Genomic DNA, 56,810 nt, shown 5'->3' with positions numbered 1-56,810 from the left:
TTCATCCATCCGGAGGATCTGGCGGCGCTGGGCCTGCAGGATGGCGAACGGGTAGAGATAGAAACCCTGTGGAACGACGGCGTGGTGCGCAAAGTGGACGGGTTCAAGCTGGTGAGTTACGACATTCCGCGTGGCAACCTGGCGGCCTACTACCCGGAAACCAACCCGCTGGTGCCACTGGCCAGCTTCGGCGACGGTACCGGTACCCCGACCTCGAAGTCGATTCCGGTGGTGATCCGCCGCAGCGAACAGCAACCTTCGCTGCGCATCGCCTGAAAATGCGCGCCCGGTTCACGCCGGGTGCGCCAATATCCCCAGGATGGTCTGCAACTCGTCCGACAGCTGATGCCGTCGCCAGACGAAATACAGGTCGCTCAGCCCCTCTTCGCCCATTTCCACCACCTTCAGCCCCGGCGCCGGCAAGATCAGCGGCAGCAACGAACCGGGGACGCAGGCAACACCACAACTGGCCTGTACGCAGGCCGCCATCGCGGCATAAGACTCCATTTCCAGCGTCATGCGCGGTTTCAGCCCACGCGAGGCCAGCCAGTGATCCACCTTCAGACGAAACGAACATTCGCGGCTGAACGTGTAAAACTCCAGCGGCGCCAGCGTGGCGGCGTCGGGTTCCCCGGCATCGGCCGGCATCAACAATACCAGCCGTTCATCGAATGCCTTTTGGCTGGCGAGCAGCGGATGTTCAATCGGGCCGTCGGTGATCGCCAGGTCGAGATCGCTGTCGATCAGCATGCGTTCCAGCACCAGCGAGTCGCGGCTCAGCACGTTGATGTGCAGATGAGGCTGTAAACGGCGCAGCCGGGCAATGCGCGCCGGCAAATGGCTGACCAGCGAGAAATCCAGCGCCCCGAGGTTCAGCAGCCCACGCTGATGCTCGCCGGCGAACAGCTGCTTGCTGCGCTCCGCCTGCGCCACAATGTCGCGCGCCTGCTGATAGAACAGCCGCCCTTTGGGATTGACGTACAGCCGATTCTTGTCGCGGAAAAACAGTTCGCCGCCCAGCGACTCCTCCAGTTCGCGCAGCCGCAGCGTGACGTTGGAAGGCACGCAGTGCAGCTCGCGCGCGGCCGCGGCGATGGTTTTGTGCTCCACCACGGTACAGAAAAACTTCAGCTGGCTCAGCTTCATCTATCATTCACTTTTAGTTAGTGTTTTAGTTAAAAACAATCACTTTAGATTAGCATCGATTTCACCTACAGTCTGCCGACACCCTGAGGAGGATCTCTGATGCCACTGAATGATCTACTGACGCTGCCCGGCGTGGCGGCCCAACCGGACGCGGTAACCGACGGTTACGTGTTCAACCACACCATGATCCGCGTGAAGGATCTGACCAAAGCGCTGGATTTCTACACCCGCGTGCTGGGCTTTACCCCGGTCTATCTGGAAACGTTCGAAGAAGCCGCTTTTACCATCTGCTACCTGACACGCAGCCCGCGTGAACAGATCCCGCAGGACGACGATGAGCGCAAACGCTGGGCGCTGAGCCAGCCGGGCATTCTCGAGCTGACCCATAACCACGGCACCGAAAATCAGGCCGATTTCCACTACCACAACGGCAACGGTGAGCCGCGCGGCTTTGGCCACCTGTGCGTCACGGTGCCGGACGTGCGCGCCGCCTGCGAGCGGTTTGAGCGCCTCGGCGTCACCTTCCAAAAGCGCCTGCATGAAGGCCGTATGAACTACGTGGCGTTCATTCGCGATCCGGACGATTACTGGATTGAAATCCTGCAGCCGACGCCGCTGCGGGACTGATCGCCACCCGCCCTTCACCCCGGCCTTCGCGCCGGGGTTTTCCCTCGATAGCACTCCGATTGACCATTCTTGCGCAAAATCGCGTGGCAACGCGGGGTTCCGTGACGTTAGGCTTGCTCGCAGCGGGTGATTCGCGTAAAACTGTCAGCCGCAAATCTTGCCACTCACAACCCATTCACTGGACGATATGTTTCAAGATAACCCGCTGCTCGCGCAGCTTAAACAGCAACTTCACTCTCAGACCCCGCGCGTTGAAGGCGTAGTGAAAGGGACTGAGAAAGGCTTTGGCTTTCTTGAAGTAGACGGTCAAAAAAGTTACTTCATTCCGCCGCCGTACATGAAGAAAGTCATGCACGGGGATCGCATTATCGCCACCCTGCACACCGAGAAAGAGCGCGAAATCGCCGAGCCGGAAACTCTGGTCGAGCCGTTCCTGTCGCGCTTTGTCGGCCGCGTGCAAAAGCGCGACGACCGTCTGTCCATCGTGCCCGATCATCCGTTGCTGAAAGATGCGATTCCGTGCCGCCCGGTGCGTGAATTGACCCACAACTTCCAGGCCGGCGACTGGGCGGTGGCGGAAATGCGCCGTCACCCGCTGAAAGGCGATCGCGGCTTCAACGCCGATCTGACCCACTTTATCACCGAAGGTGAAGACCATTTCGCCCCGTGGTGGGTGACGCTGGCGCGTCACAACCTGGAGAAAGAGGCGCCGGAGATGCAGGCCCTCAGCGAACCGGCCGCTGCGCTGGTGCGTGAAGACCTGACCGCGCTCGAATTCGTCACCATCGACAGCGCCAGCACCGAAGACATGGACGATGCGCTGTATGTGACCGACAACGGTGACGGTTCGCTGCAGTTGACCATCGCCATCGCCGATCCGACCGCCTACGTCGAACAAGGCAGCAAGCTGGACGATATCGCCCGCGTGCGCGCCTTCACCAACTACCTGCCGGGCTTCAACATCCCGATGCTGCCGCGCGATCTGTCGGACAACCTGTGCTCGCTGCGCCCTAACGAGCGCCGCCAGGTGCTGGCTTGCCGCGTAACCATCGCCGCCGACGGCGCGCTGGGCGAGGATATTCAGTTCTTCGCCGCCGAGATCGAATCCAAAGCCAAGCTGGTATACGACGAAGTCTCCGACTGGCTGGAAGGCATTGCCGGCTGGCAGCCGCCGAGCGACGCCGTCGCGCAACAAATCACCCTGCTGAAGCGCGTTTGCGACGCGCGCAACGCCTGGCGCCATCAGCATGCGCTGGTGTTCAAAGACCGCCCGGACTACCGCTTCGTGCTGGGTGAAAAAGGCGACGTGCTCGAGATCGTTACCGAGCAACGCCGCAGCGCCAACCGCATCGTTGAAGAGTGCATGATCGCCGCCAACGTCTGCGCCGCCATCGTGCTGCGCGATCGCCTGGGCTTCGGCGTGTACAACGTGCACACCGGTTTCGATCCTGCTCTGGTCGAGCAAGCGGTCACCGTATTGCAGGCCAACGGCGTGGAAGCCGAGGCCGAGAAGCTGCTGACCCTCGACGGTTTCTGCGAACTGCGCCGCCACCTGGATGCGCAGCCGACCCAGTTCCTCGACAGCCGCATCCGCCGCTTCCAGACCTTCGCCGAGATCAGCACCACGCCGGGGCCACACTTCGGTCTGGGTCTGGAGGCTTACGCCACCTGGACATCGCCGATCCGTAAATACGGCGATATGGTCAACCATCGCTTGCTGAAGGCGATCATCAACCAGCAGCCGGCAGAAAAACCGCAGGATGACGTGACGGTGCAGCTGGCGGAACGCCGCCGCCTGAACCGCATGGCGGAGCGCGACGTCGGCGACTGGCTGTACGCCCGCTTCCTGCAGGACAAGGCCGGTACCGATACCCGCTTCAACGCCGAGATCATCGACGTGACCCGCGGCGGCCTGCGCGTGCGCCTGCTGGACAACGGTGCGGTTGCCTTCATCCCGGCACCGTTTATTCACGCGGTGCGCGACGAGATGCAGTGCAGCCAGGAAACCGGCACCGTGCAGATCAAGGGTGAAGTGGTTTACCGCCAGAGCGACACCTTGCAGGTCACCATCGCCGAAGTGCGCATGGAAACCCGCAGCGTGATCGCCCGTCCGGCGGCCTGAACGCCAGCCTGAAACGGCCGCAACGCAAAGCGCCGACGGTGAAAACCGCCGGCGTTTTTTTTTCGACTAGTGCAGCGGCTCACCGCCGGTTTCACGCAGCAGCGGCAGCACCGCCAGCGAAGCCAGCGTCGCCAGCATCAGATAGACGGCGGGCGCCAGCAGCGAACCGCTCAGCGCGATCGACTGCGAAGCGATGTACTGGGCGAAGCCGCCGAAGATCGCCACCCCAAGGCTGTAGACCAAGGCAAACCCCAGCGCCCGAATGCGCTGCGGGAACAGCTCCGAAATCATCAGCATGGTCGGCACCGAACCGAGCGTGGTCAACCCGACCAGCACCGCGACAATCAGCAGCAGCACCGCCGGATGCGGTACCGCGCTCAGCCACCAAAACGCCGGTAGGGCCACGATCAGAATCGCGATCCGCGACCCACGGATCAGCGGCAAACGGCCGTAACGATCGCACCAGTGCCCGACCAGCAGACTGCCGCCGAAGGTGACGAGGCCCGCCAGCAGCATCGCGGCATAGCCGTAGGCCTGCGCCATCCCCAGGTATTTCACCGCGTAGGTGCCGAGATAATACATCGAGATGTAAGTGGCGACGGTCGCGCCGATGGTCAACATCACGCCGAGCACCACCGCCCGCGAGTGCTGGCGCAACTGCGCAGGCGGCTCGTGGGCTCGCGACACCGACGGCCGATCGCTCTCCAACCCGAGGCGCAGCCAGCAACCGAGCGGCGCCAGCGCCACGCCGATAAAGAAAGGAATGCGCCATCCCCACTCGGCCATAGCGTTCGGCTCACCGGAAAGCACCGGCAAGGCCGCGCTGAGCGCCAGCGCGGTGACGCCGCCGACCACGGTAGCGATGCCCTGCGTCGCCAGCGACCAGCTGGAATAGAAGCCGCGCCGGTTGGGCGGCGCCGACTCCACCAGCAACGACATCGATGCCCCCACCTCGCCGCCCGCCGCCACGCCCTGGATCAGGCGTGCCGCCACCAGCGTGACGGTTCCCCAATAGCCGGCGCTGGCGTAGGTCGGCGCAAAACCGATCATCGCCGTGCCCAGGCTCATCAAGGAAATCGTCAGGATCATCGCCGGCTTGCGGCCATGGCGATCGGCATAGGCGCCAATCAGAATGCCGCCCAGCGGCCGCATGAAGAAGCTGACGCCGAACGTGGCAAACGCCAACAGCAACGCCAGATGCGGATCGCTGGACGGCGGAAAGAATAATACGCTGATGTAAATAACGAAGAAGTTATAAATACCGAAATCGAAAAACTCCAGCGCATTGCCGAAGGAGGCGGCGAATATGACCTTTTTGCCGCCGGCCTTCGGGGCCGATATTATTGCCGCCTGGGTTTCAGCCATATTTTCACTCATCATTACCTTCCCTGTTATTATTTTCGAGTTTATTTTAAATACGCTTCCGCCAACGCTCCCCAATACTGGCTGCCGGCCGCCAGGCAGCCGTCGTTAAAGTCATATCCCGGGTTATGCACCATGCAGCTGCCTTCGCCATCGCCGTTGCCGATGATCAGGTAGCAGCCCTGCGGATGCGCATCGAGCATGAAGGCGAAATCTTCACTGCCCATCAGCGGCCGGGCGCCGTAGTGTGCGCGGTCATCGCCGAACTGCTGCTGCGCCACGCGGTGGGCGAAACGGGTCATCGCTTCGTCGTTGACCAGTACCGGTGTGCCGTTAACGTGTTCCACCACCGCGTGAGCGCCGAAGCTTGCCGCCTGCGCCTCGATCAGCGCCGGAATGCGCGCCAGCAAGGTGGCGCGCGCCTGGCGATCCAGCGAGCGCACGCTGAGCTTCATCTCCGCGCTGTCCGGGATCACGTTGGCCGCCTCACCGGCCTTGATGCTGCCGACGGTGATCACCGCCGCCTCCAGCGGATCGATATTGCGCGAAACGATGCTCTGCAGCGCGACGGTGATATGCGAAGCCACCAGCACCGGATCGACCGTCAGCTGCGGAATGGCACCGTGGCCGCCGCGCCCCTGCACCCGCACGTTGAACTGATCCATCGAGGCCATAAACGGGCCGTGCTGGAAGAAGAACTCGCCGAGCGGCATCCCCGGCATGTTGTGCATGGCGAAGATGGCGTCGCAGGGGAAGCGCTCGAACAGCCCCTGTTCGACCATGCGCGCGCCGCCGTTCAGCATCTCTTCCGCCGGTTGGAAAATCAGGTGCAGCGTGCCGTTGAAGTTGCGCGTTTGCGCCAGGTAACGAGCGGCACCGAGCAGCATGGTGGTGTGGCCGTCATGGCCACAGGCGTGCATGCGGTTGGCCACGCTGCTGCTCCAGGGCTTGCCGTTGTTCTCCTCGATCGGCAAGGCGTCCATATCGGCACGCAATCCTAGGCGTTTAACGCCGTCGCCCACCCGCAGCGTGCCCACCACGCCGGTGCCCGCCAATCCGCGGTGCACCTCATAGCCCCACGAATTCAGATAATCCGCCACCAGATCGCTGGTGCGAAACTCTTCGAAACCCAGTTCAGGGTGTTGATGAATATCGTGCCGAATGGCCGTGAGCTGCGGTAAATACCCTTCGATGATTTTATTTATCATAATTAAATTCCTTTCGTGACTTTATTATTTATTTTATGAATGATTAAACCTGCGGGTTGAAATAAAGGTATAACACGGCACGGATGATTTTATTTCGGCACGCCTCGACAGATAAAATAATAATTCGCCAGACGCCGTGCCCGAATAAAAAACGACGATGATTCGCTGTACGCACCGTGAAAATGCAGAATGAATAACTGCCGAGGATTGCGTGGGCGGCAGCCTGCGCCAACGCGGTTTCATCACGTTGTTTTTACACTAAAACCCCACCTGCTTCACATTTCTCATCCGACCTGCCGCGGTTCGGCGGCAAAACTTCTACTGTTAAAACGTCATTCCTAATAACAACGTCGATTTTTACCTCTGTACGCCAAGGAGTTGTTTCATGAAAAACATCAGGTCAGGACTTATCTGGCTGCTGGTGGCGTTGGTCGGCGCCTTCGCCTTCGCCATGCTGGCGCTCAGCCGCGGCGAACACGTCAACGCCGTCTGGCTGGTGGTCGCCGCCGTCGCCTGCTACAGCATCGCCTACCGCTTCTACAGCCGGTTCATTGCCGACAAGGTCTTTGAACTGGACGACCGCCGTCTGACCCCGGCAGAACGCCACAACGACGGCCTGGACTACGTGCCCACCAACAAATGGGTGCTGTTCGGCCACCACTTCGCCGCCATCGCCGGCGCCGGGCCGCTGGTGGGGCCGATTCTGGCCGCGCAGATGGGCTTCCTGCCGGGAACCATCTGGATCCTGGTCGGCGTTATGCTGGCCGGCGCGGTGCAGGATTTCCTGGTGCTGTTCATCTCCACACGCCGCGACGGACGTTCGCTGGGGGAAATGGCCAAGCAAGAGCTGGGCGCATTCGCCGGGGTGATCACCATGCTCGGCGCGCTGGGGGTGATGATCATCATCCTGTCGGCGCTGGCGCTGGTGGTGGTAAAAGCCTTGGCCGACAGCCCGTGGGGGCTGTTCACCATCGCCGCCACCATCCCGATCGCCCTGTTCATGGGCATCTATATGCGCTTTATCCGGCCGGGCAAGATCGCTGAAATCTCGGTGATCGGCTTCGTGCTGATGCTGCTGGCGATTATTTACGGCGGCAACGTGGCGCAAGATCCTTACTGGGGGCCGTTCTTCACGCTGCACGGCACCACCCTGACCTGGGTGCTGGTGATCTACGGCTTCGTCGCTTCGGTGCTGCCGGTGTGGCTGCTGCTGGCGCCGCGCGACTACCTTTCCACCTTTATGAAAATCGGCGTCATCATCGGCCTGGCCATCGGCATCGTCTTCGCCATGCCGGAGATGAAAATGCCGGCGGTCTCGCGCTTCATCGACGGCAGCGGCCCGGTGTTCGCCGGCGCCCTGTTCCCGTTCCTGTTCATCACCATCGCCTGCGGCGCCATTTCCGGCTTCCACGCGCTGGTCTCCAGCGGCACCACGCCCAAGCTGGTGGAACGCGAAAGCCACATTCGCTTTATCGGTTACGGCGCCATGCTGATGGAGTCTTTCGTCGCCATCATGGCGTTGATCTGCGCCTCGGTGCTGGATCCGGGCGTTTACTTCGCCATGAACTCACCGGCGGCGCTGATCGGCACCACGGTGGAAAATGCTTCGCAGGTCATTAACAGCTGGGGCTTTATCGTCACGCCGGAAACGCTGGCGCTGATCGCCAAAGAGGTAGGTGAGAACTCCATCCTGTCGCGCGCCGGCGGTGCCCCAACCTTCGCCGTGGGCATGGCGCACATCATCAGCGAGGTGTTCAACAGCCGGGCGATGATGGCCTTCTGGTACCACTTCGCCATTCTGTTCGAAGCGCTGTTCATCCTGACCGCCGTCGACGCCGGTACCCGCGCCTGCCGCTTTATGGTGCAGGATCTGGTGGGCGTGGCGGTGCCACAGCTGGCCAACAACCGTTCCTGGTTCGGCAATCTGGCGGGCACCACGGTGGCGGTAGCCGGCTGGGGCTTCTTCGTGTATCAAGGCGTGATCGATCCGCTCGGCGGCATCAATACCCTGTGGCCGCTGTTCGGCATCGGCAACCAGATGCTGGCATCGATGGCGCTGATCCTCGGCACCGTGGTGCTGTTCAAGATGAAAAAACAGCGTTACGCCTGGGTTACCATCCTGCCGACCGCCTGGCTGTTCGTGACCTCCATGACCGCCGGCTGGCAGAAAATCTTCCACGAGAAACCGAGCATCGGTTTCCTGGCGCAGGCGAAGAAATTCTCCACCGGCATTGAGCAAGGCACGATCATTGCGCCGGCCAAATCGCTGAAAGACATGGAGACCATCGTGTTCAGCAACCAAATCAACGCCGCGCTGTGCGGGTTCTTTATGCTGGTGGCGGTAACCATGCTGATCGCCGCCTTCTTCGCGATCCGCCGGGCGCTGCGTGCCGAACAGCCGACGGCGCATGAGGTGAGCGCCGCGCTTAGGGAAGAAACCGGCCGCAGCTAAGCGTTTCAGTCATCCAGCAAGGGCGCCGCGGCGCCCTTTTTACTGGCCAGGCTTTAACCCAGCAGCGTGGAGCCGAAAGCCCCCTGCCAATCCTGCTCGAACTTCTCGACCGCGGCCTGCACCGCTGGCGCGCTGAGGAACTGCTCCGCCACATCCACCGGCAGCGTGATGGCCTGGCAGCCCGCCAGCAGGCATTCCAGCGCCTGGCGCGGCGTTTTAAAGCTGGCGGCCAGCACCTGCGCCGACGGCGCGTGCAGGCTCAGCAGCTGCTGCAGCTCGTGCACCATTTCGATACCGTCGCCGCCCTGCGCATCTACCCGATTGACGTAAGGCGCCACATATTCCGCCCCGGCCAAGGCCGCCAGCAGCCCCTGCCCGGCGCCGTATACCGCCGTGCCCAGCGTCGGAATGGACATCGTTTTAAGCTTCTTGATCGCAGCCAGCCCCTCGGCGGTTGCCGGGATCTTCACCACCAGCCCCGGTACGCGCTGGCTGAGCAGCGCCGCCTCCGCCACCATGCGCTCGGCATCGGCCGCCATCACCTGCGCGAACAGCTTGCCGGTGCCGCCGAGGGCGTCGCGCAGCGCAGGCAGCACTTCCCAGATCGGCTTGCCTTCCTTCGCCACGATGCTCGGGTTGGTGGTGACGCCGTGCAGCGGCAGAATGCGCGCCAGGCGTTTTACCGCAGTCACATCGGCGGTATCGAGATAAAGCTCCATCACGGACTCCTGTGTCATGTTCTGTGGGCGGATTCAAACTCTGATCATCATAGGGCAAAAACCCTGTCAACTTTTGACCAAAATCAATTCAACTTTCATTCGAAACATCTTTAATGGCGAAAGATTCAGCAACGCCAAACGGGTGACTCATGTTCTTCAATCTGCAGCGCTACTCGACCCATGATGGCCCTGGCATCCGCAGCGTGGTCTTTTTAAAAGGGTGCCCGCTGAGCTGCCGCTGGTGTCAGAACCCGGAAAGCCGCTCGCGCCACGCGGATCTGCTGTTTGACGAGCGCCTGTGCCTGAGCGGCTGTACGCTGTGCACCGAGCGCTGCCCGCAAGGCCTGCGGCGTGACGAGGGAGCATTGACGCTGCGGCGCGACGTCATCAGCAAAGACGACTATGCGGCGCTGGCCGCCGCCTGCCCGACCGGCGCGCTCAGCCTGTGCGGCAGCGCGGTCAACCCCGACGATATCATGGCCGAGGTGATGCGGGATAAGCCTTTCTACCTGCGCAGCGGCGGCGGTTTAACGCTGTCCGGCGGCGAACCCTTTATGCAGCCGGAAATCGCGGCGGAGCTGCTGCGGCGCGGCCGGGAAGCCGGCATCCACACCGCCGTCGAATCCTGTCTGCACGTTCCCTGGCGCTACATCGCCCCTTCGTTGCCCTGGCTGGATCTGCTGTTGGCCGATCTCAAACACACCGATGAAGCGCGCTTCAAAACCTGGACCGGCGGCTCCGCCCGTCGGGTGATGAACAATTTTCGCCGGCTGGCGGCGCACGGCGTGCCAATGACCGTGCGCGTGCCGCTGATCCCCGATTTCAACGCCGATCGCCACTCTGTCCGCGCGATTGTCGACTTCGCCGCCGACGAGATCGGCGTATCGGAGATCCATTTTCTGCCGTACCACACGCTGGGCATCAACAAGTATCACCTGCTCGGCGAGCCCTACCGCGCCGCCCGCACGCCGCTGGACGCGCCCGATCTGCTGGCCTTCGCCGAAGCGTACGCCGGCGCCAAAGGCCTGACCGCCATTTTGCGAGGATAACGCCATGACCACATTGGATTTGACCACCCTCAGCGCCCGTATTCAGGCGCATAAGAACGCGCTGATCCACATCGTCAAACCGCCGGTGTGCACCGAACGCGCGCAGCACTATACCGAAGCCTATCAACAGCATCAGGATCGGCCGCTGCCGGTGCGCCGTGCGCTGGCGCTGGCCAACCACCTGGCGAAGCGCAGTATCTGGATCGCCAACGACGAGCTGATCATCGGCAACCAGGCCAGTGAGCTGCGCGCCGCGCCGATCTTCCCCGAATACACCGTCGGCTGGATAGAAAACGAGATCGACCAGTTGGCCGACCGGCCGGGCGCCGGCTTCTCGGTCAGCGAAGAGAACAAGGCGATTTTGCACCGTCTTTGCCCCTGGTGGCGCGGCCAAACGGTGCAGGATCGCTGCTACGGCATGTTTACCGACGAACAGAAGGCGCTGCTGGCCACCGGCATCATCAAGGCCGAGGGCAACATGACCTCCGGCGACGCCCACCTGGCGGTCAACTTCCCGCTGCTGCTGGCGCTAGGCCTCGACGGCCTGCGTGAAAAGGTGAACGCGCGCCGCAGCCGCCTGCACCTGACCGAGTGGGAAGACCTGCACAAAGCGCAGTTTCTCAACGCCATCGACATCGTGCTGGCGGCGCTGAGCGAACACATCCTGCGCTTCGCTCGCCTGGCGCGCGACATGGCGCAACGCGAAACCCGCGACTGGCGCCGCACCGAGCTGCTGGCTATCGCAGACAACTGCGACCTGATCGCCCATCGCCCGCCGCACACCTTCTGGCAGGCGCTGCAGCTGTGCTATTTCATCCAGCTGACGTTGCAGATCGAATCCAACGGCCATTCGGTTTCTTTTGGTCGTCTCGACCAATATCTCTATCCCTGGTATCGGCGCGACGTCGAGCTGGAGCAAAACCTGGCGCGGGAAGACGCCATCGAGCTGCTGCACAGCTGCTGGCTGAAGCTGCTGGAGGTCAACAAGATCCGTTCCGGCTCGCACTCCAAGGCCTCCGCCGGCAGTCCGCTGTACCAGAACGTCACCATCGGCGGTCAAAAACTGATCGACGGCCGGCCGTGCGACGCGGTCAACCCGCTGTCCTACGCCATTCTCGAGTCCTGCGGCCGCCTGCGCTCCACCCAGCCCAACCTCAGCGTGCGTTACCACGCCGGAATGAGCGCCGATTTCCTCGACGCCTGTGTGCAGGTGATCCGCTGCGGCTTTGGCATGCCGGCGTTCAACAACGACGAAATCGTCATTCCCGAGTTCATCAAACTGGGGGTTGAGCCGCAGGATGCCTACGACTATGCCGCCATCGGCTGCATCGAGACCGCCGTCGGCGGCAAATGGGGCTATCGCTGCACCGGCATGAGCTTCATCAACTTCGCCCGCGTGCTGCTGGCGGCGCTGGAACAGGGCCGCGACGCCACCTCCGGGCAGATTTTCCTGCCGCAGGAACAGGCGCTGTCCAAAGGGAACTTCGCCGATTTCGAGCAGGTGATGGCGGCATGGGATCGGCAAATCCGTTACTACACGCGCAAGTCAATTGAGATCGAATGCGTGGTGGACAGCGTGCTGGAGGAGAACGCCCACGATATCCTCTGTTCCGCGCTGGTGGATGACTGCATCGAACGCGGCAAAAGCATCAAGCAAGGCGGCGCCAAGTACGACTGGGTTTCTGGCCTGCAGGTCGGCATCGCCAACCTCGGCAACAGCCTGGCGGCGGTGCGCAAACTGGTGTTCGAGCAAGGGACAATCGGCCAGCAGCAGTTGGCGGCGGCGCTGGCCGACGACTTCGCCGGGTTGGATGGCGAACAGCTGCGCCAGCGGCTGCTCAACGCCGCGCCCAAATACGGCAACGACGTGGACGACGTCGATCGGCTGCTGGTGCGCGCCTACCAAACCTACATCGAGGAACTGAAGCAGTATCGCAACACCCGCTTCGGCCGCGGGCCGATCGGCGGCGGCTACTACGCCGGTACGTCGTCTATCTCAGCCAACGTGCCCTTCGGCGCCGCCACCCTGGCGACCCCGGATGGCCGTAAGGCGCACCAGCCGCTGGCGGAAGGCGCCAGCCCGGCGTCCGGCACCGACCACCTGGGGCCGACGGCGGTGTTCAATTCGCTCGCCAAGCTACCGACCGGAGCGATCCTCGGCGGCGTGTTGCTCAACCAAAAGCTGAACCCGACGACGCTGGACAACCCACGCGATCGGGAAAAGCTGATGCTGATGTTGCGCACCTTCTTCGAGAGCTATCGCGGCTGGCATGTGCAGTACAACATCGTGTCGCGCGAAACGCTGCTGGCAGCGAAGCAACACCCTGACCAATATCGTGATTTAGTGGTTCGCGTAGCTGGCTATTCCGCCTTCTTTACCGCATTATCCCCTGAGGCGCAGGATGATATTATTGCGCGCACAGAACATACTCTTTAAACCTTTGACTCTTAGCGGCCGCACCTTGGCGGCCGCATCATCAGGCCGATATGAATTTACGACAACAGACCATATTGCAGTTGGTTAACGATCGCCGGCGGATCAGCGTCAATGAGCTGGCGCGCGCCTCGGGCGTCTCGGAAGTCACCATCCGGCAAGATCTCAACCTGCTGGAAAAGCGCAGCTACCTGAAGCGGGTACATGGCTCCGCCGTGGCGCTGGAGAGCGACGACGTCGACGCCCGCATGATGTCCAACTTCACTCTCAAGCAGCGGCTGGCGCAGTACGCCGCCGCGCAGGTCAACGACGGCGAGACGATCTTTATCGAGAGCGGCAGCGCCAACGCCCTGCTGGCGCGCTACATCGCCGAACGCAAGCGCATTACGCTGATCACCGTCAGCCATTACATCGCCAACCTGCTGAAAGAAACCGACTGCGACGTGATTGTGCTGGGCGGCATGTACCAGAAGAAAAGCGAGACCGTGGTCGGCCCACTCACGCGGCTGTGCATTCAGCAGGTGCATTTCAACAAGGCGTTTATCGGCATTGACGGCTTTCAGGCCGAAACCGGCTTTACCGGCCGCGACATGATGCGCGCCGACGTGGTCAGCGCAGTGCTGGCCAAGGGCGTGGAGAATATCGTGCTAACGGACTCCAGCAAATTCGGCCAGATCCAGCCCAACCCGCTGGCGCAGCCGGGCCAGATCAGCCGGGTGATCACCGATTCGCGTTTGGCGCTCGAGTATCAGCATCAACTGAAACGCCAGGGCATACAGGTGGAGTTGGTCAACGACTAACGCGGGCCACCATCATACCAAGCGCGCCGCGCGGGCCACGCCGCGCGCCTTTCCCCCTGCGCAGCGGGATTTTAAGACTATTTACCTGTTTATCCTTCCCGAGAAACCTATACTCAGTTTCGGCAACTTTTGGGCCGTAACTTGCTAATTATTCGGCTTTTAACAAAAAATGCCATTTTTTATATCGATACTGTATGGGAACCAACGGCAGGCCTGATTTATGGTTAACGCCTATACTTATAGGGCACTTCCATATAGCCAATGCTAAGGAGAAGTCATTATGATGATTATCAATAAACGTTTCGCCACCGCCGCTCTGGCACTGACTCTGGCGTTTTCACTCAGCGCCTGTTCCAACATGTCCAAACGCGATCGCAACACCGCAATCGGTGCCGGTGCCGGTGCAGTCGGCGGTGCAGTGCTGACCAACGGCAGCGCGTTGGGCACGCTGGGTGGGGCTGCGGTGGGGGGCATTATCGGTCACCAGGTTGGCAAATAACCTGACCGAGCGTCCTCGGCCAACAGGCTGGCAAAAGCGCCTCGGCGCTTTGACGTATTAACCAGAATAACGATGATTTCAGGTCTGTTTTACTTTAAGTCTATGGTTCTTTTGCCGTTAACGGGCTAACCCCCGGCAGCAACAACCTCAAGCCATGCCGCGGCATTGCACCGCGGCATGGCGATTCAGCTCAACCGCCCGCCAGTTTGACCTTCATGCCTTTGGCTTCCAGCAGCTGCTTGAGCAGATCGCGTTTATCGCCCTGGATTTCGATGATCCCGTCTTTCACCGAACCGCCGCAGCCACATTTCTTCTTCAGCTCGGCCGCCAGTTTGTCGAGCGCAGCGTCATCCAGATCGATACCGGCGATCAGGCACACGCCCTTCCCCTTGCGGCCGCTGGTTTGACGCTGGATGCGCACGATGCCGTCACCTTTGGCGCGTTGCGGTTTAACCTCTTCCTGCTTAATACGGCCGGTGTCCGTGGAATACACCAGGCGGCTGTTATCGTCATTCATCGGCAGTTCCTCAGGCCAAAGAGGCGCGGATCGCGCGCAGCGTCGCGGCCGGATCGGCAGATTGGGTGATCGGACGCCCAATCACCATGTAGTCCACGCCGGCGGCCTGTGCCTGCACCGGCGTCATGATACGGCGCTGATCGCCCGCCGCGCTGCCTTCAGGGCGGATCCCCGGCGTAACCAGCTGGAATGCCTGCCCGCAGGCCGCCTTCAGCCGCTGCGCTTCGTGTGCCGAACACACCACGCCGTCCAGCCCACAGTCGCGGGTCAGGCGCGCCAGGCGCTCGGCGTGTTCCGCCGGGCTGGCCTCGATGCCGATGCCGCGCAGGTCTTCCGCTTCCATGCTGGTGAGCACCGTCACGGCAATCAGCAGCGGCGCATCCGCCCCGAATGACGCCAGCGCTTCTTTAGCGGCGGTCATCATGCGCGCGCCGCCGCTGGCGTGGACGTTGACCATCCAAACGCCCAGCTCGGCCGCCGCCGCGACCGCATGCGCGGTGGTATTGGGAATATCGTGGAATTTCAGGTCGAGAAACACGTCGAAGCCACGCCCATGCAGATCGCGCACCAGCTGCGGCCCAAACAGCGTGAACATTTCTTTGCCCACTTTCAGCCGGCAGTCTTGCGGATCGATACGGTCGGCGAACGCCAGCGCAGCGTTCTTATCGGCGTAATCTAACGCCACAACGATTGGAGATGATTTTAAGTCATTGTTATTAGCGTTATTTTCAGACTTCATTTCTTCTACCTTCTCTAAAATAGACATAATCAGGGACTCACCCGCGAAACTGACCGCCGCATTCTACATGTCGGGGGCCAGAAATCCCAGCCACAGCACGCACCGGCGCTCTGTCATGTTACCTCTCACCTTTGTCATGGCGCGTCAACGAAAGCGCATCAGCGATAAACCACGTAGCGTAAAACGCCGTAAAGATGCGTAAATTGTTAATCAGATATTTTGAATTACTTACTCAGCATTATCAGATTTTCAATCTGTGCAGATGCTTTATTATTCAGTCCATCGGAAGCGAATGGCTTCCTTCCTAAATAAACAGACTGGAGTCACCTATGAAAACCATCAAATATTTTGCAGCCGCTGCCGCTATCGCACTGACCTCTTTCGCCACCTTCGCCGCTGAACCGGTCAACAGCCAGCAGGCCGATAACCTGACCGCCACCGGCATCGTTTCCGCAGGCCACGCGACCACCCTCAGCAGCCTGGAGAAAAAGCTGGCCGCTAAGGCCGACGCTCAGGGCGCCAGCAGCTACCGCATCATCTCCGCCGGTGGTAACAACATGCTGAGCGGCACCGCCATCATCTACAAATAACATTTCTGGTACAGGGCCCGCGCGTTCGGGCCCTGCCTCTGTTTCTCGCCTAAAAAACCCGCGTTTTCCTCGCCCCTATTTGTTACAGAAATATTAAATTTTTATTACACACTAGACACCCGATCGCCAGTGGCTTAGCTTGAAGGCATCTTCCTGCAGAAAGGCTTTCAAAATGAGCGAGATATCGACACTTACCATTAAAATTCCTCTGGAACTCAAGGAAAAAATCCGTGCCGCCGCCGCTGAAAACGAATTTTCGTTGAGCGTGGAAGTGTGCCAGCGCCTGGAAAGCAGCTTCATTGCGCCCGCCGCCAAGGCAGAAAAACCGGCCAAAAAGGCGGATGAGCTGCACCATGGCGAGATCGACAACCAAAGCACCGAAGAAGAAATTGAACAGCCTCTGAGCCAGAAAGAGCTGAAGAAACTCCGCCAGCTGTTGAAAACCGGCGCCAAAGGCGGCAAGAAAAAGTAAACGACGAACAGACAAACATAAAAAAACGGGGCGATAAATCGCCCCGTTTTATTTTGTCGAGCCGCGGCGTTATTGCCCATCCAGGCCGCGGATCGGTTTAACCGATGACCAGGCGCGGCACGACGGGCAATGCCAATAGAGCGAGTGCGCGGTGAAGCCGCATTTGTGGCAGCGGTAACGCGGTTTGGTGCGAATTTGCTCGCCGACCATATCGCGCAACAGCAGCAGGCTCTCTTTCGCCCGGCCGTCTTCGGCGTCCGCCAGGTGATAATCCATCAGCCGGTAAAATACCCGCATGGTCGGATGGCGTTGCAGCTGGCGGTTGATATAGACCTGCACCACGTCGCGCCCTTCGTGCTGCTCGATGATCTCGGCCAGCATCAGATCGGCGGTGGCACCGGTGTTCTCTTCTACGCAGCGCTTCAGGAATTCAGCCCAATTGTGCTGTTGTTCCGGCAGATGAGTGTAGCACTCCTGCAGCATCGGCAGCGTTTCGCTGACCAACTCTTTATCCTGACTCAGTACGCGTTGCAGCAACTCGGCGGCTTTGGCGTAGTCGTTTTGCGCCATATAGATGCGGCCGAACATGATGGACACGCGCGCACACTGTTTATCGGCTGCGTCCGCACGCTTGAGCAGGCTCATCGCTCGATCGAGATCGTCGCTGCCCATCGCCTGCAGCGCCAGTTCACAATAGAAGTGTGCGATCTCGACGCGTTGTTTCTCTTTACCCAGCTTGACCAACTTTTCCGCCACGTCGATCGCTTTTTGCCAATCGCTGGTGGCCTGATGGATCACCAGCAGTTGCTGCAGCGCCGATACGCGAAAATCCGCTTCGTCAGTCAACTGGCTGAACATGTCTTCCGCACGATCGTACAGCCCGGCCGCCATATAGTCGCGGCCCAGCTGCTGTACCGCCAGCAGACGCTGTTCGAAGGTCAGGGAGGCGCTTTCCATCAAGGCCTGATGGATGCGGATGGCGCGGTCGACTTCGCCACGCGAACGGAACAGGTTACCCAGCGTCAGGTGGGCTTCAACGGTGTTGCTGTCCTCTTTCAACATGTCGAGGAACAAATCGACCGCCTTGTCCTGCTGGTTGGAAAGCAGAAAGTTCACCCCTGCCACGTATTCACGCGACAGGCGGTTGGCTTCTTGCTGTTTATCCTGCTGAGCGCTTCTGCGCCCCATGTACCAACCGTACGCGGCAGCCACGGGCAGCAACAGAAACAGCAGTTCTAACATAGAGGATTATTCCTTGCTGACAACGGGCTGAGCCGCCGGTTCAGCGGGCTGCTCAAGCTGCAGCTCCAGCCTTTTGATCTTGCGCTCGGCGCGGCCCAGCGCAATGCGCGTGCGCAGGTAGAACAGACCGCAAATGATCCAGCCAAGAACGAAACCGGCGCCAAACAGCGTGGCCAACAGGGTCGATACGCGATAATCGCCCTGCGCAACCAGATAGTTAAAATTGACCACCTGATCGTTATGCGCACCCAAGGTGACGGAAATCACGAAGATCACCAGAACCAACAAAAAAATCAGCAAATATTTCACATTCTTTCCCGCGATGCCGAGTGAATCGGATGAACGATGCCAAAACGTGGCGTCCCTAACCCTTAAGTTAGCATTTCCCGTTGCGGCAGGGAAACCCTGCGGCACGATAAAACCACATATCTGCTGGCATATTCGGCAGTAAACGGCCTTAACGAACAAATTGATGAGAAAGCTTCTCAAAACGTCGAATTTATAAGGATATGGGGGCGGCCGGGCGGATTGCAATGGCGGGAAAATGTAAGCGGTTAATGCGGCGCCGATCCGACGCCGCCTTTTTGTGACATAGTCACGTCAGGACATGATTAACCCGCCGTCCACATTGATGGTCTGGCCGGTAATATAGTCGGCATCGTCCGAGGCAAGGAAAGCCACGAGGCCCGCCACGTCCTCGGGTTGACCGGCGCGCTTAAGGGGAATCCCCGCCACCCACTCGGCCATCAACTCTCCTTTGCCATAGGTTTTTTCCGGGCCACTGAGAATTTCGCCCCAAACGCGGTCGTTATATTCCCACATCTCGCTTTCAATGATGCCGGGGCAGAATGCATTGACGGTGATGCCATGCGGTGCCAGTTCCAGCGCTAAACTCTGCGTAATGCCGATCACGCCCATTTTGCTGGCGGCGTAATGCGGTGTGTAAATGAACCCGTTACGTCCCTGACCGGAAGAGGTGTTGATCAGCCGCCCCCGGCGTTGGCCGACCATATATTTGGCCGCCTCCCGGCAGCAGAGCCAGACCGCCGTGGTATTTACCGCCAACACTTTCTCAAAATCGCTTTTGGGCATCTGGTCAAAACGATCGATAGTGATCACCCCGGCATTTTGAATCGAAACGTCGATCGCGCCGAATCGCTCCCACGCCTGACGATAAAAATCAATCACCTGCGCTTCATCGGTCACGTCGAGGATAATCGGCAGAACCGCCACCCGATAACGCTGGCGCAGCGTTTCCGCCGTGGTCAGAATGCGTTCCGCATTCGATGCAATCACCAGATTGGCACCCAAACTGGCGAAACGTTCGGCGATACCCGCGCCAATGCCGCGGCATGCGCCGGTAATCACCACGGTTTTTCCCGTGAAATCACGATTCATGGTTGTTCTCCTGTCATCAATGCAGCCGCTTGCGGCCGCCACAAGGTGCGTTGTACCGCCTGCCGCCAGGCGCTGTAGTTTTCCTGCAGCTGCCGATGGCGCTGCATATCGGGTTTAAATTCATCATGTTGGGGCAACAATGCCACCAGTTGCCGATCGGAAGTCCCCCACAGGCTGCGCATCGCCATCAGCGCCGCCCCCAGCGCCGAGAGTTCCGCCGTGTTGCTGCGCCACACCGGGCAACCCAACAAATCGGCCTGAAACTGCATCAGCCAGTCATTGCGGCTCGGGCCGCCATCGGCCATTAACCCCTGCAGTACAAAGCCCGGCTGTTGCCGCAATACGTCGATCACATCGGCGATTTGATAAGCCACCGCTTCAAAAGCGGCCCGCACCACATGTTCCCGCCGCGTGCCGCGACTGAGCCCGCAGATCACGCCGCGCGCCTGTTCGTCCCACCAGGGCGCACCGGCCCCGGTCAAGGCCGGTACAAAATAAACGCCGCCGCTGTCGGACACGCGAACAGGCAGCTCACTTAACAGCGCCTCGTCCCCCGGCGGTATGGCGGTGATATCCAGCATCCAGGCAATGGCGTCGCCGGTGTGGGGAATATTGCCCTCCAGCGCATACTGCATACGCCCACCATCGTGCCAGGCGACGGTCGTTGCCAAAGCGCTCGTACCGCATAGCGCTTCGGCGATCGGCGCCATCACCGATGATCCGGTGCCATAGGTGGCCTTAGCCTGCCCTGCCTGGCCAAGCGCATGGCCGTACAGCGCCGCATGCGAGTCGCCCACCATCGCGCCAATCGGAATGCCGTCGGCAATGCCTTCCAATCCCAACGTCGTGCCGAACAGATGACTGGAAGGGTGGATCGTCGGCAGCGCCTGACGGGGAATGTTGAACAGCGCCAGCATCCGCTCGTCCCAATCGCCGGAAGCAAGGTTCAGTAGTTGAGTACGAGCGGCATTGGAGGTATCACAACCGAATGCCTGTCCTCCGCTCAACTGCCACAGCAGCCAGGCATCGATGGTACCAAGGCAGATCTCCCCGTTCTCCGCCATCCGTTGCCCCTCTTCGCTATGGTCGAGCAACCAACGCATTTTCGACGCCGAGAACAGCGGTGAAAGCGGCAGACCGGTGGCGTGACGCACCACTTCGGCCTGCCGATCGTGCCGCAGCCGTTCACAAAAATCGGCAGCGCGCGCACATTGCCAGGTTAAGGCCGGCCCGATCGGCTGGCCGTCGGAACGTCGCCAACCGATGGCGGTTTCACGCTGGTTGCTGATGGCGATACCGGCAATACGGGATGCCCCGGCCAACGCAATCGCTTCCCGCAGCACCGCAAGAGAGGCTTCCAGTAAGGCCTCGCCCCGCTGTTCCACCCAACCGGGCTGCGGCGTCTGCAGCGTCAGCGGCCTGCTGGCCCTGGCAACGATCGCCCCCTGAACATCCACCACCACGGCCTTGGCGTTGCTGGTGCCTTCGTCCAACGCGACAATGCAATCCGCTTTAACCATGGCTCACCTCAGCCAGCGGCTGCGCCGCTTTTTTTTCCTGGCGCTGCATCAAAATGACCTTGCTTTGCAAACGCTGCTGGAACTGATCGATCACCACGGCGGTGACGATCACCAACCCTTTAATCACCATTTGCCAGAACTCGCTGACGCCCATCATCACCAAACCGTCCGCCAGAAAAACGATCACAAAGGCACCGATGATCGAACCGAATACCCTGCCGCGGCCACCGCTCAGCGCCGTACCGCCCAGTACCGTCGCGCCGATGGCGTCCATCTCGAACATATTGCCGGTCATCGGGTGCGCGGTTTGCAATTGTGAAGCGATAACCAGCCCCACCAGCGCCGCGCACAGCCCGGAAAAGGCATAGACGAACATTTTCACTTTGACGATCGGCACCCCCGACAGCCGCGCTGCCGGTTCATTGCCGCCAATCGCATAGATATAGCGCCCAAGCGGCGTTTTCTTGGTGAGATAGATCCCCAACAACACGATGGCCAACATCAGCCAAATCGGATTGTAAATGCCCAGAAAGGTGCCAGATCCCAGGGCCGCGAAACCGGTGTTGCCCAGCGCTTCCATGCCCACCAGATTGGGATAGGTTTTGCCGTCCGCCGTCAGCAACGCCGCCCCACGCGCCACGTACATTGCGCCCAGGGTACAAATGAATGGCGCAACGCCGAGCCGCGTAATCAGCGTGCCGTTGACCAACCCCAACAATACGCCCAACAGCGCCACCGCACCGATCACTTCGAAAACGTTGAGAAACAGCCGGTTGCCGTCCCACAGCGGGATACCGACGGTCAACAGCGCACCGGCGATCATCCCGCACAAGCCCGCCACCGCGCCGACCGACAAATCGATGCCGCCGGTGAGGATCACCAGCGTCATACCAACCGCCAGCAACCCGGTAATCGCCACGTGCTGCGTCATGATCAGCAGATTGGAGACGGTCAGAAAATTCGGCACCATGCTGCTGAAAAACAGCACCACCAACAACAGGGCGATGAAGGTGCGCGCCTGCAGCAAATACATATACAACCGATATTTGGTTTGCATTGCCTTATCCTTATGCATGTGGGGTTGAGGCGCGGATCAGCGTTTCGCGATCGGCCCGTTCGCGCGGCAGATCGGCCGTCAGCTTCCCGTCCGCCATCACCATCACCCGGTCGGCCAGTGAGACCACCTCATCCAGCTCCGACGAAGAGAACATCACCGCCAGCCCCTGGCGTGCCATAGCGCCAATCAGGTGATAAACGTCCGTTTTGGCGCCGACGTCGATTCCGCGCGTCGGCTCATCGAGAAACACCACCTGCGGCCCGGTCAGCAGCGCCTTGCCCAACACCACTTTCTGCTGATTGCCGCCGCTGAGGCTGGTGATTGGCAGCTCCCGGTCGCTCACCTTGATCGCCAGTTTTTCGATCATGCCATCGACCAGCGCGCACTCCCCAGCCGCCGCCAACGGCCGCAGTGCATTGCGCCCCAGGCTGGCCAGGGTCATGTTGGCCTTGATCGACATCATCTGCACCAACCCCTCCGCCTGCCGGTCTTCCGGCACCAGCGCCATGCCCAACGCCATGCGTTGACGAAACCCCAACCGCTCCACGCTTTCGCCGTTGAGCAGAATGCGGCCGGCGGTCTGGCGCATCACGCCGTTGATCACCTTGAACAGTTCGGTGCGGCCGGCGCCCAACAGGCCATAAATGCCGATCACTTCCCCTTTGCGCAGTGAAAAACTGACGTCGTCGAGGCAATAGCCGCCGCTTTCACGCGGCAGCGTCAACCGCTCGACCTTCAGCACTTCATCCCCTTGCTCTGCCGCGCAATAATCAAAGTGTTTGCTCTTTTCCCCGACCATTTTTTCGATGATCCACGGGATACTGACGTTGCAGACCGACTCGGCGGCAACAAAACGCCCATCGCGGAACACCGTGATGCGATCGCCAATCTCCATCAGCTCTTCCAGACGGTGAGAAATGTAGATGATGGTGACGCCGCGTTTTTTCAGATCGGCGATCACCCGAAACAGCGTGCGCACCTCAGCCTGGCTCAGCGCCGATGTTGGTTCATCCATGATCAGCACCCGGGTGTCCTTCGCCAACGCGCGAGCAATTTCAACCAGCTGCTGATGGCCGATACCGAGGCTGCCCAACGGCGTATGCGGATCGATGTCCAACTCCAGCCGCTGCAGCAAGGCTTTGGCCAGCTGATATTGATAATCCACATTGATGCGGCCACGCTGGAAGAACTCGTTGGCCATAAAAATGTTGTCCATCACCGACAGGTTGGGGAACAGATTCAGCTCCTGGAAAATAATGCTGATCCCGAGCCGCTCCGCCTTCTGCGTGGAGGTTAACGTCACCGCTTTTCCCTCCAGCTCGATGGTGCCGGAGGACGGGGTTTCCACCCCCGCCAGCAGCTTCATCATGGTCGATTTGCCGGCGCCGTTTTCGCCGATCAGTACGTTGACCTGATTGCGAATCACTTGATAATTCACGCTATCCAACGCCGTGACGCCGGGATAGAGACGCGAAACGTTGCGCGTTTGAATAATGACCGGTTCGCTCATCACGCCCCCTTAAGGTTGAATGCGTACCGGCGTGATCAACAGCGGCTCGGCAGGTGCCTGCCAGCTGCTGAATACGCCATACACGGTAATGTGGTCACCCACCTTGGGTTGGGATCCGGCCAGTTCGTCGATCGAAGCCTGATTAATCGCCCTGGCGAAATCACCGAACAACGCTTGGTCATTGAAATCGCTGTAGCTCAGGCCGCGATAGCTGTCGCGCAACGCCGTACCGCGATAAACCGGCCCTATCTGCACCTCCACGCTGCTGAGCGGCGCATCGGTCAGTTTGAGCGTTAATTTTCCGCTGCGCGACCGGGTGTTGACCGCCGCGACTTCACCGCTGACCTTAACGTTGAAATAACAAGGAAACTCCGGTTGAGCGCGGTACCCCAGCAGACCACAGGCGCTGTCAAAATCCTTGGCCTGGGCGATCCGGGCGATCAGCTCGCCCAGCGGCTGCGCCGTTTTGATCGCTTGCGGGGCGATTTGGCTGCGGTAAATCTCCGCCGCCTGCGCCACATGCGGATTCACCGGGGAGCGAAGCTCCGCCAGTTTTTTCTCCGAGACGATACGGCAACCGCTCAACGTCAGGACGACGGTGACGGCCAGCGCAATGCGCATCGACATAACAACACCTCCGATCGCACCCCGCCGCCGGGACGGGGTGATGAAAGACACCGCTCAGCGCGGATTACGGTTTGAAGTTGAAGTCACTGACCCGTTGCGCATTGTCTTTGCCGATCAGGATGCCGCGGAACATCACGCGCTCCTTGCCGGTATAGCTGCCGGATTGGAAATAGCCGTCGAGGATTTCAACGCCCTGCGCGGCGATCGCCTGCGCCTGCAACATCACGCTGGCATAAAGGCTACCGTTGAGAATGGCGTCGCGTTCATCGTTGCTGCCGTCGATGCCCACCACGGTGACATCCTGCCGGCCGGCGGCCTTCAGCGCCGCCACTGCCCCCAGCGCCACCGGGCCGTTGCCGCAGATCACGCCTTTGATGTCCGGATGCGCCTGCAGAATACTGTCCATGGTGCGTTTTCCCTCCAGCAGATTGCCCTTGGCATCCTGACGCGCCACGCTGACCATCTCAGGATATTGGTCGATCACGTTGTGGAACGACTGCGAGCGCGTGACGCAGTTATTATCCGCCAGGTTGCAGGTCAGCTCGGCGTATTTGCCGGTTTCTCCCATTTTTTCTACAAACTGGTTGGCGACGTCCGAGCCGGCCTGGAAGTTGTTATGGGTGATCTGCGCCAACGCTACGCCATCGACCGGGATCTCGCGGTTGATCAGTACCACCGGAATACCGGCGTTTTTCGCCTGCTGCACGGCGGCGACGCTGGCCTGGGAATCGGCGTTATCCAAAATGATGCCCTGTACTTTGCGGCCGATAACCAAGCTGATCAGCTCCCCCTGGCGCTTAACGTCTTCGCCGTGCGACAACACCAGCGTCTGGTAACCGAGGGACTTGGCCTTGGTCTCGGCCCCCTTGGCCTCTGCGGAGTAATAAGGGTTATCCAGCGAATTGACGAGAATGGCGATCGTGCCCTTTTCCGCCGCCATGGCAGAGGTGCAGGCAAAACCGGTGAGCAGGGTAAGGTAAGTGGCTATTTTTCTCATGATGGTGTTCTCTTATCGTTGTGTTGAACATCGTCTGGTGTTGGCGATCGCTGCGGTTGCCGCTTACCAAATGGTAAAACCGCCGTCGATCATCAGGTCCGCGCCGGTAATCATGTCGCTGCCGTTGCTGGCAAAAAACAGGATCGCCGCCGCAATTTCGTCGGTATAAGCAAAACGCCCCAGCGGGATCAGTTTTTTCATCGCCTCGCCCTTCTCGCCGCGCCAGGCTTTCTCTCCCATAGGCGTCAGCACCACGGTGGGCGATAACGTGTTGACCGTAATGCCGTGCGGCGCCCATTCTTTGGCCATCACCTTGGTCATGCCCAGCAGCCCTGCCTTGGCGGAGGTGTAAGCGCAGTGATCGTCAATGGCGATGGAGGCCGCCTGTGATGCGATGTTGATGATTTTCCCGCCGTGGCCGGCGGTTATCGCACGGCGCGCCAGTTCCTGCGAGCACAGGAAGGGCCCGGTGAGATTGACCGCCAGATGGCGCTGCCACTCCTCGAGCGTGACCTCCGTCGCCGGCTGCAAATTGACGTAGCCCGCGCAGTTGACCAGGATATCGAGCCGACCAAAGCGAGATTGAGCCGCGTTGAAGGCGGCAGCCACCGAGTCGGAATCGGTCACGTCACATACCTGGCAGAACACCTGTTCTTCCCCCAACTCTCGCAGCGCTGCCGCGGCCTTGTCCTGTTCAAAGGCCGGATACATCAATACCAGGCGCGCGCCCTTTTCCAACAACAGGCGATTGGCGGCCATCGCGATGCCGCCCAGACCGCCGGTGATCACGGTAACCTTCCCTGCCAGCGACATCCGGCTATCGACACCGTAGCGTAAATTGACGTCGTATTCGTTCCGATCCATCGCATTCCCCCTATTGCGTTAACTGAGCCTGTAATCCTGCAGCGTCGATGGCATATTGACGCCGCAGCGCCGCCCGGCTGCTGCTGTGAGTAAATTCGTAAGCCGGCACGCCCAGTGCGGTAAACGGCCGCGACAGCTGATACCGCAGCAACAGTTCACCGATGATGGTACCCAGGCCACCGCTGAGGGCGTGCTCCTCCATGGTCAGCACCCGACGGTGCGAACGCATCAACGCCACTACCGCCGCCTCGTTGAGTGGCCAGAGCGAAGGCAACGAGACGATGGTCGGATTTTCGCCCAACGCCAGTACCTTCATCGCCTCATGAGCCACCGTCCCCAGGCAAAACACCAGATTGTCAGAGCCCTGATGCAACACCTCCGGCTCTCCGGGGCGGAAGTGATAGCTCGCGTTCAACACCGGCAGCTTGTCGCTGTCCATGCGGATATAGGCCGGGCCGGGTTGCGCGATGACATGGCGGACAATCTCTGCCGCTTGCCGCGCATCCGCCGGCGCATAGACGCTGAGATTGCCCAGCGTGCGGGCGATGGCGATATCGTTCATGCAGTGATGCGTCGCCCCCAGCGGCCCATAGCCGAATCCGGCATTCAGGCCGAGCATTTTCACGTTGGTTTCCGTGTAGCAAACATCGTTTTTCATCTGTTCGTTAGAACGGGCAAACAGAAAAGGCGCGGCATTGGCGGTAAAGACCGTACGGCCACTGAGCGCCATGCCGGCGGCCATGCCCACCATGTTCTGTTCGGCAATTCCGACGTTCACCACCCGCTCTGGATAAGCCTGCTCGAAAGGTGCAATTTTCGACGTGGACGTGGAGTCCGCGACCATCACGCTCAGATCTGCACCCGCCAGCTGCTCTTCGATCAACGCCGTCACCACGGCATCGCGTAAATCCTGCATGTTCACCCCTCCAGTTCCGCCAGCGCCTGCGCCAGCTGTTGTTCGTCCGGTACCGCGTGATGCCAGGCGGCAACGTTAGCCATAAACGACACGCCGTGACCCTTTTCGGTATTGGCTAAAATCACCCGCGGCTTGTCCTGGCTCGGGCGTTGGATCGCCGCCACCAGCGCCGCCGGATCGTGCCCGTCGCACTCCAGGGTTTCGAAACCGAAAGCGCGCCATTTTTCCGCCAGCGGTTCCAGCGGCATGATGGCCTCTGTCTTACCCGCCAACTGCAGCCGGTTGCGATCGACGATGGCAATCAGGTTATCCAGCTTGAATTTGCTGGCCGCCATTGCCGCCTCCCAGTTGGATCCCTCCGCCAGCTCACCGTCGCCCAGCAGCACAAAAGCGCGGCGATGTGCGCGCCCGGCCAATTTGTTGCCCAGCGCCAGCCCCACGGCGATCGGTAGGCCATGCCCTAAACCGCCGGAGTTAATCTCAACCAGTTCCGGCAGTTTCTGTCGCACCGGATGCCCGGCCAGCAAGGTATCGTCGCCCATGAACTGATCGAGCACCGCGGGATCAAGCAGGCCCATCGCCGCGCAGCTGCAGTAAAAACCGCCGGCGCCGTGCCCTTTAGACAAAATAAACCGATCCTGATCGGGCCGGACATTGCTGCGATCCATCACCGCCATATACAAGGTGCAGATGATGTCGATTTCCGATAGGTCGGCGCCGGTATGGCCCTTGCCTGCCTTATGGTTCATGGTCACCACATATCGGCGCGCCTGGCGCGCCGTGTTTTTAATCGCCTGGAAGTCCATCGTCACCTCTGCTTAAGCGCCTTGATTATCGTTATCGCATCGAAACCGATCCGCTAACTCGCCTTTGATTTTCGAATGGAAATCATATGCAGCAAAAACGATAATTAATGTGGGCAAGATCAAATTTCAAACAAAAGCACTCAAAAGGCAAAACCGCAAATCATTAAAATATTTAAATAACAATTACATATGAACAAAAAGACTACTTTAAGTTCGTTTTTACCGCTGTTTTTTTACTGACCTCATTGATTTTCGAATAAAAACCAAAAGGATTTGACTGGGTTTATCCGTAGCTTTATCAATAATCGCAAGCTAGAATTCAGCACATCAATTAAGGAATTGCCGTGGCAAACCGCGCGGCGGGAACTGACAGGTGCAGGAGTCTTTCGATTGAAAAGCAAAAGCGAACAGCTGGCGGAAATGCAGCAACGGCGCGAAAAGATCCTCGACATGATCCGCGAAGACGGTTCGGCGACGGTCAAAATGCTTACCGATACCTTCAAGCTGACCGAGGCGACCATTCGTACCGACCTGCGGGTTCTGCAGCAACAAGGCTACGTGCAGCGCTTCCACGGTGGCGCAACCCTGATCGACGGCAAGCAAAATACCCATGCCATGCTGTTGGAACGCCAGGTCAACCTGACCGCCAAGGATCGCATCGGCAAGCTCGCCGCCGGTTTTATCGAGCCGGGCGACACCATCATTCTTGATTCGGGCACCACCACTACGGCTATCGCCAATCACCTGAACCACATCAAGAAACTGTCCGTTATCACCACCGGCGTCAATATCGCGCTGCAGCTGGGGGGCGAACCGGGCGTGAACATTTTGCTGACCGGCGGCTCGTTCAAATTTCCGACGCTCTCCACTTCCGGGGATAAAGCCGCCAGCTTCTTCGAAAACGTGCTGGCCCAGAAACTGTTCCTCGCAACGGCCTGTATCTCACCCCGTCACGGACTCAGTTTCCCAAGCGAAACCGACATCAAACTGAAAATGGCGATGATCAACGCAGCCAACACGGTGTATGTGGTTGCCGACTCTAGCAAGATCGATAAGGTGTCGATGTTCGCATTGCCCTGTGACTGGCAGCATATCGACTATTTGATTACCGACGACGGTATCAGCGATACCGCCATACAGGCCTTTGAGAAGGTAGGGGTGAAGGTGTTGGTGGCAGGCGCCTGACTGGCGCCTGCGAGAAGCGTGCTTATTCCGGCTTGCGCGCCGCGATTTCCTGCTGCTCTTGCGGCGGCGGCGTCAGCGGGCCGAACCAGCGCTGCGCCAGCCAGCAGGTAACCACCACCAGCAGCCAGCTGAGCAGCGTGGCCATCGCCAGATCGCGCGGCCAGTGCATGCCCAACAGCAGACGGCTGCCCATCACGCCGGTCGCCCACACCATCAGCAGCGCGACGGTTTTATAATGGCGGCGCGGCCACAGCAGCCCTACGCCCAACAGCGCCCAGGTAGCGGCGAACATGGTGTGCCCCGACGGGAAAGCGAAGCCGGTTTCAAACTGCCAGTGCTTGCGCAGCCAGTTCGGCACCAGCGTCTGATCCTGCAATTGCTCGCGCACCAGCGCGCTGCGCTCTTTGCGATGCAGCGAATAGAAGTATTTGCCGTCCACGCCGTGGGTTTGCTCCAGCCATACCACGAACGGCCGCGGTTCCTGCACCCGATCCTTGATTAACGACTTGACCCCCTGCCCGATCACCAGCGCGGCGAAAAGCAGAAGCGCCAGACCGATGGCCGCCTTCAGGCGAAAGCGCAGGCACCACAAAAACCAACCGCAGAGGATAGCGCTGGTCAGAATGCCCCACGGCGAGGTCACGGTTTCGGTCACCCAGTACAGCGCTTTGAGCAGCGGCTCATTGCCGCCGGGTTGCCAGTGCCAACCGGATACCCAGACCGCCAGCGGCATCAACAGCAGCAGCAGTGCGCCGCCCGCCGTGCGTTTTGCTATCTCATACATTCTATTCTTCCTCTGCGTGAATCAGGCAGCAGTGTAACAAGAGTGCAATATTGATAACACGCGAAAAATTAAACAGATAGGCAACCTATCGCAATAATAGGTGGCCAGAAAACGCCATCTGCTGGTTTGCTGAGCACCGCCCGGCAAGAAGTTGTGGCAAAATAGCCGATAATTAACGAAATAGAGATCGGCGTAGCACGTTTTAGTCTTGGTCAATTTACCGAACCGGACTTAGGATGCGCGACAATGATTGAATCGTACGCTTTTGTGGAGAGTGACATGCAGCTTAAACGGGTGGCAGAGGCTAAACTGCCGACACCTTGGGGCGATTTCCTGATGGTAGGATTCGAAGAACTGGCGACCGGGCATGACCATCTGGCGCTGGTATTCGGTGATATTTCCGGCGAAGCGCCGGTGCTCGCGCGCGTGCATTCCGAATGTCTGACCGGCGATGCTCTGTTCAGCCTGCGCTGCGACTGCGGTTTTCAACTGGAAGCCGCGCTGGAGCAGATCGCCGAAGAAGGCCGCGGCATCCTGCTTTATCATCGCCAGGAGGGCCGCAATATCGGCCTGTTGAACAAGATCCGCGCCTATGCCCTGCAGGATAAGGGCGCAGACACCGTGGAAGCCAACCACCAGCTCGGCTTCGCCGCCGACGAGCGCGACTTCACCCTGTGCGCCGACATGTTCAAACTGCTGGGCGTCGACGCGGTGCGTTTGCTGACCAACAACCCGAAAAAGGTCGAGATCCTGACCGAAGCCGGCATCAACATCAGCGAGCGCGTGCCGCTGATCGTCGGCCGCAACCCGAAGAACGAACACTATCTGGCGACCAAGGCCGCCAAAATGGGCCATTTGCTCGACCAGAAGTGATCGCCGCCGCGGCGGAAACAATCAGGGCGCCTTGCGGCGCCCTTTTTATTGCTTAATTACAGCATTTTCCTGATCACATAGTGCAGAATGCCGTCGTTTTCGTAGTAGGTCAGCTCATTGCCGGTATCGATGCGGCAACGGGTGTCGATCACTTCCTTGCGCCCGTCGGCATAGGTGATATGCACCGGGACCGTCTGGCCCGGCTGCAGCTGCTGCAGGCCGCCGACGCTGATCTGCTCATCCCCGGTCAGCCCCAGGGTTTTGCGCGTCACCCCCTGTGGGAACTCCAGCGGCAAAATCCCCATGCCGATCAGGTTGGAGCGGTGGATACGCTCGAAGGACTCGGCAATCACCACCCGCACGCCCAGCAAGCGCGGCCCTTTCGCCGCCCAGTCGCGGCTGGAGCCGGAACCGTACTCTTTACCGGCGATCACCGCCAGCGGCACCTTCTCCTGCTGATACTGCATGGCGGCGTCGTAGATAGACAGCTGCTGCTGCGACGGGATATGGCGGGTATAACCGCCTTCCACGCCCGGCACCATTTCGTTGCGGATGCGGATGTTGGCGAAGGTGCCGCGCATCATCACTTCGTGGTTGCCGCGGCGCGAGCCGTAGGAGTTGAAATCCTGCGGCGCCACGCCGTGCTCGCTCAGGTAGCGCCCCGCCGGGCTGTCGCGCTTGATGTTGCCCGCCGGCGAGATGTGGTCGGTGGTCACCGAATCAGCCAGAATCGCCAGAATGCGCGCGTCTTTGATGTCCTGCACCGGATCCGGTTTCACCTTCATGGTGCTGAAGAACGGCGGATGGCGGATATAGGTAGAATCCTCCTGCCACTGATAGGTTGCCGAACCGGCCACCTGGATCGCCTGCCAGTTGGCGTCACCGTCGAACACTTCGCCGTATTCCTTGTGGAACATCTCGGTGCGCACTTCTTCCACCGCCTGAGCGATGTCCTGGCTGCTCGGCCAGATATCCTTCAGGTAGACCGGTTGACCGTCGTTGCCCTCGCCCAGCGGCTCTTTGGTCAGGTCAATCTTCATGCTGCCCGCCAGCGCATAAGCCACCACCAGCGGCGGCGAGGCCAGCCAGTTGGTTTTCACCAGCGGGTGAATACGCCCTTCGAAGTTGCGGTTGCCCGACAGCACCGCGCCCACGGTCAGATCGCCCTCTTTGATCGCCTGCTCGATCGGATCCGGCAGCGGGCCGGAGTTACCGATACAGGTGGTGCAGCCATACCCCACCAGGTTAAACCCCAGCTCTTCCAGATAGGCGGTGAGTTTGGCGCTGTCGAAGTAGTCGGTTACCACTTTGGATCCCGGCGCCAGCGAGGTTTTTACCCAGGGTTTGCTGCGCAGCCCTTTCTTGACGGCATTTTTCGCCAGCAGGCCGGCCGCCATCATCACGCTCGGGTTGGAGGTGTTGGTGCAGGAGGTGATCGCTGCGATCACCACCGCGCCGTCGCGCAGTTCGTGCTGCTGCCCGTCCAGCGTAAAGGTTTTGCTGTCGGTATTGGCTTTGTGCCCCCCGATATCCAGCTCGGTAGCGGCCTTGAACGCCTGCGGCACATTCGGCAGCGCAACGCGATCCTGCGGGCGTTTCGGCCCGGCGAGGCTGGCTTCCACGGTTGACATGTCCAGCGCCAGCGAGCTGGTGAAGACCGGTTCATCACCCGGGTTACGCCACATGCCCTGCGCTTTGGCGTAGGCTTCCACCAGTGCGATTTGTTCGGCGCTGCGGCCGCTGAGCTTCATATAGCCGAGCGTAACGTCATCCACCGGGAAGAAACCGCAGGTGGCGCCGAACTCCGGCGACATGTTGGCGATGGTTGCCCGGTCCGCCAGCGGCAGATCGGCCAGCCCGTCACCGTAAAACTCGACGAACTTGCCGACAACGCCGTGCTTGCGCAGCATTTGGGTCACGGTCAACACCAGGTCGGTGGCGGTAATGCCCTCGCGGAGCTTGCCGGTCAGCTTGAAGCCGACCACGTCCGGGATCAGCATCGACACCGGCTGGCCCAGCATCGCCGCTTCCGCTTCGATGCCGCCGACGCCCCAGCCGAGGATGCCGAGGCCGTTGATCATGGTGGTATGGGAATCGGTGCCCACCAGCGTATCGGGATAAGCCACGCGGCGGCCGCTTTCGTCGCTGTGCCAGACCGTTTGGCCAAGGTATTCAAGGTTAACCTGGTGACAGATGCCTGTGCCCGGCGGCACTACGCGGAAGCGGTTGAAGGCTTTCTGCCCCCAGCGCAAAAAGGTGTAGCGCTCGTGGTTACGCTGCATTTCGATACGCACGTTGTCTTCAAAGGCGTTGTCATCGCCAAATTCATCGACGGTAACCGAGTGGTCAATCACCAGATCCACCGGCGACAGCGGGTTCACTTGGTCGACGTTGCCGCCCAGCCGCCGTACCGCTTCGCGCATCGCCGCCAGATCCACCACCGCCGGTACGCCGGTAAAATCCTGCATCAGCACGCGCGCCGGACGGTAGGCGATCTCACGGTCAGCATGGCCGGTTTGCAGCCAGGCAACGATGGCCTTGAGGTCGTCAACCTGCACGGTGTCGCCATCCACATGGCGCAGCAGGTTCTCCAACAGCACTTTCATTGATTTCGGCAACCGGTCGATATCACCCAGCTGCTTCGCCGCCAGCGGCAGGCTGTAGTAGTAATACTCGCTATTCAGCGCAACCAGCTTATCCAGACTTGTTTCACGAAGATCGGACGACATAGCTCCTCCATTTCTTATTGTGACTAAAACAGGGTAATCAGTGAGGTCTTGTTTAAAGATACCACAAAGATAAGTTAACGTTTTGATAACAACACGATTTGATCACAACGATAGGCGGGAACAATCAGCGGGAAGGAAGTGCGAGCGCCGCCAAGGGGTTAGGCAATGCGCCAACAAAAACGCCGCGACGAGGCGGCGTTTTGGCTGGGAAGATTTCGCGGCTTTAGCGGGGTTTACGCACCAGGCGGCGACAGACTATTAGGACAACCGCCGCAATGATGGCAGAGACACCCAATTTAATGGCAATGACAACCGAGTCGAAATTATTCATCCCTATTTCACCATCACCGCTAATTTCTATGTTGTTGGAAACGAATCTGTCGAAAATGCCGTCTGGTAGGTAGCGCAGCAACAAAAGGGTGAGCAACAAGAACAGAACAATCCAGAGACTTTTTTTCATCGTGATACCACGCATTTACGGTAATCAGTACGGATTTCCGGGCTAAAAAAACCCGGTTAGGCAGGCGCCTAACCGGGATTGATTTGATATCGTCGATGGTTACTTAATCGGCAGTTTGATGTCCTTGAACATCGCTTCGATCTCTTCGTTGGAGCGCAGCGCCACCGCGCTGTCTACCACATCGCGCGTCAGGTGCGGCGCGAAGCGCTGAATGAAGTCGTACATGTAGCTGCGCAGGAAGGTGCTGCGGCGGAAACCGATCTTGGTGGTGCTGTAGGTGAAGATATCACGCGCATCCACCGTCACCAGATCCGGATCCTGCACCGGATCCACCGCCATGCTGGCGATCACCCCCACCCCCAATCCCAGACGCACGTAGGTTTTGATCACGTCGGCGTCGGTGGCGGTAAAGACAATGCGCGGCGTCAGGCCGGCGCGGTTGAAGGCGGTATCCAACTCCGAACGCCCGGTAAAGCCGAAGGTGTAAGTGACGATCGGGTAAGCCGCCAGCTCTTCAATGCTGATGCTGCTTTTGCCCGCCAAAGGATGATCGGGCTTCACGACTACCGCGCGGTTCCAGTGGTAGCACGGCAGCATGATGAGATCGTCGTACAGGTGCAGCGCTTCGGTAGCGATGGCGAAATCGGCGGTCCCTTTGGAGACCGCTTCGGCGATCTGCGTCGGCGAGCCCTGATGCATGTGCAGCGAGACGCGCGGGTAACGCTCGATGAAGCCTTTGATTACGTTAGGCAAAGCATAGCGAGCCTGGGTATGCGTGGTGGCGACGTACAGCGAGCCTTTGTCCGGGTAGGTGTGTTCACCGGCGACGGCTTTAATGGCGTCGACCTTGGACAGCACTTCACGTGCGATGCGAATGATTTCCTGGCCAGCCGGGGTGACCTGGGTCAGGTGTTTGCCGCTGCGGGCGAAAATCTGGATGCCCAGCTCATCTTCGAGCATGCGCACCTGTTTACTGATGCCGGGTTGCGAGGTATAGAGCCCTTCTGCCGTCGAGGAGACATTCAGGTTGTGGTTAACCACTTCCACAATGTAACGAAGCTGCTGCAATTTCATATCTTATACCATCCTAGGTTAAACACTGCGGCTTACCCGCAGCCAGGTATATCGGTGTCGCCCCGGTATGCTGAAAGTCACAAGCCATAAACACCGTGTTTTACCCTGATGGTGAAGAAAACGCCGTTGTTAATAAGCTTTAATAATAAAAAAACTTTTTATATAACCACTATACCACGTTGCAGCTTCAAGTATAGATCCGCGTCACACTATGATAACGATTATTTTGCATTGGTATCAACGTGAAACGGCGGTGGCGGAGGGATAAAAACAGCAAAGGATAGATCCGTTTGTCCCTTTTCACCAATAAAAAAACCAGCCGCCGGGGCTGGTTTTCATCTTACTGGCAGGACAGCGGCCTTACTTCTTGCCTTCGACCCACTTGCCGTCCACGTAGAACGCGGACCAACCGGTCGCCTTGCCATCTTTTTCAGAAGAGACGTACTGCTGTTTGGTTTTACGGCTGAAACGCACCAGCGTTTTATTGCCTTCGGCATCCGCCACCGGCGCATCGGCCAGATAGCGCAGCTTCTCCGGCAGGCGATCCTTGAAGCGAGCCAGCTCTTCCACCAGCGGCGCACGGGTCTCGCGCGATTTAGGGAAGGTGTTGGCCGCCAGGAACACGCCGGCAGCGCCGTCACGCAGGACGAAATAGGCGTCGGACTTCTCGCACGGCAGCTCCGGCAACGGCACCGGATCTTCCTTCGGCGGCGCGACATCGCCGTTACGCAGTATCTTGCGGGTGTTTTTACAGTTCTCGTTGGTACAGCCCATGTACTTGCCGAAACGCCCCATTTTCAGGTGCATTTCCGAGCCGCACTTGTCGCATTCCACCACCGGGCCATCGTAGCCTTTCAGGCGGAACTCGCCCTCTTCGATTTCATAGCCGTCACACGCCGGGTTGTTACCGCAAACGTGCAGCTTGCGCTGGTTGTCGATCAGGTAGCTGTCCATCGCCGTACCGCATTTCTTGCAGCGACGGCGGGCGCGCAGCGCGTTGGTTTCCGCGTCGTCGCCTTCGAGGATATTGAGCACTTCCGCTTCCGGCACCAGATTGATGGTGGTTTTGCAGCGCTCCTTCGGCGGCAGCGCATAGCCGGAACAGCCGAGGAACACGCCGGTGCTGGCAGTACGGATACCCATCTTGCGGCCGCAGGTCGGGCAGTCGATGCTGGTCATCACCATCTGGTTAGGCCGCATGCCGCCTTCTTCCGGATCTTTCTCCGCCGTTTCCAGCTGCTCGCTGAAGTCGACGAAGAACTCGTCCAGCACCGCTTTCCACTCGGCCTGGTTGTTGGCGACCTCATCGAGGCCGTCTTCCATGCGCGCGGTGAAGTCATAGTTCATCAGCTCGCGGAAGTTTTCTTCCAGGCGATCGGTGACGATCTCACCCATTTTCTCGGCATAGAAGCGGCGGCTTTCCACCCGCACATAACCGCGATCCTGAATGGTCGAGATGATGGAGGCGTAGGTGGACGGACGGCCGATACCGCGTTTTTCCAGCTCTTTCACCAACGAGGCTTCGCTATAGCGCGCCGGCGGCTTGGTGAAGTGCTGGCTCGGGATCAGTTTCTGCAGATCCAGCTCGCTGCCGATTTCGACGTATGGCAGGGTGCGATCTTCATCGCCCTTGCGCAGCGCCGGCATCACCTTGGTCCAGCCGTCAAAGCGCAGCGTACGGCCCTTGGCGCGCAGCTGATAATCGCCGGCCTTCACCGTCAGCGTGGTGGAATCGTATTGCGCCGGCGTCATCTGGCAAGCGACGAACTGTCGCCAGATCAGCTGATACAGCTTCTGCGCGTCCGCTTCCATGTCTTTCAACTGTTCGGCGAGCACGTTCACGTCCGAAGGACGGATCGCTTCATGCGCTTCCTGCGAATTCTCTTTGCTGCTGTACTGATTTGGCGCCTTCGGCAGGTATTTGTCGCCGAAGTTGTCGCCGATATAGCCACGCACCATGTTGAGCGCATCCTGGCTCAGGTTGGTGGAATCGGTACGCATATAGGTGATGTGGCCGGCTTCATACAGCCGTTGCGCCATCATCATGGTTTTCTTCACGCCGAAGCTCAGGCGGGTGCTGGCGGCCTGTTGCAGCGTGGAGGTAATGAAAGGCGCGCCCGGTTTGCTGCTGGTCGGTTTGTCTTCGCGATCCAGCACCGTGTAACGGGCTTTTTCAAGCAGTTTGACCGCGGCGTGAGTCTGCTCGCGGTTGACCGGCTTGAACGGTTTGTCGTGCGCATGGGTCACTTCCATCTGCAGCGCGGTTTCGCCCTTCGCCAGCAGATCGGCATGCAGCTCCCAGTACTCTTCCGGCACGAAGGCCTTGATGTCGCGTTCGCGCTCGACCACCAGGCGCACCGCCACCGACTGCACGCGGCCGGCGGACAGGCCGCGGGCGATTTTCTTCCACAGCAGCGGCGAGACCATATAGCCCACCACGCGGTCCATGAACCGGCGCGCCTGCTGCGCGTTGACGCGGTCAATGTTCAGCTCGCCCGGCTGTTTGAACGCCTGCTGGATCGCGTTTTTGGTGATTTCGTTAAACACCACGCGGCTAAAGCGTTTGTCATCCCCACCGATCACTTCCCGCAGGTGCCAGGCGATGGCTTCCCCTTCGCGGTCAAGGTCGGTTGCGAGATAAATGTGGTCGGCGTTTTCCGCCAACGATTTTAACTCGGCGACCACTTTTTCTTTACCCGGCAGGATTTCATAATGCGCTTTCCAGCCGTGGTAAGGGTCGACGCCCATGCGATTTACCAGCGCCGCCTTCTCATCTTTTTTAACTTTTTTCTTGGCTTTGTCTTCGGTTGAGTCAGCGCTCTTTTTGCTGGCTGAGCCACTGGTCGGCAAATCACGGATATGACCGACGCTGGACTTCACCACGTAGTCACTTCCTAAATATTTATTAATAGTTTTGGCTTTTGCCGGGGACTCAACTATTACGAGAGCTTTACCCATATTTACCTTTACCTAATTTATTTCTTCTAAAAAGAAGTCTTTTATCTCGCCGTGCCGCGGCAATTCGTGTCTCTTTTTTTATATTGCGGCAGTCTGGCAAGAGATCAACAGATTTTTTTCTTTTGGTTGCCCAACTGCTCAACCTGAACGCAAGTTGTTGATCCTGCCTGCTATTCACCCATGCCCCAGAAGTATGGCTGTGTGAGTTTTATTCATGGCGTAAACAAAACCTTCCACCCGACGCCGCAAAATCCCACACTGTACCTGATAAAAAGCGTCACGCAACTTAATTAGCACGGAAAGACCGATTTCGCCAACCGGCGGCCGCCCATGGCCATCCAGACGGCAAATAAACCTTAGTCGGTTTGCGGATAAAAGCGAACCGGCGTTAGAATATGCGCAGAGTTTTTAGTTTGGAGTCTAATAAATGCGCACAAATACTGCCCCTATCGGCCGCGAGGCCCTGCTGGCGGAAGCAAATAACATCATCCGCCAACACGAAGATTATCTGCACGGCATGATCGCCACCGACGTTGAACAAAAAAGCGGCGTTTTAGTTTTCCGCGGCGAATACTTTTTGGATGCCGATGGATTGCCCACCGCCAAAACCACCGCGGTATTTAATATGTTTAAACATTTGGCCCATCTGCTTTCGGAAAAATACCACCTGGTCGATTGAGAAAAGAAAACGGGGGCAGCTGGCCCCCGTTGATTCACGCTATCGCCGCCGTTACAGCAGCGGCTTTTCACCACGCTGCCACCAGCGCAACAGCAAGCGATCGACGCTTTCCGCCGCGCTGCCGGTGAAGCGATCCATCAGGCGTTTGCGGCGCGTATAGCGCACGGCGATCACTTCGTGGTTATCCAGCTCGGCGATCAGCAAGTCATCGCTGGTGCCGATGGCGTCGATCAGCCCCTTCTCTTTCGCCTGTGAACCGAACCAGTGCTCACCGGTGGCGACGCTGTCGATGTCCAACGACGGGCGCTGCTCATGCACGAAGCGTTTGAACAGCTCGTGGGTTTCGTTCAGATCTTCGCGGAACTTCTCGCGCCCCTGTTCGGTGTTTTCGCCAAACAGCGTCAGCGTGCGTTTGAACTGCCCGGCGGTGTGCAACTCAACGTCGATGTCGTTCTTCTTCAGCAGGCGGTGGAAGTTCGGGATCTGCGCCACCACGCCGATGGAGCCGATGATGGCGAACGGCGCCGCCACGATGCGATCCGCGACGCAGGCCATCATGTAGCCGCCGCTGGCCGCCACTTTATCCACCGCTACCGTCAGGCGAATGCCGCCTTTGCGCAGGCGCTCCAGCTGCGAGGCCGCCAGGCCGTAGCCGTGCACCACCCCGCCCGGGCTTTCCAGGCGCAACAGAACTTCATCCTGCGCCGACGCTACCGCCAGCACCGCCGAGATCTCTTCGCGCAGCGAGGTCACCTCGTGCGCGTCCATGCTGCCCTTGAAGTCCAGCACATACAGGCACGGCTTAGTCACTTCCACCGCGCCGGACTTGGCGCGCTGCTTCTTCAGCTTGTCGTCGGCCTTGGTCTGCTTCTTGAACTGTTTCAGCCAGACCTTCTGCTCGGCGGTATCCATACGCGCCAGGCGCATATCACGCTGCATCTCGCGATACTGTTCACCGAGATCGGTCAGCTGCAGCTCCCCTTTCTGGCGGTTCTTGCGTTGCCCCAAACTGACCGCCAGGATGGCCAACGCGGCGATGGCGAGCACCACCGTGGCGACCTTGGCCAGAAACAGGCCATAAACAGATATAAACTCCACAGATTCCGCCTTTATTTACAGGTTGTTAGTATGCTTCTTTCCATTTTAGCCAACCGCAGCGGCTGCTGTCGCGGCTAAATGAAAATTCATTGCGCACGGATCATCACTATGGGGACGATTCAAGGCCGAACCAAGGCGCCGCCGCCGTGCTTTTGTTACAAAAGAATGCCATTTCAGCCTGCTACGCATTGAAAATGCCCACGGATTAAGGCATATAACACCCATTATTCATCAATACGATGAGACGGATTCGCTGCGCGGCCCGCAGACGGTCGAGCCTTCGCTCCCGCCCCGGCCGCGCGTTTCACCCTTGCTCCCCGATATTCGCGGGAGAACAGCCACCCAGGCGAGGATTTATCGTGCATTACCAACCCAAACAAGATCTGCTCGAACAACGTATCATTTTGGTCACCGGCGCTGGCGACGGCATCGGCCGTGAAGTGGCGCTGACCTACGCGCGCTTCGGCGCTCAGCTGGTGCTGCTGGGGCGCACCGAGAGCAAGCTGCTGGCGGTACAACAAGAGATAGCGGCCCAGGGCGGCGCCCCGGCCCGGGTAGTGACGCTGGACTTGCTGCACGCCACTCCGGAGCGATGCCGGCAGATAGCCGACGATCTGGCGAGCCAGATCCCCCGCCTTGACGGCGTTCTGCACAACGCCGGCCTGCTCGGCGACATCGCGCCGATGGCCGACCTGTCGATGACCATGTGGCAAGAGGTGATGCAGGTTAACGTCAACGCCACCTTTATGCTGACTCAGGCGCTGTTGCCGCTGTTGCTGAAATCCCACGCCGGTTCGCTGGTGTTCACCAGTTCCAGCGTCGGGCGCACCGGCCGCGCAGACTGGGGTGCCTATGCGGTGTCGAAGTTCGCCACCGAGGGCATGATGCAGGTGTTGGCCGACGAGTATAAAAACCGCAACTTGCGGGTGAACTGCATCAATCCGGGCGGCACCCGCACCAAAATGCGCGCATCTGCCTTCCCGCACGAAGACAAGAACAAGCTGAAAACCCCGGCCGATATCATGCCGCTGTATCTGTATCTGATGGGCGAAGACAGCCGCCGCAAAACCGGCATGAGCTTCGACGCGCAGCCGAACCGTAAACCCGGCGCGGCCGAATAATAAGGAGCGTTTCATGGCGGAAGATCGTCATCAACAGCGCCAGCAGCGCCTGAAAGAACAGGTCGATGCCCGCATCGCCGCCGCGCAGGACACGCGCGGCCTGCTGCTGGTGTTTACCGGCAACGGCAAGGGTAAAACCACGGCCGCCTTCGGCACCGTCACCCGGGCGGTTGGCCACGGCATGCGCGCCGGGGTGATCCAGTTCATCAAGGGCGAGTGGCCCAATGGCGAAAAAAACCTGCTGCAGCAACACGGCGTTGAATTCCAGGTGATGGCCACCGGTTTTACCTGGGAGACGCAGAATAAAGCCGGTGATACCGCCGCCTGTCAGGCGGTGTGGCAGCATGGCAAACGCATGCTGGCCGACAGCAGCCTGGATCTGGTGCTGCTGGACGAAGTAACCTACATGCTGACCTACGGCTATCTGGAACTGGAAGAGCTGAAGGCAGCGTTGCTGGAGCGCCCTGCGCACCAAACGGTGATCTTGACCGGGCGCGGTTGCCATCGCGATCTGCTGGAACTGGCGGATACGGTCACGGAGATGCGGCCGGTGAAACACGCGTTCGATGCAGGCGTGAAGGCGCAACAGGGGATCGATTGGTAACAAAAAGTTCTGGCCCCGAACGGGGCCAGAATGAGGGATTAGCTGCGTTTGCTTGGCTTGCCCGGTTTACCCGGCTTGCTGCCTGGCGCACTGCGGCGGCCGCTGCCGGCCACCTGAGAGTGGCGCTTGACCGCGCGGCGGATCTGGTTGGCCTTCACGCGGCGGCGTTCACGCTCCACCGGCATTTTGCTGACCGTTTCCGGCTTCAATTCCACCAGCTCGCGCAGGTAGTTGATCGCCGGCAGATCCAGCTCGGCCCAGCCGCCGCGCGGCAGGCCTTTCGGCAGATCGATGTCGCCGTAGCGCACGCGGATCAGGCGGCTCACCTGCACACCCACCGCTTCCCACAGGCGACGCACTTCACGGTTACGGCCTTCGGTCAGGGTCACGTTGTACCACTGGTTGAGGCCTTCTCCGCCCTGGAAGCTGATGGTGCGGAAGGCGGCCGGGCCGTCTTCCAGCTGCACACCCTTGCTCAGCTGCTTCACTTTCGCATCGTCAACCTGGCCGAACACGCGTACCGCGTACTCGCGCTCCACTTCACGGCTCGGGTGCATCAGACGGTTGGCCAGTTCGCCATCGGTGGTGAACAGCAGCAGACCGGAGGTGTTGACGTCCAGTCGCCCTACCGCCACCCAGCGCGAACCGCGCAGCTTCGGCAAGCGATCGAACACCGTCGGGCGGCCTTCAGGATCGCTGCGGGTACACAGCTCGCCTTCCGGTTTGTAGTAAGCCAGCACCCGGCAAACCACCTCTTCGGATTCTTTGATCGACAGGACATGACCGTCCAGACGAATTTTCATCGCCGGTGTCACTTCAACGCGATCGCCCAGCTTGGCGACCTTGCCGTCGACGCTGACGCGCCCGGCTTCAATCATGGTTTCGATTTCACGACGCGAGCCATGCCCGGCGCGCGCTAAAACTTTCTGTAACTTTTCGCTCATTGAGCAACCTCTAATGTCGCCTTCACAGGCGTCGGGGGGATAACCGCCGCGGCCAAGCGCCACCACGGTAATAATACGTTTATCAGGATCGAACAGCGCATTATACAGGCTTTCTAAGGTGTTGAAACCCACTTTATCGGTGGGTTTCGGCCACCGCATCTCCTGTCTGCGTTATGTTGGTATAGCGTTCGACGATTAAGCTACACCCCCATCGCGTACAAACACGGTCAAAACATCCTGTGGCGCTTTGACAGCACTTTCAGTAATCAGCCATCCCACCGCACCACGGTGGTAGCAGCCATGGTGTTCAACGTGCGCCAACATTTCCCGTCGCAGCATATCCCCAGGGCCGCCGTCGACGAAGGTAAAATGAATGCGCTCATCCAGTTGCGCTTCGCTCAGCGAAGCGATATACGCGAGGTAGCGACGATCGCTGGCCAACATCGCCTCTTCCAGCGCTTCCAACGTTGGGGTTTCTTGGGTGTTCAACGCCGTATAGCCATGGCGTTGTCCTTGCAAATTGGCGATAAAAATCTGATCGACGACATAGATATGATTCATCAAGCGAAGCATCAAATGACGCTGCTTAGGCCAAGCATCGGCGTCCACTTTTCGAATGGCGGCGAAGGCCTCCGCATCCGCCCATTGCTTATAATTGAACAGTTGCTCCAAGTGCTTTTTCAATGACATTATGACCTCTTAATTCAGGGGTGCCGTAACGATTTCGACAGCCAGTATAATAGCGCCATCCTGTTATTTTAGGGCGATGGACAAAAAATCCTCCACCGCCCACAGCACCGCGTCGGGCCGTTCCAGAATGCCGAGGTGAGTACGAGCCTCCCCTAACCGTACCACGGAGAAAAACGGCTGCTCGGCGGCAAATGCCTGCTGCTGCCGCAGATAGTCGTCGCGGCGATCCAACGAGTAAATATGCCGGCACGGCGGCGGCGCGCTCATTCCCGCCAGGCGTTGCAGCGGCGAGCCGAATTGCCGGTAGGCCTGTTCGATGGCCACACCGGCGGCACGCCAGAGCCGGTAATCTTCCTGTGCCATCTCGACCTCCAGATGGCGTTTGACCCGATCGTGGCGGATGCCGCCCTGCCAGAAGTCGAACAAGGCGTCGCGCGCCGCCAGCCACTGCTGCGGCTGCTGCATACGGCTCACCGCCGTAAAGAACGCCGGTTCCGGCTGCGTCATGATCCAGTCGAGAAACACCATGCCCCGTATCCGCTGCGGCAACGCTTCGGCCAACGCCACCGCCAGCCAGCTGGCATGCGCCACCGACAGGGTGATCACGTTGTCCAAACGCAGCACCGTCAGCAGCTGACGCACATCTTCCAGCAAATCGTCCGCCGCCAGCGACATCCCCGCCGCTTTTGACGACAGGCCGTGGCCGCGCCAGTCGATGCTGATCACCCGATAGCGTTCGGCGGCCAGAGCGATGAACGGCTCAAATACGGTTTTCGGCTCGCACCAGCCGGGCAGCAACACCAACGTGAGCGGCCCTGAGCCGATATCCTGATAGTCGAGCATCATGTTGGCGCTGTGAAATGCGGTCATATTACCTCCTGCGCGTCTCTCCCCGACCCGTTCGGGAAATACCGACGGGGATAAGGTGACAGCGCAGCAGGCATTGATCTATTGAAGTTCGTGCGGAAAGAGTCCGAGCGCACCTTATGAAAAAATGCGCACGAATTGGAATAGGAACTTAATGGCGGACGCAGGGATAGGCGGCGCTTAACGCCAGCATGATCACCGACGGTGCGGAATAATGCAGCTGCTCAGGATGCTCGTTCAAATATTGCATCACCGCGTCGGCGGCTACGCCGATGCTCATCCCGGCTTCGGGGCAAATATTGCGATTGCCCTGCATGGAGTAGGTATCGAATACGCCGGCGACGTATCCCATGAACATGCCGCCATTCAGCGCTTCGGCCACGGTGGCTTCACCGCTTTTATTTTTTACGTAACCGCCGGATTCCGCCAGCAAACCGCTGCCCGAATAAAACCCCGCATTTGCCATTGAGGAAAATAATAAGGCCGCTAAAAAAGAAACCTGTTTAATCATTGCTGCGCATCCTGCCCATTATCAATTCTGAAGTATTCAAGAATAGCGGCTTTCATGCGAAATAGCGTCGCTTCAGCCGATTTTCAGACAATGGGCAAGGTGGCAACAATTGACATCAACGGAAAGGCGCCGCGTCACCCGCCCCTTCACGCACCACTTCCGGTGAGGATTCGGTCAGATCGATAACCGTCGTCGGCTGTTGGCCGAGGAAGCCGCCGTGGATCACCAGATCGACCACCTTGCCTAGATGATCGCTGATCTCTTCCGGATCGGACTCGGCAAAGTCATTGCCCGGCAGCATCAGCGTGGTGGACATCATCGGTTCGTTCAGCGCCTCCAGCAGCGCCAATGCGATCGGGTTCGACGGCACGCGCAGGCCGATGGTTTTGCGCTTGTCATTCATCAGACGGCGCGGCACTTCTTTGGTCGCTTTCAGAATAAAGGTGTAGTTGCCCGGCGTATTGTTTTTGATCAGGCGGAACGCCGTATTATCGACGTGCGCATAGGTCGACAGCTCGGAAAGATCGCGGCACATCAGGGTAAAGTTGTGGTTGCCGTCCAGCTGACGGATGCGGCAAATGCGCTCCATCGCCGCCTTCTCTTCCAGCATGCAACCCAGCGCATAGCCGGAATCGGTGGGATAAACGATCACCCCGCCCTTGCGCAGCACGTCAACCGCCTGGTTAATCAAACGCGGCTGCGGGTTGTCCGGGTGAATATAAAAAAGCTGACTCATGACTTGCTCCTAAAATGATGCCCGCGCGCGTTGCCACGCGCGTAAAATCAGACCGCCTCGCCCGGCTGCGGCCAATCGCGCCACACCGGCTCAACGCCGCCCGGCAGCCACAGTTTGCGGCCCAGTTCGATCCACGAACAAGGCTGATGAAAATCAGAGCCTTGCGAGGCCAACAGGCGGTAGTCCTGGGCATATTTCGCCAATTGCGAGCGCTCATGCGGCGCCTGCTGACACTGCGCCACTTCCATGGCGTCGCCGCCGTGTTCGGCGAAATACGCCAGCAAACGTTTCAACCACTTCGCGGTCAGATCGTAACGGCCGGGATGTGCCATCACCGCCTGACCGCCCGATTGATGAATCGCATCAATGGCTTGTTCTATTGTACACCACTGCGGCGGCACGTAGCCGGTTTTGCCCTTGGCCAGGTATTTCTTGAACACCTGCGCCATGTTGTCCGCCACGCCAATCTCCACCAGGTAACGGGCGAAATGGCCGCGGGTCACCGCACCGGCCCCCGCCAACCTCTGGGCGCCGGCATAGGCGTCGGGAATGCGCGCCTTGCCCAGACGCACGCCGATCTCCTGCGCACGGCGATTGCGGCGTTCGGTTTGTTCCGCCAATAGCGCCACCAGCGCCGGGTGCGCGACGTCCATGCCCAATCCAACGATATGGATCTCATGATTTTCCCACAGCGTCGAGATTTCCACCCCGTTGACCAACCGCAGCGGCAACGCCTGCTCCGCAATGGCGGCGGCGGCCTCGGCCAACCCGGCGGTGGTATCGTGATCGGTGATCGCCAGCACGCCCACGCGCATCTCGACCGCCCGCTGCACCAGCTGCGTCGGCGTCAGGTAGCCGTCGGAGGCGGTCGTGTGGCTGTGGAGGTCGTACAGAGTAAAAGCGGTCGATTGGGGGTTACTGTCTGTCAAAACGGCTATCCGGCAATGGCTTGGATTTCTATCATACCCGCGATCGGCGGCCGGACGGAAATCTATTCTGTCCTGGCCGCAGGCGCCGGGCGGATGATGAATAGAATTCACGCTGACCGCTAAAACATTGTGCAAAAAGAGGGTTGACTTTGCTGCCTCGAACCAGTTAACTAGTACACAAGTTCACGGCAACGGCCGTGTCAGATGAGCGTTAACAGAGAGAGTCGGCAAATGAACAAATATATTTCTCTTCACGGTTGGTGGCGTACCTCCCTCTTGCGGGCGGTGTAATCGCGCATAGCTGTCATCTGACAATGCAGATTTCCTGAGCCCGCACCTGATGCGGGCTTTTTTATGGACAGAATTCACTGGAACCACCGATGATGAACACCAAACCACAACTGACATTGCTGAAGGCGCAAGCCAGCTACCGGGGCGACCCCACCACCATTTTCCACCAGCTGTGCGGTGCCCGTCCGGCCACCCTGCTGCTGGAATCGGCGGAAATCAACAGCAAACAGAATCTGCAGAGCCTGCTGGTGATTGACAGCGCGCTGCGCATTACCGCACTGGGTCATACCGTCAGCGTGCAGGCGCTGACCGCCAACGGCGCAGCGCTGCTGCCGCTGCTGGACGAAGCGCTACCGCCCGAGGTGCGCAATCAGGCGCGCCCCAACGGCCGCGAACTGACCTTCCCGGCGATCGACGCGGTGCAGGACGAAGACGCCCGCTTGCGCTCACTGTCGGTGTTCGATGCGCTGCGCACGCTGCTGACCCTGGTGGACTCCCCGGCGGACGAGCGCGAAGCCGTGATGCTGGGCGGCCTGTTTGCCTACGATTTGGTCGCCGGTTTCGAAGACCTGCCGGCGCTGCGCCAGGATCAGCGCTGCCCGGACTTCTGCTTCTATCTGGCGGAAACCCTGCTGGTGCTGGATCACCAACGCGGTACGGCCCGTCTGCAGGCCAGCGTCTTCAGCGAGCAGGCGAGTGAAGCGCAGCGTTTGCAGCAACGTCTGGAACAGCTGCAGGCCGAATTGCAACAAACCCCGCAGCCGATCCCGCACCAAACGCTGGAGAACATGCAGCTGAGCTGCAACCAGAGCGATGAAGAGTACGGCGCGGTGGTCAGCGGGCTTCAGGAAGCGATCCGTCAGGGCGAGATTTTCCAGGTGGTGCCGTCGCGCCGCTTCTCCCTGCCGTGCCCGGCGCCGCTGGCGGCCTACCAGACCTTGAAAGACAACAACCCCAGCCCGTACATGTTCTTCATGCAGGATGATGACTTCACCCTGTTCGGCGCTTCACCGGAGAGCGCGTTGAAATACGACGCGGGCAATCGCCAAATCGAAATCTACCCGATCGCCGGCACTCGTCCGCGCGGCCGGAGTAAGGACGGTTCGCTGGATCTGGATCTCGACAGCCGCATCGAGCTGGAAATGCGCACCGACCACAAAGAGCTGGCCGAGCACCTGATGCTGGTCGATCTGGCGCGCAACGATCTGGCGCGCATCTGCCAGGCCGGCAGCCGCTACGTGGCCGACCTGACCAAGGTGGACCGCTATTCGTTCGTCATGCATCTGGTTTCCCGGGTGGTGGGCACTCTGCGCGCCGATCTCGACGTGCTGCACGCCTACCAGGCCTGCATGAACATGGGCACCCTGAGCGGCGCGCCGAAAGTGCGGGCGATGCAGCTGATCGCCGCCTCCGAAGGCACACGCCGCGGCAGCTACGGCGGCGCGGTGGGCTACTTCACCGCCACCGGCGATCTGGATACCTGCATCGTCATCCGTTCCGCCTACGTTGAAGACGGCATCGCCACCGTGCAGGCCGGCGCCGGCGTGGTGCTGGATTCCATCCCGCAGGCGGAAGCCGACGAAACCCGTAATAAAGCCCGTGCCGTGCTGCGCGCCATCGCCACTGCGCACCATGCCAAGGAGGTGTTCTGATGGCCGATATCCTGTTGCTCGACAACGTCGACTCCTTTACCTACAACCTGGTCGATCAGCTGCGCGCCAGCGGCCACCAGGTGGTGATTTACCGTAACCAGATCGCCGCCGAGGTGATCATCGAACGCCTGGAGCACATGACCCAGCCGGTGCTGATGCTGTCGCCCGGCCCCGGCACGCCGTCCGAAGCGGGCTGCATGCCGGAACTGCTGCAGCGCCTGCGCGGCCGGCTGCCGATCATCGGCATCTGCCTCGGTCACCAGGCGATCGTCGAAGCCTACGGCGGCCAGGTCGGCCAAGCGGGCGAGATCCTGCACGGCAAGGCCTCGGCGATCGTTCACGATGGCGCAGGCATGTTCGCTGGCATGGCCAACCCGCTGCCGGTGGCGCGCTACCACTCGCTGGTCGGCAGCAATATCCCGGCCGATCTTACCGTCAACGCCCGTTTCGGCGAGATGGTGATGGCGGTGCGCGACGACCGTCGCCGCGTATGCGGCTTCCAGTTCCATCCGGAATCGATTCTGACCACCCATGGCGCGCGCCTGCTTGAGCAGACCCTGGCCTGGGCGCTGGCGAAGTAATATAAGGAACACGACGATGCAACCTATTCTTGAGAAACTGTACCGCGCCGAGTCGATGAGCCAGCAGGAAAGCCAACAGCTCTTCAGCGCCATCGTGCGCGGCGAACTGGAGCCGAGCCAACTGGCGGCGGCGTTGATCAGCATGAAAGTTCGCGGCGAGCGCCCGGAAGAGATCGCCGGCGCCGCCAAAGCGCTGCTGGACGACGCTCAGCCGTTCCCGCGCCCTGACTACCCGTTCGCCGATATCGTCGGTACCGGCGGCGACGGTACCAACAGCATCAATATTTCCACCGCCAGCGCCTTCGTGGCGGCGGCGTGCGGCGCGAAGATCGCCAAGCACGGCAACCGCAGCGTTTCCAGCCGCTCCGGCTCCTCGGATCTGCTCGCGGCGTTCGGCATCCGTCTGGATCTGCCGGCGGAAGAAGCGCGTAAGGCGCTGGACGATCTTGGCGTGTGTTTCCTGTTCGCGCCGCAGTACCACACCGGTTTTCGCCACGCCATGCCGGTGCGCCAGCAGCTGAAAACCCGCACGCTGTTCAACGTGCTGGGCCCGCTGATCAACCCGGCGCGCCCGCCGCTGGCGCTGATCGGCGTTTACAGCCCGGAACTGGTGCTGCCAATTGCCGAAACCCTGCGCGTGCTGGGTTATCAGCGTGCGGCGGTGGTTCACGGTGGCGGCATGGACGAGGTGGCGATCCACGCCACGACGCACGTGGCGGAATTGAACAACGGCGAAATCAGCAGCTACCAGCTCACTCCGCAGTCCTTCGGATTGGAAACCTATCCGCTGGAAGCCTTGCTGGGCGGCACGCCGGAAGAAAACCGTGACATTTTGGCGCGGCTGTTACAAGGTAAAGGCGAGCCGGCGCACGCCGCGGCGGTCGCGGCCAACGTCGCGTTGCTTCTGAAGTTATTCGGACATGAAGACCTGCGCCAAAATGCGCGGCAGGCACTGGATATGATCAACAGCGGGCAGGCCTATGAGCGTGTCATCGCACTGGCGGCAAGAGGATAAATGATGCAGGAAACCGTGCTACACAAGATTGTCCGCGACAAAGCGCAATGGATCGCGGCGCGACAACAGCAACAGCCCCTGGCCGGCTTTCAGAATGACATCGTACCGAGCGAACGCAGCTTCTATCACGCGCTGCAGGGCACCCGGACGGCTTTCATTCTTGAATGCAAGAAGGCCTCGCCTTCCAAGGGACTGATTCGCGAGAACTTTGATCCGGTGGAGATCGCCACAGTCTATAAAGATTTCGCCTCGGCGATCTCGGTGCTGACCGACGAGAAATACTTCCAGGGCAGCTTCGATTTCCTGCCGCTGGTCAGTAAAACCGTCAGCCAACCGGTGTTGTGCAAAGACTTTATCATCGACCCGTATCAGATTTATCTGGCGCGCTACTATCAGGCCGATGCCATCCTGCTGATGCTGTCGGTGTTGACCGACGAGCAGTACCGCCAGCTGGCCGCGGTGGCTCACAGCCTGAACATGGGCGTGCTGACCGAAGTGATCAGTGAAGAAGAGCTGCAGCGCGCGATCGCGCTGGAAGCACGCGTGGTCGGCATCAACAACCGCGATCTGCGCGATCTGAGCATCGACCTGAACCGCACCCGTCAGCTGGCGCCGCGCGTGCCGCATGGCGTGACGGTGATCAGCGAGTCGGGCATCAACAACTACGGGCAGATCCGCGAGCTGAGCCATTACGCCAACGGTTTCCTGATCGGCAGCGCGCTGATGTCGGAAACCGATCTGCGCGCCGCCGTGCGCCGCGTGATCCTGGGCGACAATAAAGTGTGCGGCCTGACCCGTCCGCAGGACGCCGCCGCCGCCTATCAGGCCGGCGCCATCTACGGCGGGCTGATTTTCGTTGGGCGTTCACCGCGCTATGTGGACATCACCCGCGCCCGCGAAGTGATCTCCGGCGCGCCGCTGAAGTACGTCGGCGTGTTCTGCGACGCCCAGGTCGATACCGTGGCGTTGACTGTTGAGCGCCTCGGGCTGCATGCGGTGCAATTGCACGGCGCGGAAGACCAGGCCTATATCAGCGCCCTGCGCGCCCGCTTGCCGGCCGATTGCCGCATCTGGAAAGCGCTGAGCGTGAAAGATCGGGTGCCGGCGCGCGATCTGCAGCATGTCGATCGCTATCTGCTGGACAACGGCGCCGGCGGCACCGGCCAACGCTTCGACTGGTCGGTATTGCAAGGCGAAGATCTGACTAACGTGATGCTGGCGGGCGGCCTGCGCGCCGACAACTGCGTCGATGCGGCCAAGCTCGGCTGCGCCGGGCTGGACTTCAACTCCGGCGTGGAAAGCGAACCGGGCATCAAAGATCCCGCGCGCCTGGCCTCGGTCTTCCAGACCCTGCGCGCCTACTGAATACGGCTCTATATTAATAACGGATAATAACGGGAACTCTCATGACGCTGCTTAACCCCTACTTCGGCGAATTTGGTGGCCAGTATGTGCCGCAAATTCTGATGCCGGCCCTGAAACAACTGGAAGAAGCCTTTGTCAGCGCCCAGCGCGATCCGGCATTTCAGGCAGAATTTATCGATCTGCTGAAGAACTACGCAGGCCGCCCGACGGCGCTGACGCTGTGCAAGAACCTCACCGCCGGCAGCAACACCAAGCTTTATCTGAAGCGTGAAGACCTGCTGCACGGCGGCGCGCACAAGACCAACCAGGTGCTGGGCCAGGCGTTGCTGGCCAAGCGCATGGGCAAAACCGAGATCATCGCGGAAACCGGCGCCGGCCAGCACGGCGTCGCGTCGGCGCTGGCCTGCGCGCTGCTCGGCCTGAAGTGCCGCATCTATATGGGCGCCAAAGACGTCGAGCGCCAGTCGCCGAACGTGTTCCGCATGCGGCTGATGGGCGCGGAAGTGATCCCGGTGCACAGCGGCTCCGCCACCCTGAAAGACGCCTGCAACGAAGCGCTGCGCGACTGGTCCGGCAGCTATGAAACCGCGCACTATATGCTTGGCACCGCCGCCGGCCCGCACCCGTACCCCACCATCGTGCGTGAATTCCAGCGCATGATCGGCGAAGAAACCAAAGCGCAGGTGCTGGAGCGCGAAGGCCGCCTGCCGGATGCGGTTATCGCCTGCGTCGGCGGCGGCTCCAACGCCATCGGCATGTTCGCCGACTTTATCGATGACGCCGACGTTGGGCTGATCGGGGTGGAACCCGCCGGTCTGGGCATCGAAACCGGCCAGCACGGCGCACCGCTCAAGCACGGCCACGTCGGCATCTACTTCGGCATGAAGGCACCGATGATGCAGACCGCCGAAGGCCAGATTGAAGAGTCCTATTCGATTTCCGCCGGGCTGGACTTCCCGTCCGTCGGGCCGCAGCATGCCTACCTGAACAGCACCGGCCGCGCCGAATACGTGTCGATCACCGACGACGAAGCGCTGGAAGCGTTCAAGGCACTGTCGCGCCATGAAGGCATCATCCCGGCGCTGGAATCCTCACATGCCCTGGCGCACGCGCTGAAAATGATCCGTGAAACGCCGCAGAAAGAGCAGATCCTGGTGGTCAACCTGTCCGGCCGCGGCGACAAAGACATATTTACCGTTCACGACATTTTGAAAGCACGGGGAGAAATCTGATGGAACGTTATCAGCAACTGTTCACGCGTCTGGAAAGCAGCAAGGAAGGCGCCTTCGTCCCGTTCGTGACGCTGGGCGATCCTAATCCGGCGCTGTCGCTGCAGATTATCGACACCCTGATCGAAGCCGGCGCGGACGCGCTGGAGCTGGGCATCCCCTTCTCCGATCCGCTGGCGGATGGCCCGACCATCCAAAGCGCGACGCTGCGCGCCTTCGCCGCCGGCGTCACGCCGACCCAGTGCTTCGAGATGTTGGCGGCCATCCGCCAGAAGCACCCGACCATTCCCATCGGCCTGCTGATGTACGCCAACCTGGTGTTCCATAAAGGCATCGATGCGTTTTATCAACGCTGCGCCGAAGTGGGCGTGGATTCGGTGCTGGTCGCCGACGTGCCGTTTGAAGAGTCTGCGCCGTTCCGCGCCGCCGCCGCGCGCCACGGTATCGCACCGATCTTCATCTGCCCACCGAACGCCGATGACGATCTGCTGCGTGAAATCGCCTCGCACGGCCGCGGCTACACCTATCTGCTGTCGCGCGCCGGGGTGACCGGCACCGAAAGCCGGGCTCAGCTGCCGCTGCATCACTTGGTGAACAAACTGCGCGAGTATCACGCCGCGCCGCCGCTGCAGGGTTTCGGCATCTCCGAACCCGAGCAGGTGAAGGCCGCGCTGCAGGCCGGGGCCGCCGGCGCGATCTCCGGCTCGGCAATCGTCAAAATCATCGAACAGCACCATGCCAACCCGGCGGAGATGCTGACCAAGCTGGCGGCCTTCGCCAGCAGTATGAAGCGCGCCACCCGGGCGTGATCCTCTCCAGCGAGCGCCCCGCCGGCGCTCGCTTTAACAGCTTGTTTCCCCTCAAAGTTTATTCCATTTATTTACAGCAAAAATTTGAACAAACTCAGGTCTTGTCTCACAATGAAGTTTGTTCGCTATGCATTTCTTCGTTTGATTTGGGGAATGCGCTCGCTGCGGCGAAAAACCGTAGCGAATTTCAACCATAACATTGCATGGAGAGTAATTTATGAAGCTGTTTAAAACCCTTTCAGCCTTGTGCATGGCAGCCGTTGTGGCGGTCGCGGTGAGCGCTTGCGCGCCGACGGCAAAATCAGAGGGAACGGGCGGTTATATCGATGACACCGTAGTCACCACCAAAGTGAAATCGGCACTGTTGGCGGATAAAAACATCAAGTCGCGCGAGATCAGCGTGGAAACCTTTAAAGGTCGCGTGCAGCTGAGCGGCTTTGTGACGTCCAGCGATGATGCCAACCGTGCGGTGCAGGTCACACGCGGCGTGGCCGGTGTGAAATCGGTTGAAAACGTAATGCAGATTAAATAATACCGACACAGGGAGGCGCAACGCCTCCCTGATTGCGGCCTTCATCAGAAGCGATAACCCGCCCCGAACATGAACACCCACGGATCCAGACGCGTATCGAAGCTGTGGTGCCCGCCATTCGCATCGTTGAAGCGAGTTTTGGTTTCGATGTTCATCCACCACACCGACATGTTCAGCATCCAGTGCTCATCCAGGTTGTAATCCAGGCCGGCCTGCGCCGCCACACCCCAGGAGTCTTTCAGGTCGAGGTTGCTCAACCCGGCGCTTTTGCCGTAGTCGTTGAACTTCTCGTCGAAGAAGGTGGTGTAGTTAACGCCGACGCCCAGGTAAGGCCGCAGTTTGTCCTGCTTGTCGCCGAAGTAGTATTGCGCCATCAGCGTAGGCGGCAATTGGTGAACGGTCGCCAGATCGGTGCCGCCCAGCGTAACCTTGTGGCGGAATGGCGTTGCGGCCAACAACTCAACGCCGATGTTGTCCGTCACCATGTAACCGAAGGTCAGACCGAGCTGGGTGTTGTTTTTCGCATCCAGCGAACCCAACCCCAATACGTTGTCCGAACCCGCATTTGGACGCACCGTCGCGGTGCCCGCACGGAACAGGAAATCACCGGCCTGATGCGCACTTGCCAACATAGGCGCCATCATCGTCGCCAATACCACCAGAGTTGTCTTTTTCATTATCCATTCCATTTGTGTGGTTAATCGCTCGAGGGGGAATATACCTACTTTCGGGTATTTGTGATCCCATCGAGATCACATCTTATGTGTAAAAATTTAAAATCCCACTAAAAACAAGGTTACCTAACCGCTTAATAAATCAAGGATTGATCTGCATCAAAAAATCGATTTTGTTGCAAATTATCTACATGTTCAAATTTCGGTTGCGGAGAAAAATGCGGCTGAGGTAATTTCATTTTCCGTGTTGGTTTTGGTTGGTGCCGTAAGGAGTCGGTGGGCAATCAAGATGAGCGAAATCCTTAATCCCTGTGTCAGCTGCGGCGCATGCTGCGGTTATTTTCGAGTGTCATTCTATTGGGCCGAAGCCGAAGACGGCGGCGGCACCGTTCCTCTTTCCTTAACGGAGCCTTTGACCCCGTTCCTGCGCTGCATGCAGGGGACCAACAGCAAGTCCCCCCGCTGCAACGCGCTGGACGGCGAGATAGGCAAAGCCGTGTCCTGCTCGATCTACCTCAATCGGCCCAGCCCGTGCAGAGAGTTCGATCAGTCCGGTGAAAACGGCCTGCGCAACGAAGCCTGCGATCGCGCCCGGGAACGCTACGGGCTGCCGCCCCTGCCGGTGCCCCTGCCGCTCTCGCTGCCTGAGACGACGATCGTTGAAGAAATAGGCGTAGTGCAATTCGCGGGGTGCCACAGCGGCGTGGAACAGGGTACAATCACCCACTGATTTATCTCTGTTTTCCCGACGCCAAGGAGTCTGCATGCCTATCACGGCCAACGCTTTGTACCGTGACAGTTTTAACTTTTTACGCAACCAACTGGCCAGCATCCTGATGCTGGCGCTGTTGACGGCGTTTATTTCCGTGCTGCTGAATCAGGCCTTCAGCCCCGATGCCGAACAGCTGGCGACGCTCGCTGCCACCACCAGCGATTTCGCTTCGTCTACCGGCATGGGCATTCAGGAAGTGATCCAGCAGATGACGCCGGAACAGCAGATGGTGTTGCTGAAAGTGTCGGCGGCCGCCACCTTCTCCGCGCTGGTCGGCAACGTGCTGCTGGTCGGCGGGATGCTGACGCTGATCCGTCTGGTGTCGCAAGGGGAACGCACCAGCGCCCTGCGCGCGCTCGGCACCTCGGCGCCCGATCTGCCGCGTATGCTGCTGCTGCTGTTTATCTGCACCCTGCTGATCCAGCTCGGCCTGACGCTGTTTGTGGTGCCGGGCGTGCTCATGGCGATCGCCTTCGCGCTGGCGCCGGTGATCGCCTCCGTCGATAAAAAAGGCGTGTTCGCTTCGCTCAAGCTGAGCAGCAAGTTGGCCTTCGCCAATGCGCGCGTGATCGTGCCGGCGATGATGCTGTGGCTGGCGGCCAAGCTGCTGGTGCTGTTTTTGGTGAGCCATCTGTCGGTGCTGACGCCGAACGTCGCCAGCGTGGTGTTGACCGCGTTGAGCAACCTGGTGTCTGCCCTGCTGCTGATCTACCTGTTCCGCCTGTACATGCTGCTGCGCGGCTAACGCCGACGCAACCAAAACCCAAGGGGCACGCTTCGGCGCGCCCCTTTTTATTTACCCTACCGTGGCGGCTTCCGCCTGCTCCTTACTCTGAATCAGCTTCAGCGCCAAATACAGGTCCGGCACCAAAATCAGCTCTTTGTCGCGCCCTAAGCGGTTGATACGGAACCAGCGCGTCAGCTCGGTGCGTCGCCCCGCCAGCACCAGCTTAACATTACGCTGTAACAGGTCGCGTTTCAGCTCGTCGATGGCCGCCAGCACGCTGATATCGGCATGGGTAAAACTGGCTACCGCATCCACCACCACCCAGCGCGGCTGGAACGGCGTGCCGTCGACCAAATTGAGAATACGGCGTTTGAAGTACGCCACGTTGAAATAGGTCAGCGGCGAATTGAAGCGATACATCATGACGCCAGGTACCGCCTTCACCCCATTGTTGTTGCCCATGGAATGGATCATGCCTTCGTCGTTGACGCCCAGCAGCTGCTCCGTCGGCCGGAAGACGGTGCGCAGAAACTGCATCAGCCCCAGCAATACCGCCAGCCCGATGCCGCTGATCACCCCCACCAGCAGCACGCTGAGGAAGGTAAACAGCGCCAGGCGAAACGCCTGCGCGTTGCGGCGGCGCAAAACCCAGATGCCGCGAATGTCCAGCAGCGACCAGGCCGCATACATCAGCACCACGCCCAATCCTGCCACCGGAATAAACTGCAGCGGCGCCATCAGGAACAGCAAGACGAAGGCGATGACCGCGGCGGCGATGACCGACACCAGCTGGCTCTTGCCGCCGTTGGCGTCATTCACCGCGGTGCGCGAGTCCGCACCGCTGATGGCGAAACCTTGCGACAGCGCGGAGACGATATTCACCAGCCCCAGTGCACGAAACTCGGCGTCGGCGTTCACCTCATAACCGTTCTTGGCGGCAAAGCTGCGGGCGGTGAGCATCATGCTGACAAAACTCACCACCGCCAGGTTAAGCGCCGGGATCACCATGTCGCGCAGCAAGCCGGGCTGGAAGTCCGGCCACTGGACGATCGGCAACACGCCGCTGAAACCGCCCACCGTCACCACGCCATGCTGCTGCAGGCCGCCGGCCCAGGTGACGAACGCCGCCAGCACGATGGCAAACAGCGGTGCCGGCCAGTTAGGCCGCCATTTTTTAAATCCGAGCAGCGTCACCAGCGTCAACAACGACACCGCCATCGTCAACCAGTCACTGTGCAGCAGGTTGCC

General features: G+C 59.8%; 53 protein-coding genes, 1 pseudogene and 1 other annotated feature (2 of these 55 running past the window's edge). Of the genes and pseudogenes, 23 read left to right on the top strand and 31 right to left on the bottom strand.

Annotated elements, in window-relative coordinates; translation table 11 throughout:
- On the top strand, positions 1-276 hold the final stretch of the coding sequence (locus EKL15_RS15515; protein ID WP_201966447.1) for an FdhF/YdeP family oxidoreductase. The gene continues 2,031 nt to the left of window position 1, outside the view; 276 of the gene's 2,307 nt are visible here — the last part of the coding sequence; the start codon falls outside the window, past its left edge; its stop codon occupies positions 274-276.
- 15 nt (positions 277-291) lie between these two features.
- Here EKL15_RS15515 and EKL15_RS15510 read toward each other — a convergent pair whose 3' ends face one another.
- Positions 292-1,146 carry a LysR family transcriptional regulator gene (locus tag EKL15_RS15510; protein WP_203089869.1) on the bottom strand — a complete coding sequence of 285 codons (855 nt, stop codon included), beginning with the start codon at positions 1,144-1,146 and terminating at the stop codon, positions 292-294.
- A 99-nt stretch (positions 1,147-1,245) separates the two neighbouring features.
- Between EKL15_RS15510 and gloA the strand changes: the two genes are divergently transcribed.
- On the top strand, positions 1,246-1,773 hold the full coding sequence (gloA, locus tag EKL15_RS15505; protein ID WP_015378023.1) for a lactoylglutathione lyase: 528 nt from the start codon (positions 1,246-1,248) through the stop codon (positions 1,771-1,773).
- A gap of 187 nt (positions 1,774-1,960) precedes the next feature.
- Positions 1,961-3,895, top strand: coding sequence for an exoribonuclease II (locus tag EKL15_RS15500; RefSeq protein WP_187322469.1), 1,935 nt, complete (start codon positions 1,961-1,963; stop codon positions 3,893-3,895).
- Positions 3,896-3,961: 66 nt separating this feature from the next.
- Here the strand turns inward: EKL15_RS15500 and EKL15_RS15495 are convergent, their stop codons facing one another.
- Positions 3,962-5,272, bottom strand: coding sequence for an MFS transporter (locus tag EKL15_RS15495; protein ID WP_203090083.1), 1,311 nt, complete (start codon positions 5,270-5,272; stop codon positions 3,962-3,964).
- Positions 5,273-5,301: 29 nt separating this feature from the next.
- Positions 5,302-6,465 carry a M20 aminoacylase family protein gene (locus EKL15_RS15490; protein ID WP_060418549.1) on the bottom strand — a complete coding sequence of 388 codons (1,164 nt, stop codon included), beginning with the start codon at positions 6,463-6,465 and terminating at the stop codon, positions 5,302-5,304.
- Positions 6,466-6,850: 385 nt separating this feature from the next.
- On the opposite strand from EKL15_RS15490, the gene EKL15_RS15485 reads away from it, so the two are divergent.
- Entirely contained in the window at positions 6,851-8,917 is a 2,067-nt protein-coding gene (locus tag EKL15_RS15485; protein WP_203089866.1) for a carbon starvation CstA family protein, read from the top strand.
- Between the two features lie 53 nt (positions 8,918-8,970).
- Here EKL15_RS15485 and fsa read toward each other — a convergent pair whose 3' ends face one another.
- Positions 8,971-9,636, bottom strand: coding sequence for a fructose-6-phosphate aldolase (gene fsa, locus EKL15_RS15480; RefSeq protein WP_016927538.1), 666 nt, complete (start codon positions 9,634-9,636; stop codon positions 8,971-8,973).
- 149 nt (positions 9,637-9,785) lie between these two features.
- Between fsa and EKL15_RS15475 the strand changes: the two genes are divergently transcribed.
- The 4 genes from EKL15_RS15475 to osmB all read left to right on the top strand — a co-directional run bounded on the left by EKL15_RS15475 (position 9,786) and on the right by osmB (position 14,418).
- Positions 9,786-10,685 (top strand): glycyl-radical enzyme activating protein, encoded by a 900-nt coding sequence (locus tag EKL15_RS15475; RefSeq protein ID WP_084827725.1) that lies wholly within the window; start codon positions 9,786-9,788, stop codon positions 10,683-10,685.
- Positions 10,686-10,689: 4 nt separating this feature from the next.
- Entirely contained in the window at positions 10,690-13,122 is a 2,433-nt protein-coding gene (locus EKL15_RS15470; RefSeq protein ID WP_203089864.1) for a formate C-acetyltransferase/glycerol dehydratase family glycyl radical enzyme, read from the top strand.
- 50 nt (positions 13,123-13,172) lie between these two features.
- Positions 13,173-13,919 (top strand): DNA-binding transcriptional regulator YciT, encoded by a 747-nt coding sequence (locus tag EKL15_RS15465; protein WP_038876236.1) that lies wholly within the window; start codon positions 13,173-13,175, stop codon positions 13,917-13,919.
- Positions 13,920-14,199: 280 nt separating this feature from the next.
- On the top strand, positions 14,200-14,418 hold the full coding sequence (osmB, locus tag EKL15_RS15460; protein WP_004930634.1) for an osmotically-inducible lipoprotein OsmB: 219 nt from the start codon (positions 14,200-14,202) through the stop codon (positions 14,416-14,418).
- Positions 14,419-14,608: 190 nt separating this feature from the next.
- Here the strand turns inward: osmB and yciH are convergent, their stop codons facing one another.
- On the bottom strand, positions 14,609-14,935 hold the full coding sequence (gene yciH / locus EKL15_RS15455; protein ID WP_038876234.1) for a stress response translation initiation inhibitor YciH: 327 nt from the start codon (positions 14,933-14,935) through the stop codon (positions 14,609-14,611).
- A gap of 10 nt (positions 14,936-14,945) precedes the next feature.
- The gene (pyrF, locus tag EKL15_RS15450; protein ID WP_042705513.1) at positions 14,946-15,674 is read right to left on the bottom strand and encodes an orotidine-5'-phosphate decarboxylase; all 729 of its coding nucleotides are present in this window, start codon (positions 15,672-15,674) and stop codon (positions 14,946-14,948) included.
- A 329-nt stretch (positions 15,675-16,003) separates the two neighbouring features.
- Here pyrF and EKL15_RS15445 point away from each other — a divergent pair, with 329 nt between their 5' ends.
- Positions 16,004-16,264 carry a YdgH/BhsA/McbA-like domain containing protein gene (locus EKL15_RS15445; RefSeq protein WP_049200066.1) on the top strand — a complete coding sequence of 87 codons (261 nt, stop codon included), beginning with the start codon at positions 16,004-16,006 and terminating at the stop codon, positions 16,262-16,264.
- A 172-nt stretch (positions 16,265-16,436) separates the two neighbouring features.
- Entirely contained in the window at positions 16,437-16,736 is a 300-nt protein-coding gene (locus EKL15_RS15440; RefSeq protein ID WP_203090080.1) for an Arc family DNA-binding protein, read from the top strand.
- Positions 16,737-16,805: 69 nt separating this feature from the next.
- Here the strand turns inward: EKL15_RS15440 and lapB are convergent, their stop codons facing one another.
- The 11 genes from lapB to EKL15_RS15385 form a co-directional block, all read right to left on the bottom strand.
- On the bottom strand, positions 16,806-17,978 hold the full coding sequence (gene lapB, locus EKL15_RS15435; RefSeq protein ID WP_100395704.1) for a lipopolysaccharide assembly protein LapB: 1,173 nt from the start codon (positions 17,976-17,978) through the stop codon (positions 16,806-16,808).
- Positions 17,979-17,984: 6 nt separating this feature from the next.
- Positions 17,985-18,287, bottom strand: a complete 303-nt coding sequence (locus tag EKL15_RS15430) for a LapA family protein (protein WP_004930650.1) — start codon at positions 18,285-18,287, stop codon at positions 17,985-17,987.
- A gap of 291 nt (positions 18,288-18,578) precedes the next feature.
- Positions 18,579-19,376 (bottom strand): SDR family oxidoreductase, encoded by a 798-nt coding sequence (locus tag EKL15_RS15425; RefSeq protein WP_049271279.1) that lies wholly within the window; start codon positions 19,374-19,376, stop codon positions 18,579-18,581.
- Entirely contained in the window at positions 19,373-20,896 is a 1,524-nt protein-coding gene (locus tag EKL15_RS15420; protein WP_100395703.1) for an FGGY family carbohydrate kinase, read from the bottom strand. Before EKL15_RS15420 ends, EKL15_RS15425 begins: the two co-directional genes overlap by 4 nt.
- Positions 20,889-21,953 (bottom strand): ABC transporter permease, encoded by a 1,065-nt coding sequence (locus tag EKL15_RS15415; RefSeq protein WP_087762719.1) that lies wholly within the window; start codon positions 21,951-21,953, stop codon positions 20,889-20,891. The genes EKL15_RS15420 and EKL15_RS15415 overlap by 8 nt, the downstream gene beginning before the upstream one ends.
- Positions 21,954-21,963: 10 nt before the next feature.
- Positions 21,964-23,463, bottom strand: coding sequence for a sugar ABC transporter ATP-binding protein (locus tag EKL15_RS15410; RefSeq protein WP_060439825.1), 1,500 nt, complete (start codon positions 23,461-23,463; stop codon positions 21,964-21,966).
- Between the two features lie 9 nt (positions 23,464-23,472).
- Complete coding sequence (locus EKL15_RS15405; RefSeq protein WP_049200071.1) at positions 23,473-24,090, bottom strand: DUF2291 family protein; 618 nt, start codon at positions 24,088-24,090, stop codon at positions 23,473-23,475.
- Between the two features lie 64 nt (positions 24,091-24,154).
- Positions 24,155-25,087, bottom strand: coding sequence for a D-ribose ABC transporter substrate-binding protein (locus EKL15_RS15400; RefSeq protein WP_100395701.1), 933 nt, complete (start codon positions 25,085-25,087; stop codon positions 24,155-24,157).
- Positions 25,088-25,150: 63 nt separating this feature from the next.
- Positions 25,151-25,951, bottom strand: coding sequence for a GolD/DthD family dehydrogenase (locus tag EKL15_RS15395; protein ID WP_049200072.1), 801 nt, complete (start codon positions 25,949-25,951; stop codon positions 25,151-25,153).
- A gap of 10 nt (positions 25,952-25,961) precedes the next feature.
- A complete protein-coding gene (locus tag EKL15_RS15390) occupies positions 25,962-26,867 on the bottom strand; it encodes a transketolase family protein (protein ID WP_049200073.1) in 906 nt (301 codons plus the stop codon).
- Between the two features lie 2 nt (positions 26,868-26,869).
- Positions 26,870-27,673, bottom strand: a complete 804-nt coding sequence (locus tag EKL15_RS15385) for a transketolase (RefSeq protein WP_049200074.1) — start codon at positions 27,671-27,673, stop codon at positions 26,870-26,872.
- Positions 27,674-28,063: 390 nt separating this feature from the next.
- Here EKL15_RS15385 and EKL15_RS15380 point away from each other — a divergent pair, with 390 nt between their 5' ends.
- Entirely contained in the window at positions 28,064-28,858 is a 795-nt protein-coding gene (locus tag EKL15_RS15380) for a DeoR/GlpR family DNA-binding transcription regulator (protein ID WP_049200075.1), read from the top strand.
- Between the two features lie 22 nt (positions 28,859-28,880).
- Here EKL15_RS15380 and pgpB read toward each other — a convergent pair whose 3' ends face one another.
- On the bottom strand, positions 28,881-29,642 hold the full coding sequence (gene pgpB, locus EKL15_RS15375; RefSeq protein ID WP_203089862.1) for a phosphatidylglycerophosphatase B: 762 nt from the start codon (positions 29,640-29,642) through the stop codon (positions 28,881-28,883).
- Positions 29,643-29,921: 279 nt separating this feature from the next.
- On the opposite strand from pgpB, the gene ribA reads away from it, so the two are divergent.
- Complete coding sequence (gene ribA / locus EKL15_RS15370; RefSeq protein ID WP_019452695.1) at positions 29,922-30,515, top strand: GTP cyclohydrolase II; 594 nt, start codon at positions 29,922-29,924, stop codon at positions 30,513-30,515.
- Between the two features lie 56 nt (positions 30,516-30,571).
- Here the strand turns inward: ribA and acnA are convergent, their stop codons facing one another.
- The 4 genes from acnA to topA form a co-directional block, all read right to left on the bottom strand.
- Complete coding sequence (gene acnA, locus EKL15_RS15365; protein ID WP_087762717.1) at positions 30,572-33,244, bottom strand: aconitate hydratase AcnA; 2,673 nt, start codon at positions 33,242-33,244, stop codon at positions 30,572-30,574.
- Between the two features lie 223 nt (positions 33,245-33,467).
- Positions 33,468-33,704, bottom strand: coding sequence for a hypothetical protein (locus tag EKL15_RS15360; RefSeq protein WP_100395854.1), 237 nt, complete (start codon positions 33,702-33,704; stop codon positions 33,468-33,470).
- 99 nt (positions 33,705-33,803) lie between these two features.
- Entirely contained in the window at positions 33,804-34,778 is a 975-nt protein-coding gene (cysB, locus tag EKL15_RS15355) for an HTH-type transcriptional regulator CysB (protein ID WP_004930690.1), read from the bottom strand.
- A gap of 360 nt (positions 34,779-35,138) precedes the next feature.
- Positions 35,139-37,736, bottom strand: a complete 2,598-nt coding sequence (gene topA / locus EKL15_RS15350; RefSeq protein WP_038881773.1) for a type I DNA topoisomerase — start codon at positions 37,734-37,736, stop codon at positions 35,139-35,141.
- Positions 37,737-38,163: 427 nt separating this feature from the next.
- On the opposite strand from topA, the gene EKL15_RS15345 reads away from it, so the two are divergent.
- A complete protein-coding gene (locus EKL15_RS15345; protein WP_004930700.1) occupies positions 38,164-38,415 on the top strand; it encodes a YciN family protein in 252 nt (83 codons plus the stop codon).
- 51 nt (positions 38,416-38,466) lie between these two features.
- On the opposite strand, the gene sohB is transcribed toward EKL15_RS15345, so the two are convergent.
- Positions 38,467-39,513 carry a protease SohB gene (sohB, locus tag EKL15_RS15340; protein ID WP_038877302.1) on the bottom strand — a complete coding sequence of 349 codons (1,047 nt, stop codon included), beginning with the start codon at positions 39,511-39,513 and terminating at the stop codon, positions 38,467-38,469.
- Between the two features lie 359 nt (positions 39,514-39,872).
- Between sohB and EKL15_RS15335 the strand changes: the two genes are divergently transcribed.
- Both EKL15_RS15335 and cobO read left to right on the top strand, forming a co-directional pair.
- Positions 39,873-40,634, top strand: a complete 762-nt coding sequence (locus EKL15_RS15335; RefSeq protein WP_100395699.1) for a YciK family oxidoreductase — start codon at positions 39,873-39,875, stop codon at positions 40,632-40,634.
- A 13-nt stretch (positions 40,635-40,647) separates the two neighbouring features.
- On the top strand, positions 40,648-41,238 hold the full coding sequence (gene cobO, locus EKL15_RS15330; RefSeq protein WP_033647573.1) for a cob(I)yrinic acid a,c-diamide adenosyltransferase: 591 nt from the start codon (positions 40,648-40,650) through the stop codon (positions 41,236-41,238).
- A gap of 38 nt (positions 41,239-41,276) precedes the next feature.
- On the opposite strand, the gene rluB is transcribed toward cobO, so the two are convergent.
- The 6 genes from rluB to EKL15_RS15300 form a co-directional block, all read right to left on the bottom strand.
- Entirely contained in the window at positions 41,277-42,182 is a 906-nt protein-coding gene (gene rluB, locus EKL15_RS15325; RefSeq protein ID WP_025303042.1) for a 23S rRNA pseudouridine(2605) synthase RluB, read from the bottom strand.
- A gap of 195 nt (positions 42,183-42,377) precedes the next feature.
- The gene (locus EKL15_RS15320) at positions 42,378-42,872 is read right to left on the bottom strand and encodes a DinB family protein (protein WP_060439817.1); all 495 of its coding nucleotides are present in this window, start codon (positions 42,870-42,872) and stop codon (positions 42,378-42,380) included.
- A gap of 63 nt (positions 42,873-42,935) precedes the next feature.
- The gene (locus EKL15_RS15315) at positions 42,936-43,742 is read right to left on the bottom strand and encodes an alpha/beta fold hydrolase (protein WP_100395698.1); all 807 of its coding nucleotides are present in this window, start codon (positions 43,740-43,742) and stop codon (positions 42,936-42,938) included.
- Positions 43,743-43,890: 148 nt separating this feature from the next.
- A complete protein-coding gene (locus tag EKL15_RS15310) occupies positions 43,891-44,250 on the bottom strand; it encodes a Rap1a/Tai family immunity protein (protein WP_016927523.1) in 360 nt (119 codons plus the stop codon).
- Between the two features lie 115 nt (positions 44,251-44,365).
- Complete coding sequence (locus EKL15_RS15305; RefSeq protein WP_049232951.1) at positions 44,366-44,986, bottom strand: L-threonylcarbamoyladenylate synthase; 621 nt, start codon at positions 44,984-44,986, stop codon at positions 44,366-44,368.
- Between the two features lie 47 nt (positions 44,987-45,033).
- Positions 45,034-45,915: a PHP domain-containing protein gene (locus EKL15_RS15300; protein ID WP_049232948.1), complete on the bottom strand. Its 882-nt coding sequence runs from the start codon at positions 45,913-45,915 to the stop codon at positions 45,034-45,036.
- Positions 45,916-46,167: 252 nt separating this feature from the next.
- Positions 46,168-46,271 (top strand) — a sequence feature (Trp leader region).
- Between the two features lie 24 nt (positions 46,272-46,295).
- On the opposite strand from EKL15_RS15300, the gene EKL15_RS15295 reads away from it, so the two are divergent.
- The 6 genes and pseudogenes from EKL15_RS15295 to EKL15_RS15265 all read left to right on the top strand — a co-directional run bounded on the left by EKL15_RS15295 (position 46,296) and on the right by EKL15_RS15265 (position 53,389).
- Entirely contained in the window at positions 46,296-47,858 is a 1,563-nt protein-coding gene (locus tag EKL15_RS15295; RefSeq protein WP_070913655.1) for an anthranilate synthase component 1, read from the top strand.
- Positions 47,858-49,454: pseudogene (gene trpD, locus EKL15_RS24690) on the top strand (bifunctional anthranilate synthase glutamate amidotransferase component TrpG/anthranilate phosphoribosyltransferase TrpD). The gene EKL15_RS15295 and the pseudogene trpD overlap by 1 nt, the downstream one beginning before the upstream one ends.
- 3 nt (positions 49,455-49,457) lie before the next feature.
- On the top strand, positions 49,458-50,819 hold the full coding sequence (trpCF, locus tag EKL15_RS15280; RefSeq protein ID WP_100395853.1) for a bifunctional indole-3-glycerol-phosphate synthase TrpC/phosphoribosylanthranilate isomerase TrpF: 1,362 nt from the start codon (positions 49,458-49,460) through the stop codon (positions 50,817-50,819).
- A gap of 41 nt (positions 50,820-50,860) precedes the next feature.
- Entirely contained in the window at positions 50,861-52,051 is a 1,191-nt protein-coding gene (gene trpB, locus EKL15_RS15275; protein WP_033634762.1) for a tryptophan synthase subunit beta, read from the top strand.
- The gene (gene trpA / locus EKL15_RS15270) at positions 52,051-52,857 is read left to right on the top strand and encodes a tryptophan synthase subunit alpha (protein WP_038877280.1); all 807 of its coding nucleotides are present in this window, start codon (positions 52,051-52,053) and stop codon (positions 52,855-52,857) included. The genes trpB and trpA overlap by 1 nt, the downstream gene beginning before the upstream one ends.
- Before the next feature lie 217 nt (positions 52,858-53,074).
- Positions 53,075-53,389, top strand: a complete 315-nt coding sequence (locus tag EKL15_RS15265) for a BON domain-containing protein (RefSeq protein ID WP_025303053.1) — start codon at positions 53,075-53,077, stop codon at positions 53,387-53,389.
- 44 nt (positions 53,390-53,433) lie between these two features.
- Here the strand turns inward: EKL15_RS15265 and ompW are convergent, their stop codons facing one another.
- Complete coding sequence (gene ompW / locus EKL15_RS15260; protein ID WP_019452715.1) at positions 53,434-54,066, bottom strand: outer membrane protein OmpW; 633 nt, start codon at positions 54,064-54,066, stop codon at positions 53,434-53,436.
- Positions 54,067-54,352: 286 nt separating this feature from the next.
- Between ompW and EKL15_RS15255 the strand changes: the two genes are divergently transcribed.
- Together EKL15_RS15255 and EKL15_RS15250 are read left to right on the top strand one after the other, a co-directional pair.
- Positions 54,353-54,793, top strand: a complete 441-nt coding sequence (locus EKL15_RS15255) for a YkgJ family cysteine cluster protein (protein WP_033634766.1) — start codon at positions 54,353-54,355, stop codon at positions 54,791-54,793.
- A 34-nt stretch (positions 54,794-54,827) separates the two neighbouring features.
- On the top strand, positions 54,828-55,580 hold the full coding sequence (locus EKL15_RS15250) for a YciC family protein (protein WP_100395696.1): 753 nt from the start codon (positions 54,828-54,830) through the stop codon (positions 55,578-55,580).
- A gap of 51 nt (positions 55,581-55,631) precedes the next feature.
- Here EKL15_RS15250 and EKL15_RS15245 read toward each other — a convergent pair whose 3' ends face one another.
- Positions 55,632-56,810: the 3' portion of a SulP family inorganic anion transporter gene (locus EKL15_RS15245; protein ID WP_038877273.1), read on the bottom strand. The gene runs 525 nt beyond the window's last position; the window shows 1,179 of its 1,704 coding nt (coding positions 526-1,704); its start codon lies off the right edge, out of view — the gene reads right to left on this strand; the stop codon is at positions 55,632-55,634.

It is taken from the genome of Serratia sp. 4542 (genome assembly GCF_016805595.1).
Taxonomy (GTDB): Bacteria; Pseudomonadota; Gammaproteobacteria; order Enterobacterales; family Enterobacteriaceae; genus Serratia; species Serratia nevei.
Note: the sequence above shows the minus strand (reverse complement) of the source record. Positions and strands in the feature narration are given on the sequence as shown.

Coding starts and splice junctions, on each gene's coding strand:
- EKL15_RS15510 (WP_203089869.1), bottom strand. CDS start 1,146: ATGAAGCTGAGCCAGCTGAAGTTTTTCTGTACCGTGGTGGAGCACAAA.
- gloA (WP_015378023.1), top strand. CDS start 1,246: ATGCCACTGAATGATCTACTGACGCTGCCCGGCGTGGCGGCCCAACCG.
- EKL15_RS15500 (WP_187322469.1), top strand. CDS start 1,961: ATGTTTCAAGATAACCCGCTGCTCGCGCAGCTTAAACAGCAACTTCAC.
- EKL15_RS15495 (WP_203090083.1), bottom strand. CDS start 5,272: ATGAGTGAAAATATGGCTGAAACCCAGGCGGCAATAATATCGGCCCCG.
- EKL15_RS15490 (WP_060418549.1), bottom strand. CDS start 6,465: ATGATAAATAAAATCATCGAAGGGTATTTACCGCAGCTCACGGCCATT.
- EKL15_RS15485 (WP_203089866.1), top strand. CDS start 6,851: ATGAAAAACATCAGGTCAGGACTTATCTGGCTGCTGGTGGCGTTGGTC.
- fsa (WP_016927538.1), bottom strand. CDS start 9,636: ATGGAGCTTTATCTCGATACCGCCGATGTGACTGCGGTAAAACGCCTG.
- EKL15_RS15475 (WP_084827725.1), top strand. CDS start 9,786: ATGTTCTTCAATCTGCAGCGCTACTCGACCCATGATGGCCCTGGCATC.
- EKL15_RS15470 (WP_203089864.1), top strand. CDS start 10,690: ATGACCACATTGGATTTGACCACCCTCAGCGCCCGTATTCAGGCGCAT.
- EKL15_RS15465 (WP_038876236.1), top strand. CDS start 13,173: ATGAATTTACGACAACAGACCATATTGCAGTTGGTTAACGATCGCCGG.
- osmB (WP_004930634.1), top strand. CDS start 14,200: ATGATGATTATCAATAAACGTTTCGCCACCGCCGCTCTGGCACTGACT.
- yciH (WP_038876234.1), bottom strand. CDS start 14,935: ATGAATGACGATAACAGCCGCCTGGTGTATTCCACGGACACCGGCCGT.
- pyrF (WP_042705513.1), bottom strand. CDS start 15,674: ATGAAGTCTGAAAATAACGCTAATAACAATGACTTAAAATCATCTCCA.
- EKL15_RS15445 (WP_049200066.1), top strand. CDS start 16,004: ATGAAAACCATCAAATATTTTGCAGCCGCTGCCGCTATCGCACTGACC.
- EKL15_RS15440 (WP_203090080.1), top strand. CDS start 16,437: ATGAGCGAGATATCGACACTTACCATTAAAATTCCTCTGGAACTCAAG.
- lapB (WP_100395704.1), bottom strand. CDS start 17,978: ATGTTAGAACTGCTGTTTCTGTTGCTGCCCGTGGCTGCCGCGTACGGT.
- EKL15_RS15425 (WP_049271279.1), bottom strand. CDS start 19,376: ATGAATCGTGATTTCACGGGAAAAACCGTGGTGATTACCGGCGCATGC.
- EKL15_RS15420 (WP_100395703.1), bottom strand. CDS start 20,896: ATGGTTAAAGCGGATTGCATTGTCGCGTTGGACGAAGGCACCAGCAAC.
- EKL15_RS15415 (WP_087762719.1), bottom strand. CDS start 21,953: ATGCAAACCAAATATCGGTTGTATATGTATTTGCTGCAGGCGCGCACC.
- EKL15_RS15410 (WP_060439825.1), bottom strand. CDS start 23,463: ATGAGCGAACCGGTCATTATTCAAACGCGCAACGTTTCGCGTCTCTAT.
- EKL15_RS15405 (WP_049200071.1), bottom strand. CDS start 24,090: ATGTCGATGCGCATTGCGCTGGCCGTCACCGTCGTCCTGACGTTGAGC.
- EKL15_RS15400 (WP_100395701.1), bottom strand. CDS start 25,087: ATGAGAAAAATAGCCACTTACCTTACCCTGCTCACCGGTTTTGCCTGC.
- EKL15_RS15395 (WP_049200072.1), bottom strand. CDS start 25,951: ATGGATCGGAACGAATACGACGTCAATTTACGCTACGGTGTCGATAGC.
- EKL15_RS15390 (WP_049200073.1), bottom strand. CDS start 26,867: ATGCAGGATTTACGCGATGCCGTGGTGACGGCGTTGATCGAAGAGCAG.
- EKL15_RS15385 (WP_049200074.1), bottom strand. CDS start 27,673: ATGGACTTCCAGGCGATTAAAAACACGGCGCGCCAGGCGCGCCGATAT.
- pgpB (WP_203089862.1), bottom strand. CDS start 29,642: ATGTATGAGATAGCAAAACGCACGGCGGGCGGCGCACTGCTGCTGCTG.
- ribA (WP_019452695.1), top strand. CDS start 29,922: ATGCAGCTTAAACGGGTGGCAGAGGCTAAACTGCCGACACCTTGGGGC.
- acnA (WP_087762717.1), bottom strand. CDS start 33,244: ATGTCGTCCGATCTTCGTGAAACAAGTCTGGATAAGCTGGTTGCGCTG.
- EKL15_RS15360 (WP_100395854.1), bottom strand. CDS start 33,704: ATGAAAAAAAGTCTCTGGATTGTTCTGTTCTTGTTGCTCACCCTTTTG.
- cysB (WP_004930690.1), bottom strand. CDS start 34,778: ATGAAATTGCAGCAGCTTCGTTACATTGTGGAAGTGGTTAACCACAAC.
- topA (WP_038881773.1), bottom strand. CDS start 37,736: ATGGGTAAAGCTCTCGTAATAGTTGAGTCCCCGGCAAAAGCCAAAACT.
- EKL15_RS15345 (WP_004930700.1), top strand. CDS start 38,164: ATGCGCACAAATACTGCCCCTATCGGCCGCGAGGCCCTGCTGGCGGAA.
- cobO (WP_033647573.1), top strand. CDS start 40,648: ATGGCGGAAGATCGTCATCAACAGCGCCAGCAGCGCCTGAAAGAACAG.
- rluB (WP_025303042.1), bottom strand. CDS start 42,182: ATGAGCGAAAAGTTACAGAAAGTTTTAGCGCGCGCCGGGCATGGCTCG.
- EKL15_RS15320 (WP_060439817.1), bottom strand. CDS start 42,872: ATGTCATTGAAAAAGCACTTGGAGCAACTGTTCAATTATAAGCAATGG.
- EKL15_RS15315 (WP_100395698.1), bottom strand. CDS start 43,742: ATGACCGCATTTCACAGCGCCAACATGATGCTCGACTATCAGGATATC.
- EKL15_RS15310 (WP_016927523.1), bottom strand. CDS start 44,250: ATGATTAAACAGGTTTCTTTTTTAGCGGCCTTATTATTTTCCTCAATG.
- EKL15_RS15305 (WP_049232951.1), bottom strand. CDS start 44,986: ATGAGTCAGCTTTTTTATATTCACCCGGACAACCCGCAGCCGCGTTTG.
- EKL15_RS15295 (WP_070913655.1), top strand. CDS start 46,296: ATGATGAACACCAAACCACAACTGACATTGCTGAAGGCGCAAGCCAGC.
- trpCF (WP_100395853.1), top strand. CDS start 49,458: ATGCAGGAAACCGTGCTACACAAGATTGTCCGCGACAAAGCGCAATGG.
- trpB (WP_033634762.1), top strand. CDS start 50,861: ATGACGCTGCTTAACCCCTACTTCGGCGAATTTGGTGGCCAGTATGTG.
- trpA (WP_038877280.1), top strand. CDS start 52,051: ATGGAACGTTATCAGCAACTGTTCACGCGTCTGGAAAGCAGCAAGGAA.
- EKL15_RS15265 (WP_025303053.1), top strand. CDS start 53,075: ATGAAGCTGTTTAAAACCCTTTCAGCCTTGTGCATGGCAGCCGTTGTG.
- ompW (WP_019452715.1), bottom strand. CDS start 54,066: ATGAAAAAGACAACTCTGGTGGTATTGGCGACGATGATGGCGCCTATG.
- EKL15_RS15255 (WP_033634766.1), top strand. CDS start 54,353: ATGAGCGAAATCCTTAATCCCTGTGTCAGCTGCGGCGCATGCTGCGGT.
- EKL15_RS15250 (WP_100395696.1), top strand. CDS start 54,828: ATGCCTATCACGGCCAACGCTTTGTACCGTGACAGTTTTAACTTTTTA.